This is a genomic window from Pseudomonas sp. IPO3747, assembly GCF_013385245.1.
Classification (GTDB): Bacteria; Pseudomonadota; Gammaproteobacteria; order Pseudomonadales; family Pseudomonadaceae; genus Aquipseudomonas; species Aquipseudomonas edaphica.
Genome location: NZ_JACAQL010000004.1, coordinates 115,344 through 171,859 on the forward strand (window position 1 = coordinate 115,344; position 56,516 = coordinate 171,859).

Genomic DNA, 56,516 nt, shown 5'->3' on the forward strand with positions numbered 1-56,516 from the left:
CCGGTGGCGATCTCATGCACATAGCCGTCGGGCATGCCGCCGTTCCATACCTCCACCACGCGCCGCTGGGTACTCAGGCACACCAGCGTGGCGCAGCAGAACATGTCCACCGGCAAGATGCGCTTGAGCTTGGCATTCATCTCGCGCAGGGTCTGCGCCAGGCCGTAACCCTTGGCGGTCATGCCGTAGAAGACTTCCGCCAGCGGCATGGCGCCCACTGCGGCCGGCAGGCCATGGCCGGTGAAGTCACCGAGCAGCACATGCATGTCGCCGGACGGCGTATACGCCGCCAACAACAGGTCGCCGTTGAACAGCGCATAGGGCGATTGCAGGTAACGAATGTTCGGCGCCGCATTGATGCAACCCGAATGCGCTACCTTGTCGAACACCGCCTTGGCCGCGCGTTGCTCATGCAACAGGTAATCGTGGTGCCGGGCGATCTGGTCGCGCTGGCGCAGCACCGTGGCCTGCAGGCGCCGCAGACGGTCCATGGCATTGATCTTGGCGGCCAGGATCAGCGGGTTGTAGGGTTTGGGCAGGAAATCATCGCCACCGGCATCCAGGCATTGGGCCAGGGCTTCGCTTTCGCGCAGCGAGGTGAGGAAGATGATCGGCACCAGCGCCTCACCCGCCAACTGTTTGATCCGCCGCGCCGCTTCAAAACCGTCCATCACCGGCATAAGGGCGTCCATCAACACCAGTTGCGGGCGCTCGCGGGTAAACACCTCGACGGCTTGCGCGCCATTGGTGGCGGTGAGCACCTGGTGGCCCTGACGCCGAATGATGGTCGACAGCAACAATAAATCGGCGGCGCTGTCTTCGGCGATCAGGATCGTCAGTGGCTCAAGGACCGGGGCCAAGGTGCTCAACTGATGTCGAACAGTTTGTCGAAGTTGGAGATGCCGAGGATCTTGCGCACATCGGAGTTGCTGTTGATGACCTGCACTTCGGCCTCATCGCCACCGGCATGGTCCCGCAGCAGCAGGAGCATGCCGAGCGCCGAGCTGTCCAGATAGGTGGCTTCTTTCAGATCTACCACGTAGATGTCGGGCACCTTGTAGAACCGCTCGTAGGCATCGCGAAAGGTCTGGTGGCTTCCGAAATCGAATCGGCCTCTTACTTTAATCGTCAACTTCGTCCCATCCAGGGATACTTCTGACTCGACTGACATGTGACTGCTTCCTTGTCATTGGCAATGTGCAACAAGGTTTAGCAGCTGAACCGGATCTGGGCAACACCGAGCACTCAATGTGGGAGCTGGCTTGCCTGCGATGCAGGCGACGAGGTGTATCAGTGATACAGCGGTGATGCTATCGCAGGCAAGCCAGCTCCCACAGTAGGCAAGTGGAAACTGTTAGTACTGTGACTGGCGGGGAAGGCGCTGTGATAGCTCATCGAGCAGCTTCTGCTCACGCTTGTCCTCAATCGCCCGCGCTTCGTCGATATAACGCTGCACCAGCTTGCGCAAGCCTTCGACCCGAGCGAACGCCGCTTGCCAAGCCTCACGGGCCTTATCGAGATTGTTCTGATGCCAGGCCAGGCTCTGGCGCTGCTGGCCCACAGCCGTCTCAAGCTGGTTAAGAAAGCCCTGGTAGCCCATCAACCACTGTCCGGACACACCCTTGCTGCCACGCTCGATCCACTGCTGCTGGTATTCGCCGCGAAAGCGCTCCAGGTCGCCCAGCTTGCTTTCCGCCAGGCGCACCTGACCCTGGAAGTAACCCAGGCGTTGCACGGCGGTTTTTTCGGCCTTTTCGGCCATGTCCACCACTGGGGCCAGGCGTGAAGAACGGGTGCTGGCCATGGCTTAACCGCCCGGCGCCGGAGCGAAGATCGATCCCAGGTGAGCTTCGCTTTCGCCCATGCTGATCTTGTCGTTGAGCCCCTGGCGCAGGTAGCTCACCAGTTGCGGTTGCAGCGCGATGGCCAGGTCGGTTTCGCGATCACCACCGGCCACGTAGGCGCCGACGCTGATCAGGTCGCGGCTCTGCTGGTAGCGCGACCACAGTTGTTTGAAGTGCTGCGCACGCGCCATGTGCTCCGGGGTGACCACCGCCGGCATCACCCGGCTGATCGAGGCTTCGATGTCGATGGCTGGGTAGTGCCCTTCCTCGGCCAGGCGCCGCGACAGCACGATGTGGCCGTCGAGCACACCCCGCGCCGAGTCGGCAATCGGGTCTTGCTGGTCATCGCCTTCGGACAACACCGTATAGAACGCGGTGATCGAACCACCACCGGCCTCGGCATTACCGGCGCGCTCCACCAGCTTGGGCAGCTTGGCGAACACTGAAGGCGGGTAGCCTTTGGTGGCGGGCGGTTCGCCGATGGCCAAGGCGATTTCCCGCTGGGCCTGGGCGAAACGTGTGAGCGAGTCCATCAGCAACAGGACGTTCTTGCCCTTGTCGCGAAAATATTCGGCGATACGCGTGCAGTACATGGCGGCGCGCAGGCGCATCAGCGGCGCATCGTCCGCAGGCGACGCGACCACCACCGAGCGTTTGAGACCTTCTTCACCGAGGCTGTGCTCGATGAACTCTTTCACTTCACGGCCGCGCTCGCCGATCAGCCCGACCACAATAATGTCGGCCTCGGTAAAGCGCGTCATCATGCCCAGCAACACTGACTTACCCACGCCGGTACCGGCAAACAGGCCCAGACGCTGGCCACGACCGACCGTCAATAAACCGTTGATGCTGCGAATACCCACGTCCAGCGGCACGCTGATGGGGTTGCGGTTGAGCGGGTTGATGGTCGGGCCGTCCATCGGCACCCAGTCTTCGGCCTTCATGCCGCCCTTGCCGTCGAGTGCGCGGCCGGCGCCATCGAGCACGCGACCGAGCATGCTCATGCCCATGGGCAGGCGGCCGGTGTCGGCCAACGGCACCACGCGGGCGCCGGGAGCGATGCCCGCCAGGCTGCCGACCGGCATGAGGAAAATTTTGCTGCCGGAAAAGCCCATCACCTCGGCCTCGACCTGCACCGGGTGGTAGCTGTCGTCGTTGATCACCAGGCAGCGGCTGCCCATGGCGGCGCGCAGGCCTTCGGCTTCGAGGGTCAGGCCGACCATGCGCAGCAGGCGCCCTTCGAGGATCGGCTGGCCGGGCAACTCCGTGGCCTCGGCGTAGCCACCCAGGCGCTTGGCGAAGCTGGTGCGATCAAGGCGCATCGGTGGCGTCCAGGTCCACACTCAGGTCAGGCTCGGCCGGGTGCAGGGCTTGTTCATGCAGTTGATCAAACAGCTTGGCCATGATCTGGCTGATGCGGGTTTCCACCGTGGCATCGATGCGGCTGTGTTCGGTTTCGACGCGGCAGCCACCGGGTTGCAGGTTGGCGTCTTCGACGATGCGCCAGGTTTCTTCATGGCGCTCGCGCAGGGCTTTGACCTGTTCGAAATCCTGCGGGTTGATGTACAGGCGCACATTGCCCACGCCCAACGGCAGCAGCTTGAGGGCTTCGCGCATGACGCTTTCGATATGGCTGGAATCGAGCACCAATTCGCGCTGGATCACCTGGCGAGCAATGTGCTCGACCAGACCGACCATGGCTTTTTCGATCTGCGTATCCTGCTCGGCAATCGGGTCGAACAGCGTACCCATCAGCCGCTCAAGGCTGGCGAGTTTGACGCCGAGCGCCTCTTCGGCTTCCTGGCGTACTTTGAGGGTAGTGCTGCGAAAGCCGTCTTTTTCGCCGGCCGCAAAGCCTTCGTTGTAGGCTTCCTGGCGGATGGCTTCCAACTCTTCAAGGGTCAGTGGCTGGACTTCATCCAGTGGCACTTCTTCCATCTCTACCGGCGTTTCAACCAACGGCTCGGGCTCAGGTTCCGGCACATGTGGATCGAAGCTGGGCAGCGACCAGATGTCGAACCCGCCGACATCCCGCGCGCGAATCAGATCGCTGGGCGTCTCATCTTTGTTCGACATGGGACGCGCCTTAGATCATTTCTTCGCCGCCCTTCCCACCGAGAACGATTTCTCCGGCTTCGGCCATACGGCGGGCAATGGTGAGGATTTCTTTCTGCGCGGTTTCGACGTCGCTGACGCGCACCGGGCCTTTGGCTTCGAGGTCGTCGCGCAACAGCTCGGACGCACGCTTGGACATGTTCTTGAAAATCTTCTCTTTGACGTTTTCGTCCGAGCCTTTGAGGGCCAGCACCAGCACGTCGGAGGAGACTTCGCGCAGCAACGCCTGGATGCCACGGTCATCAACATCGGAGAGGTTGTTGAACACGAACATGAGGTCTTCGATCTGGCCGGACAGGGTGTCGTCGATCTCGCGGATCGAGTCCATCAACTGGCCTTCGACCGAGCTGTCGAGGAAGTTCATGATGTCGGCCGCACGCTTGATGCCGCCCAAGGTGGTGCGCGAAGCGTTCGAGTTGCCAGAGAACTGCTTCTCCAGAATCGTGTTGAGTTCTTTCAGGGCTGCCGGCTGCACGGTGTTCAGCGACGACACGCGCAGGATGATATCCAGGCGTACTTTATGGTCGAAGTGGCCGAGCACTTCACCGGCCTGGTCCGGGTCGAGGTAAGCGACGACGATGGCCTGGATCTGCGGGTGCTCGTAGCGGATCACGTCGGCCACCGCGCGCGGCTCCATCCACTTGAGGCTGTCCAGGCCACTGGTGTTGCCACCCAGCAGGATGCGGTCGATCAGGCCGTTGGCCTTGTCTTCGCCGAGTGCCGAGGTGAGCATCTTGCGGATATAGCTGTCGGAGCCGACGCCCAGGCTGGTCTGGTCGCCGACGATCTCGACGAACTCACTCATCACCTGCTCGACTTGCTCGCGGTGCACATTGCGCATCTGCGCCATGGCCACGCCCACGCGCTGGACCTCTTTAGGCCCCATGTGGCGCAGCACTTGGGCAGCGTCGGTTTCACCCAGGGACAGCAACAGGACTGCGGCTTTGTCGACCTTGGTGAGCTTGGCAACAGCGGCTCGATTATCACTCATCTGCGTTGATCCACTCTTTCACGACCTGGGCCACACGGCCCGGGTCTTCTGCTACCAGACTCTTGATTGCATTCAGCTGAGCGTCATAGCCTTCGCTCGGGCTTGGCAACAGGATGCTTTGCGGGCCGCCGAGGCTGACGCGGTCGTTGGCCAGTTCGCCGTCCAGGCCGCCCATGCCACCCAACTCGACGTCGCCACCGGCCAAGGCCAGCTGTTTCTTGCCGTTGCCGGTGATGTTGTTGAGCACCGGACGCAGCACGCCGAACACCAGCACCAGAATGAACAACACACCCAGCACTTGTTTAACGATGTCCCAGAACCACGGCTGCGTGTAGAACGCCGGGTCGGCGATCACTTCGGCGCGCTCGGCGGAGAACGGCATGTTGATCACGCTGACGCTGTCACCCCGGCTGGCGTCGAAGCCGACGGCGTCCTGCACCAGGCGCGTGAAACGGGCCAATTCATCGGTGCTCCAAGGCGCACGGGTGACGGCGCCGTCAGCCGGGTTGACCTTGACCTGATCATCGACCACTACCGACACCGACAGGCGATTGATCTTGCCCTGCTGCTGCTTGGTGTGGCTGATGGAACGGTCGAGTTCGAAGTTCTTGGTCGACTGGTTACGCTTGTCCGCCGGGTACGGCGCGAGCATCGGCTGGCCGGTGGCCGGGTCCATGATCTGCTGGCCGTTGGCGTCCAACAATGGCTGCCCAGGCTGGATCGCGCCAGCCGTAGCGGCCGCGCCACCGGTGGTTTGTGGTGCAGTCGCCGGAGCCGGTGGCTGGTTGCTCAGGGCACCCGGCACACCTTGCGGGCCATTGCTGGCGGTGCGTTGTTCGCTGGTGGACTGCTCGCTGCGCAGCGCCGGTTGGTCGGGGTTGAACTGTTCGGAGGTCGACTCGACCGCGCTGAAATCCACGTCGGCGGACACTTCAGCCTTGTAGCGATCGTTGCCCAACACCGGTTGCAGGATGTTGTGCACGCGCTGGGTCAGCATGCTTTCCATGCGACGGCTGTAGTCGAACTGCTTGCCGGCCTGGGTCAGCGCGGAGTTCTCGGCCTGGTCGGACAGCAGGTTGCCCTTCTGGTCGACCACGGTGATTTGCGACTTGCTCAATTCGGGAACGCTGGTGGCCACCAGGTTGATGATCGCCAGTACCTGGCCAGGCTCCAGGGAGCGGCCGGAAAACAGTTCAACCAACACCGAAGCACTGGGCTTGCGTTCGTCACGCACGAACACCGAGCTTTTCGGGATCGCCAGGTGCACGCGGGCGCCCTTGACGTTGTTCAGGCTGCTGATGGTGCGCGCCAGCTCGCCTTCCAGGCCACGCCGATAACGGGTGGCTTCCATGAACTGGCTGGTGCCCAGGCCCTGGTCCTTGTCGAGGATTTCAAAACCGATATTGCTGTCAGACGGCGTTACGCCGGCTGCAGCCAGCTTCATGCGCGCACGGGCCACGTCATCAGCCTTGACCAGCAAGGCGCCGGAGTTGGGCTCCACGGTGTAGGCGATGTCGGCGGCGGCCAGGGTTTCCATGATCTGCTTGGAATCCATGCCGGCCAGGCTGCCGTACAGCGGGCGGTAATCAGGTTGTTGCGACCACAACACCACGGCAAAACCAATCGCCACACTGGCGGCCAGGCCGACCATCAGGCCCACCTGACGCAGCATGGTCATTTCCGAGAGGTTTTCCAGGAACGACAGGCCAAACAGCGGCGGCTTGCCGTCTGCCTTGGCGGGTACGTTGTCGGAGACTGCTTCTGCCATGACTTAAATCTCGTCCTTAAACCGGCATCTGCATGATGTCTTGATAAGCCTGAACCAGCTTGTTACGCACTTGGGTCAAGGCTTGAAAGGAAACGCTGGCCTTTTGCGAGGCGACCATCACATCGGTGAGGTCCACGCCGCTCTTGCCGATCTCGAAGGCGGTGGCCAACTGACTGGAGGCTTGCTGGGTGTCGCTGACTTTGTTGATTGCCTGACCGAGCATGTCGGCAAAACTGCTTTGGCCCAATTCCGGCGCTGGCGCGACGGATTTCGGTTGAGCCATGGCATCCATTTGCATGGAGCGCATATCCAACATCAACCGATTGAACTCAATACCCTGGCTCATGACCTTCTCTCTCCGACGACCCGCAATTTTTTGACACTACGCAGCGGTTACTACGGGTGGTAGCAACAAGGGTGCCAGCTCCGTGGCAATTCGTAAGAAAAGGCGACAAACCCTGTCAGCCCAAGAATTTTTCAGGTGGCGAAAAGGTAGGCCTCCACGTCCATCCCGGCGTCGCGCATCTGCGCCAGCTTGTAGCGCAGGGTGCGCGGGCTGATGCCCAGGCGCTCAGCGGCCTCTTTGCGGCGGCCGCGCTCGGCACGCAAGGTGTCGATGATCATCTGGAATTCGCGGCGGCGCAGGTCGTCGCCCAGGGCACCGCCGGACTCGGTTTCGGCAGCCGCCACCGGTGCGGGCGCCAGGCTCGGCAACGGCGCGCTGCCATTGCCCATGGCCAGGCAGAAGTCTTGCGACTGGATCAAGCCGCCCTGCTGCAAAATCAGCGCGCGCTGGATGGCGTTGTCCAATTCGCGCACGTTGCCGGGCCATGGGTAGCTGATCAGGCAAGCCTGGGCCTCAGCCGACAACCGCGCCTGGGCGTGCTTCATTTTTTTGACGTGGTTGTTCAGCAGGCGCTCGGCCAGCGGGATGATATCCGCCGGGCGCTCGCGCAACGGGCGCCAGGCCAGCGGGAATACGGATAGCCGGTAGAACAGGTCTTCACGAAAGCGCCCCGCCGCCACTTCGCCCGCGAGGTCGCGGTTGGTGGTGGCAACCACGCGGATATCCAGCTGGATCGGCTTGCGTGCGCCCACGCGCTCAACCTCACGCTCCTGCAATACCCGCAGCAGCTTGGCTTGCAGGCCCAGGGGCATTTCCGAGATTTCGTCGAGCAGGATGGTGCCGCCGTCGGCCTGTTCGAACTTGCCGGCCTGGGCCGCGATGGCGCCGGTGAACGAGCCTTTTTCATGGCCGAACAAGGTGGCTTCAAGCATGTTGTCGGGGATGGCCGCGCAGTTGATCGCGATAAAGGGTTGTTTGGCGCGGCTCGATTGCTGGTGGATATACCGCGCCAGCACTTCTTTACCGGTGCCGGACTCGCCGGAGATCAGCACGGTGGAATCGCTACGCGCCACACGCGCTGCCAGTTCCAGCAACTGTGCGCTGGCCGGCTCAAAGGCAATCGGGCCTTCGCCTTCGGCATTCGAAACAACGCCGAGTGCATGCCGGGCAACCAGTTCGATCAGGGCTTTGGGCTCAAAGGGTTTGACCAGGTAGTCCGCCGCGCCCTGGCGCATGGCGTCCACCGCCCGCTCCACGGCGCCATGGGCGGTCATCAGCAGCACCGGCAACTGCGGCTGGCGCGCGCGCAGCAGGCCGAGCAACTGGTGGCCGTCCATGCCGGGCATGTTGACGTCACTGACCACCAGGCTGAAAGATTCCTGCTCGACCGCCTCCAAGGCTTCCTCGGCAGAACCGACCGCCCGGTAGTCATGGCCCGCCAACAGCAGCGTGTCAGCCAATGCTTCACGCAGGGCGCGATCGTCTTCGACCAATAAAACCTTGATAGCCATAGTCCTTTTACTCCGCGCTTACCGTGCTGGAAAACAGCGGCAAGGTCATCAATGCACAGGTGCCACGCCCCAACCGGGAGTGCAGCTGCAATTCTCCCTGATGCGCGCGTGCCACGGCCTTGACCACGGTCAGGCCGAGGCCGGTGCCGTTGGTCTTGGTGGTAAAAAACGGTTCGCCCAGGCGTTGCAGCACACGCGGCTCAATGCCGCTGCCGCTGTCGCTGATACACAGGCGCAGGGTTTGCTCGCGGGTGTACAGGTGCACCTTGAGCCGCGCCCCGGGCAGGCTTGCCTGGGTGGCGTTTTCGATCAGGTTGAGCAAAGCGCCGACCAGGGTGTCGCGGTTGCACAGCAACTCGCCCTGGTGGCTGTCGCACTGCCAACGCACCTGGGCGTCCTGGATATGGGTGGCCGCCGCCGCTTGCAGCGACTGCATCAACATAGCGGGCGTAACGCGGTCGGTCAGCGGCAATTCGCCGCGGGCAAACACCAGCATGTCGCGCACCTGGTGCTCCAACTCGTGCAGACGCTCTTTGAGGCGGCCAGCAAAACGTTGGTGGGTGGCGGCCGGCAATTGCTCATCAGTCAAATGACTGGCGTAGATCAGCGCCGCCGACAACGGCGTGCGGATCTGATGCGCCAAAGAAGCAACCATCCGCCCCAACGATGACAAGCGCTCATGACGCGCCAGCTGGTCTTGCAGGTGACGGGTTTCCGTCAGGTCGTTGAGCAGCACCAGTTGGCCGGGCTCGGCGTCCAGGGAACGGGTGGCGATGGACAAACGCCGGCCGTCCTTGAGGGAGATTTCGTGGCCGTCGTCTTCACGGGGGGCGAAGCAACGGGCGATGACTTCGCGCCACAACTCGCCTTCCAGCGGCAGGCCGAGCATGTCGACGGCAGCCGGGTTGGCTTCACGCACGCGGCCCTGATCATCAATGACGATCACGCCACCGGGCAGCAGCGACAGCAGGTTTTGCAGACGGTTGGCCAGCCGCTCTTTCTCGGCCAGCTCTTGCATGCGCTGGGCACTGACCACCGCCAGCTCGCCTTTAAGCTCGGAAACCCGCGCCTCCAGCAAGCTGTAAGAGTCAGTCAGTTGGCTCGACATCTGGCTGAACTGCGAGAACGCCTGCTCAAGACCCTGCCGGGTAAGCGGCTCTGCAGACGGAACGAGCCCCGGGATAGCAGGGGCTGTAGAAAGTTGGGCGGCGTGGGGCATCATGCTCTCTCGCTTGGCTGACCGTCAGTTAAACGGAACGTTGCGAGGGCTATAGCAATACCCGTGCCGAAAAAAAACTACTGATATTTCAGTAGCTTAAAAAACAGGCGTCAATCATCCGCCTGTTCATCCCCTTCCCGGCGGCTCATACCGTACTTGCGCATCTTCTCCACCAGGGTGGTTCGACGGATACGCAAGCGCTCGGCGGCGCGGGCGACAATGCCGTTGGCATCGTCGAGCGCCTGCTGGATCAGGCCTTGTTCGAGGCTACCGAGGTAGTCCTTCAAGTCCAGGCCTTCGGGCGGCAGCATGGCGGTGGAGCCGAAGTCCGGCGTGTGGCCGTTGATGGCTACGCGTTCTTCCAGGTCGGTGCGCAGGCTGTCGACCAGTTGTTCGTCTTCGTCGTCGACGTAGCGAAATTTCTTCGGCAACTCGACCACGCCGATCACACCGTAGGGGTGCATGATCGCCATGCGCTCCACCAGGTTGGCCAACTCACGCACGTTGCCCGGCCAGCCGTGGCGGCACAGGGACATGATCGCCGCGGAGTTGAAGCGAATCGAACCGCGCTTTTCGTGCTCCATGCGCGAGATCAACTCGTTCATCAGCAACGGGATGTCTTCCACGCGTTCGCGCAGCGGGGCCATCTCGATGGGGAATACGTTGAGGCGGTAGTACAGGTCTTCGCGGAAGCTGCCGACCTCGATCATGCTTTCGAGGTTCTTGTGGGTGGCCGCGATGATGCGCACGTCGACGCTTTGGGTCTTGTTGCTACCCACGCGCTCGAAGGTGCGCTCCTGCAACACGCGCAACAGCTTGACCTGCATCGGCAGCGGCATGTCGCCGATTTCGTCGAGGAACAAGGTGCCGCCGTTGGCTAGCTCAAAACGCCCGGCACGGCTGGTGATCGCCCCGGTAAAGGCGCCCTTCTCGTGGCCGAACAGTTCGCTTTCGAGCAGCTCTGCCGGGATCGCCCCGCAGTTGACCGGCACGAAAGGCCCGTCGCGGCGCTTGGAGTGGTAGTGCAGGTTGCGGGCGACCACTTCCTTGCCGGTGCCGGATTCGCCAAGGATCAGCACGCTGGCGTCGGTGTCGGCGACTTGCTGCATCATCTGGCGCACGTGCTGGATCGCACGGCTGGTGCCGACGAGGCTGCGGAACAGGTTGGGTTCACGGTGACGGCCGCGCTCGCGGGCCTGGTCGTACATCTCGCGATAGACCTGGGCACGGTGCAGCGAATCGAGCAATTTGCTGTAGCTGGGCGGCATTTCCAGGGTTGAAAGCACGCGGCGGCGCTGGTCTTCCGGCAGGTCCACGGAAGAAATATCGCCCATCAGCAACACCGGAAGGAACTCATCCCAGGTCGACAGTGTCTTTAACAGGCCCAAAATGGCGCCAGGAGCATTTACCGTCCCGATCAGCACACAGATAACTTCACGGCTCGACGACAAAGAGCTGACCGCCTGCTGCCAGTCATGGCTGCCGCAGGGTAAATTTTCTTCACCGAGAAAATTTAAAATCACCGCTAAATCGCGGCGGCGGACGCTATCGTCATCAATCAGCAGAATTTTGGTTTCACGCCACATGCAATAGCAACTTCCCTAGTAAAACTTCCTGCCCCAGAGTGAGGGCAATCGAGACGCCTGTAGGACTTCATACCTTACTGACGCCTGAAATCTGAAAACAGCACTAGTTAAGTCAAAAATACGAGCACAGTCAAATATATGACGCGCTGTTCGGATTAACTGAGCCAGTTCAGCCGAACAGATGGTAAACCTTTGACGCACTTTGCGCGCGGTTGATCTGCGACATCTCTTCGAAAATCGCCTGGCGCTCGCCGGTCGTGACCTCCAGCAACTGCTGATACACCGCCAGCAAACTCTCCAGCTTCTCCCGCAGCGCATCCTCGTCCACCGGCGCGTTATTGAGCGCCTCGTCGATGACCGCGCGGCACCCCATGTCCAGTTCGCCGATGGCGTCCCAGTTACGTTGCGCCAATGCGTCGACCAAGGCTTCGCGGGTCTCGTCAATCCGTTGCAGGGCGTGGCTCATGACATCATCCTCAGGCCAAAGGCCTACAGTGTTGCAATACCGTCCCAGCCTTCCTTGAGCGTAATCATCAAGCCGGCCACTTCGTCAATCATGCTGACATCGCTCTTGCTGTTGGCTTCAAGCAAACGCGTGGTCATGTAGGCATACAGATTATCAAGTTGCTGCAACGCGGCCGGATCATCGGTTTTTTCCGGGTTCAGGCCATCACGCAGGCCGATCAGGATGTCGATCGCCTTGCCCAGCAGCAAACCCTTCTGCGCGATATCACCACGAGCCATGGCGCCCTTGGCCTGAGCCATACGGTCCAGCGCGCCTTCCATCAGCATCTGCACCAGACGGTGTGGGCTGGCTTCGGAGACCTGGGCATGGGAATTGACCTTCTGGTATTGGCGAAGGGCTCTCATGGGATTCATGTTTCTACCTCGTGACAGGCAACAGCTAAATTAGGATGGGCTCTGACTAATATGTCGACGGGATGACAAAAAACTTTAATCCGGCGATCTGCTCAAGGCCGTGCCCGGTGCAGGAGCACCGGGCGGCGCCAGCCGGAATCAACTGTCCGAATTCGACTTGTTCAGCGCGTTGAGCGTGGTCATGACACTGGAGCGCTGGCTGGTGAGCTGGGCGACCAGGTTGTTCATGGTGGTGTACTTGGCGGTCAGGCTGGTCTTGAGGGCAGCCATACGCGCGGTCAGGGTGTCCTGCTGGTTTTGCAGGTCCTTGAGGTTGTTCGACAGCGTGGTCGAACGGGTAGCCAGTACACCGGTGTTGCTCAGGGCAAAGCTGTCGGTCGCGGTTTTCATGCGGGCGAGCAGGCCTTTGTCACCGTTGAAGATACCGCCGATGTCGGTGGGGTTAGTGGCGATGGCAGCGCTGAAGATTTTATCGTCAATGCTCAGCTTGCCGGTGGTCTGATCGGTGTTCACACCAAATTGAGCCAGGGACTTCAACGTGCCCGAGCCACCCAACGCGTTCAGCTCGCTACGCAGCGCCTGCTGCAGGGAGCGCATGGTGGCATCGCCGGTCAGCGCAGAAGGCGTGGTCGAGCCGTCGGCATTGGTGGTGACTTTGGTTTCGGTACCGATAGCGGTCATCAAGGCGTTGTAGGTGTCGACAAAGCCTTTAACCGAGCTTTTAAGGGTGTCGTTGCTGCGAGTGACCGTAATGGTCGAGGCGATACGCTTGGACGGGTCGGTGACACCAGTTGGCAACGGCGACACAGCCGTCAGCTTGATGCTCACACCACTGATTGCTTCAGTCAGGGTATTGCTCTTGGACTCTTGTGAAGTACCGTCAATGGTGTACTTCGCGTTTTGCGGTGGGTCACCCACCACCGCGGCCCCAGCTTGCAGGCCAGAGTTACCGCCCAAGGTAATGTCGGTACCAGCGCCGGTATTGGTCGAGGTCACGACCAGACGTGAACCGGTGGAGTCAGTCAGGATGTTGGCACTCAGACCCGCGCTGCTGTACTGCGCGTTGATCGAGTCACGCACCTGCTGCAAGGTTGCGCCCGGTGGAACACTCACCCCGTAACTCTGACCAGACTGGGAAATTTCCAGGGTCGTAGCGGCAGTGCCGGCATTGACGACAGTCTTGGCCCCGCCTGGGTAATTTTGGGTAGCGATCTTCGAGGCAGTCGCCAACTGGTTGACCACCAGCTGATAACTGCCGGCCGAAGCACCAGCGCCCAAAGTGACCGTGGACACGTTGGCATCCGAGGTGGTCGCCGTCAGGCCACCAATACTGGCGTCCTTGGCCATGTTGTCCATGGCGCCACGAAACGCATCCAATGCCGCTTGAATCTTGCCGATCGAGGACAGTTGGGCGGTCTGCGTCTGCGTCTGTTTGTTGATCTGCGACTGCTTGGGCGCTTGTTCAGCGTTCACCAAGGCCGTAACGATCGACTCGGTATTAATCCCCGTAACCGGGCCGCTTACCGTGATATCACCCATGACACTTCTCCTGATCGGGGCTGGCGCTTTATTGACGGACGACGCCTCAAGCAGCTACAGCAACAAAATTCATGCCAGCTCAGACTTTCGCGTCAAACAACACGTTGCTGGCGTCGTGAAGGCTTTGTGCGAGTTTCAAAGCAGTTTCCGACGGGATCTGACGAATGACTTCGCCACTGTCGGTTGCAATCACCTTGACCACCACCTGATGGGTGGAGTCATCGATGGAAAATTCCAGGTTGCGCTGGGCAGCCTGAACGAAGTTGCGAATATCCGTAACGGCCTGTTCGAGGTCGGACGGTTTCGAGTCTTGCTGGGGTTGAACCGTGGCCAGCGCGGGGTCTACCTTGGTTTTCTGCAGGCCGTTGTTCACGGGGGCAGGCGCGCTCTGCGGCGCCACTGCCGGATAAGACAGGTTCAGCTTCACACTCATGTCCATGTCCAATCTCCTCATCACGCAAAAGACGAAAGGGCACGTAAACGCGCCCTTCCGTCATTCATCTGCCGATGGCTATTACTGAAGCAGCTTCAGTACAGCGGATGGCAGTTGGTTGGCCTGGGACAGGATCGCAGTGGAAGCCTGTTGCAGGGTTTGTTGCTTGGTCAGCTGAGCAGTTTCAGCAGCGTAGTCAACGTCCTGGATCTGACCGCGAGCGGCGCTGGAGTTGTCGGCAATGCTCTGCAGGTTGGCAACGGTGTTGTCGAAACGGTTCTGAACAGCACCCAGGCCGGCACGCTGGGAGTCAATGTCGGAGATCGCTTGAGTGATCACGTCGATCGAGTTCTGTGCGTTGGCAGCAGTGGTGATGTCAGTGTTGTTAACGGTGGTTTTGGTGGAGTTGGCAGCAGTACCAGCGGCTGCGAACAGACCGGTCACACCTGCACCACTCAGCGAGTAGCTGCTGGAGGAGTTCAGGGAAACAGCACCAGTAGCGATGATCGCGGTGTTAGCCAGAGCGACGGCAGTACCGGCGGTACCAGTACCGTCCAGGGTAGCAACCTTGACACCTGCGATAGCACCGGCGTCACCAGCGTTGAAGGTCAGGTTCTCACCGGTGTCGGACTTGACCGACAAGGCTTGGGTGGTCGAATCGTAGTTGACGCTGATGCCCAGCTTGGCAGCGTTGGACTTCAGTTGGTCAGCCAGGTCGGAAGTGCTGGTCACACCAGTGAACTGCACTGCAGTACCGCTGCCCACTTGCAGGGTGAAGTTGGCGCTGGCCGGAGTAGCAGCAGCAATGGCAGTGGCGTCAACGGTGAACTGTGCAGTGGTGCTGGCAGTAGCAGCCAGGCCGCCTACAGCGCCGTTCATCTGAGCAGCGATCTGCTTGGCGGAAGCGCCGGCAGCGATGGTCAGGGCCTTGGACTGGCCACCACCGGTAACGGTGATTGCGCCGCCGGCAACGCCTGTTGCACTTGGAGCAACGCCTTGGCTTTTCAGCTGCTGCGAACCAATGTTGTTGGCTGCAACGTTACCGATGCTCATGTCGATGGTCTGGTTGGCGTTGGCGCCGACCTGGAACGACGTAGTACCGAAAGAACCGTCCAGCAGGTTCTTGCCACCGAAGGTGGTGGTGGTAGCGATACGGGTCAATTCAGCAGTCAGGGCTGCGTATTGAGCCTGGTTCGACTTACGGTCTTCAGCGCTTGGCGAGCCGTTAGCGGATTGCAGTGCCAGGGTACGCATGCTTTGCAGGATGTTGGTGGACTGCTGCATTGCGCCTTCAGCGGTCTGAGCAATCGAGCTGCCGTCGTTGGCGTTTTTGATTGCAACGCCCAGGCCGTTGATCTGGCTGGTCAGACGGTTGGAGATTTGCAGGCCGGCCGCATCGTCTTTGGCGCTGTTGATACGCAGGCCGGAGGACAGACGCTGCATGGAGGTTTGCAGGGCGCCGGAAGCCTTGTTCAGGTTGTTCTGAACGGTCAACGAAGCAAGGTTGGTGTTTACTGTTAAAGCCATGACGAAATCCTCGTGGGTGGTGTACTGCGGCTTCCGGCCCTGGCAACCGCCGGGTGTGGCCTAGAGAACCTTCGTAATAGTTATCGTCGTGAAAGCAGGTTGCTTGAGGACTTTTTTGATTTTTTTTACTAGCACGGGGCCACCCTTTGTAATTCAAGGGCTTAAAGCGGCTGAAAAGTCCTGAATTCATGGGCCGCTGACATCTTGGGGCTGCTGCGCAGCCCAACGCGGGGCAAGCCCGCTCGCCACAATAAAAAACGCCCAGGCTTTTTGAGCCTGGGCGTTTTTGTGCGCAGCCTATTAGAGCGTTACGGGCGATAGAGAATCGCCGAGCCCCACGACAGGCCCACGCCGAAACCGCTGATGGCAACGCGCTTCCAGTCGGCGTCCATCATGTGCTTTTCCAGCAGCAACGGAATGCTCGACGACACGGTGTTGCCGGTCTCGACCATGTCCTTGATGAACTTCTCTACCGGGGCCTCTTCGAAACGCCGGGCAACCGCGTCGACAATCGCCGCACTGCCCTGGTGGATGCAGAATGCGTCGATTTCGTCAGCTTTGAGGTCCGACTCATTGAGCAGCTCGTGCAAATGTGCCGGCACCTTGAGCAAGGCAAAGTTGAACACCTGGCGGCCGTTCATGAAAAACACGCCATCACTTACCTTCAAATGCGGCGCGCCGGAACCGTCGGTGCCGAACTTGGACTTGCCCAGCAACCACGGCGCGTCTTCACCCATCCAGGTGGCGGTGGCGGCATCGCCGAACAGCATGGTGGTGTTGCGATCTTCCGGGTCGACGATCTTCGAATACGGGTCGGCGGTGATCAACAGGCCATTTTTCAGGCCGGTGGCTTCCATGAAGCCCTTCATCGCATAGATGCCGTAGACGTAGCCCGAGCAGCCCAGGGAAATATCAAACGCAGCCACGTGGGTGGGCAGGCCCAGCTTGTCCTGGACGATGGCGGCGGTGTGGGGCAAACCCTCTTCGTCGCCGTTTTGCGTCACAACGATTAGCGCGTCGATGGATTCGCGCTTCAAATCCGGGTTGGCCGCAAACAAGGCGTTGACTGCCTCGACACACAGATCAGAGGTTTCCTGCGCAGCATCCTTGCGCGGCAGGAACGCCGAACCGATCTTGCCGATGATGAAATCTTCATCCTTGGCGAATTTGGCGCCCTGGGCGTAGTTATCAACCCCGTCTGCCGGCACGTAACTGGCGATGCTTTTTATGCCAATCATTGTGGCTTCCCAATACTAAATAGCTGGATAACACCCCTCGGGCTTGGCCGGGAGCGCTGACAATAAAGGGGATAACCCCATGAAAATATCGCTGAAAGCCGCCGCGTAAAGACTCGCAAGCGACTTATCCTTTTCACACGATACAGTGAAGATGCCCTTTATGACTCACAGGTCACTCAATTTTGTGCGCTTTATGCAAAACCCGGCAACATTCACGGCACCAGAAACGACAACGGCCCACCCTGTTGCCAGGGTGGGCCGTGTGTAGGACTGCCGATTACATGCGGCTGAACAGGCTCAACTGGGAGATTTTCACAAAGGCCAGTTGCGAGGCTTGCAGCATGGTTTGCTGCAAGGTCAGGTCAATGGCGGCCTGCCCCATATCGACGTTGGCCAATGAGGACATGGTCGATGTGTTGGCCAGGCCCAGGCTGGTGTTTTCCTGGCCTTGGATATCCAGGGCATTCTGGCGCGCACCGATGGAGCCGCGCACCTGGTTGATCTGTGCGTCGGCATTCGACAGGTTGCCGATGGTGGTGTTAAGCACATCCTTGAGCTTGTTCATAGCCACCGGGTCGCCATCGGCCGGGGTCTCCAGCGCCTTGCGCAGCTGGCCCAAGGTATCCAGGGCGTTCATGTTCTTGTTGCTGGTGGCACTGAGCGAAAACTGATCACCGGCCCCCGGCGTACCGCTTACATCGAAAGTTACCCCGGCGGCGGTGATCGATGTCGCGCCGGTGGCCATGGTACCTGTGGCAATCGATTTGCTGTCGGCCGTATAGGGCTGGGCATAAACCTCGTAGGCATTGCCGCTGGTGAACTTGATCACCGCCCCCGAGTTGGGAAAGGTACTGGCGTAGGCCGCCTGATCCGTGACGCGGCCACCGGTCAGCTGCGCCGTGGACGGATTGCTCGCCGTACGCGAACTGCTGAAGGTGTCCGGCTTGCTTTCCAGCGTAAACGCCTTGCCCGCCACCAACGCATCAGACGGCGCACCCGTGGCAACATCCGGCCCCAGGTTCAGGCTGATATCGAACTTCACGCCGCGCAGGTTAACGCTGGAAGCGCCTTCCTTGGTGGCATCAAAGGTGCCGTTACCGGTGATCTCCGAGGTAACGTCATTGCCGTCCTTGTCGGTCACGCTGTACTGGGTGCTGCTGGCGAAGGTCAGCTTATACGGCTGGCCGTCGGCAAAACTCTTGGTGTACGCGGTGCCGGACGTGACCAGGCCTGCCGAGATCGCGACTTTGCCGTCATTCACAGCCGGTGGCAAAATCGAGGTCTGCGTGCGACCGGTATTGGAGGAGCTCTCCAGCAGGGTCTTGCCGGTATCACCCATGGCGACCGTCAGGTTGCTCGAGACCTGCAGGCTCAGCGGTGTTTCGTCGCCCTGATAAGTGTAGGTACCATCGTTATTGCGACTGTAGGGCGGCGTATCGGTCTTGGCCCCAGAGAACATGTAGTTGCCACTGGAATCCTTGGAGTTGAGCAGGCCCAACACATGGTCCTCAAGCGCACCGACCTGGGCGGCAATCGCCTTGCGATCATCATTGCTGAGCTTAAGGTTACCGGCCTGCAACGCCAGACCGCTGGCGGTTTGCATAGCCAGGCTGATGCTGGCAAGCACGCTTTCTTCATTATTCAGCGAGTTCTGCAAAGTCGTAATGTTGCCGTTGTACTGCCCCAGCATGTCTTTCTGCTGCTGCAACATCAGCAATTGGGCGGCAGCCACCGGGTCATCGGACGCGGTTTGCACACGCACACCGGAACTCGCCTGGTCCTGGGCCTTCACCACACCCGAATAGTTGTCCTGATACTTGCTGGAGCTGGTGTCGAAATACTGCTGTGTAGAGATACGCATCGTTCCAGACTCCTTTAAAGGGCGTTGATCAGTGTGCTGAAGGTTTCCTGCGCAGCCTTGATGATCTGCGACGACGCGGTGTAGTACTGCTGGAACTTGATCATGTCGCCCGCTTCCTCATCCAGGTTGACCTGGGACACCGAGTTGCTGGCCGCCTTGTTCGCCGCCAGCAAGGCGCCGGTGGCGGTGCTGTCGGTGTTGGCCTGGGCGGCCTTGGAGCCAACCTGGGACACCAGCCGGCTGTTGGCACTGACCAGGCTGACACCCGCATTCCCGTCCACCGCACCCACCGTGGCCTTGGTCTGCAACCCCAGCAGTTCCTGGGCGTTACGGCCATCGGAGGTGGCGCCGCTGTTGAACGAAAAGGTGGTGCTGTCGCCGTTGGCCGGCGAACCGGACACAGTGGTGTCAAAACTGAAGCTTTTGCCGGGGATCAACGCACCGCCGGCATCACGCATCGGCACGTTCACACTGATCTTGTTGCCCTGGCCCGGAATGATGGTGCCGGTGCCGATCGGGTTGCCCTGGGCATCACTGATCGCATAGGACTGGGTGCCGTCCGCCGCCGGCTTGCCGAACACCATTTTCACCGGCATCGAGTTTTCGATCCCGGTGCGCAATTGCGCAGTCGCGGCGCCGCCGTCGATATCGATCGGCACGGTCAAGGTCGGCTGGGTGAACGTACCGGTGCCGGTATTGGTCTTGCTGGCATTGCCGGCCAAGGGCGCGGCGAAGGCGAGTTTGTTCGGGTCTTTGAGGTCGACACTGATGCCGCTGGCGCCATTGGCCGTCGGGCTGACCTTGAAGCTGTCGCCGGCCGCCACCGGTCCCTTGCCGTTCAAGGCCAGGGTGAAGCCGTCAATCACCGGCGGTGGCGTGGTGGTGGTGTCGAACGAGCCCATGGCTTTGCCGTCGGAGCGCACCACGTTGTATTGATTGCCGCTGGTGAAGGTCACCTTGTAGTCGAAGGTCGACAGCTTGCTGCTGTCGGCAATCGTCACGTTCAGGTTGCCCGAGCCTGCACTGTTACCGGCGGCCGCCTGGCTGCGCTGGGAAATCGCCGCAGCGCTGTTGATGTCGCCAAACAGCGAGGAGCCGAAATCGCTGTTCAGGTCCAGGCCCTGGCCCAACTGGCTGTTAACGCTGTCGGCCGTGGCAATGGCGATGCGCCCCAGGTCGTTGATGGCGGGCATCAGCGCATCACTGCGATAACGCAACAGGCCGCCAATGCTGCCGCCACTGACCACATTGCCGATGTCCATCGGCGTGTCGCCCATGTTCAGCTGAATGGTGTACTGGCTGTTGTCGTTCTTGCTCGGCACCGCCGAAATGGTATTGGCAACGCTGCCTTCTACCAGCGATTGGCCGGTGCCGGTGGTGATGCTGAACTGGCCGTTCTTTTCGGTGGCCGTCACGCCGATCAGCTCATTGAGCGAACGCACCGCCTCATTGCGCGCATCCAGCAGGTTGGCCGGCGCACTGGTCGAAGAACCCTGGGCCGTGGCAATTTGGCTGTTGAGCGAGGCAATCGACGAAGTCAGTTTGTTGACCTGGTCACTCATGGTCTGCAACTGACCGTTGATGCTTTCTTTCTGCTGGGTCAACTGCGTGGAAATCGCGTTGAAGCGGTTGCTCAACGTTTGGGCGTTGGTGATCAGCAACTGCCGCGCGGACACGTCGCTGGGCGTGGCCGCGGCGTTCTGCAAAGAGGCAAAAAACGCGCTGAGCACGGCCGACATACCCGTGGACTTGTCCGACAGGGTCTTGTCGATGGCGGCGGCCTGGCCCGCGTAGGCGTTGGCATCGCTGTTAAGAGCGGTGCTGCTCTGGTAGGCAGCGCCCAAGAAGTCGTTATAAATGCGGCGCACATCCGCAAGCGTTGTACCACTGCCGATAAACACGCCGCCATACTGGTTGCTGGCGCTGGCATTCTGGGTGGTCTGCTGGCGCGAGTATCCCGGGGTATTGACGTTGGCAATGTTGTTACTCAAGACCGACAACGAGCCTTGAGCGGCATTGAGTCCTGACATCCCGATACTGAGCAAACTCATGGTTCAGACCTTATAAATGTGTGGTTGCGCCAGCGGCAGCGAAATTCTGGTAACTGTTCATCGTTTTGGCGATCTGCGAAATCTTGCTGGCGTAGTCCGGATCGGTTGCATATCCGGCTTTTTGCAACTCGCGTACAAACTGTTCCGGGTTGTCGGCTGATTTCACAACTTCTTTATAGCGATCATTGCTTTGCAGCAATGTCACGAGGTCGTGGAAGCTGTCCTGGTAGGAGTTGTAGGAGCGAAATTGCGCCGTTTCCTTGACCATCGACCCATCACGAAACTCGCTGGTGATTGCACGCGCCTGGCCGCCCTGCCAGCTCTGCCCGGCCTTGATGCCGAACAGGTTGTGGCTGCTGCTGCCGTCCTCGGCGCGCATCACCGATTTACCCCAGCCGGTTTCCAGCGCGGCCTGGGCCACCAGGTACTTGGGATCCACGCCGATGCGCGCGGCGGCCGCCTTGGCCATCGGCAGCATGGTGGCGACAAATTCATCCTGCGAGCTGAAGGCTTTTTTCGCCGGCGCCAGCGGTGGCTGGGCAATCGCTCGGCCATAGACCTGCATGCGCCCGCTCGGCACGGCAAAGTTCCGCGCGGTGCTGTTGACCACGTTATCGGTGGCGGCGCTGTTACGCAGTGGCGCACTCGCGGCCTGCGTGGCGGGCTGAGTGCTCGGCACGATACCGGCCAGCAGGCGATCGGTCAGCTTGCTCGGCAACGCCATGCGGCGCTGGTTCATCAGTTCCATGTCGTTGGTGTGCGCACTGGCGCCTTGCGGCTCTGCAACGCGGTAAGCCCACAACGGCCGCTGGCCATTGGAGCGCCCCAACGGGCCATTAGCCAGGGTGCCGGCGCCGATTTCAGTCGGCACATCAACCTTCTTGGCCTTGACCGGCTCGGCCGCCGCCGGGCCTTGCAAGGTCGAGGACTGCGCCTCGACCGGCTTGTTCTTCTGCATCTGGCGCATCAGCACATCAGCCAAACCGATACCGCCGCCTTCGCGGGACATCGAGACCGCCAACTGCTGGTCGTACATTTCCTGGTACTGCTTGGCAGCCGGGGTGTTCAGCGGGTTGTCCTTGCCCAGCGCCTCGGTGGCCGAACGCATGGACTTGAGCATCTCGCTCAGGAACAGCGACTCGAACTCCTGCGCCACTTTGCGCATGTTGCCTTCGCTGTTCTTGTCGGCGCCGACCTTGAGCTGGTTCAGCCGGTTGAGGTCGGAGTAAGACCCCGAATCCGCCGTGCTGGTGAACCCGCTTTTGTGCATATCCATGGCCATGGCCTTAGATCACGATCAGGTCGGCTTGCAAGGCGCCGGCCTGTTTCAAAGCTTCGAGAATCGCCATCAAGTCGCCGGGCGCTGCGCCCACCTGGTTCACCGCACGGACAATCTCATCCAGGGTGGTGCCGGGGCCGAATTTGAACATCGGCTTGGCTTCTTGCTGGGCATTGACCCGCGAGCGCGGTACCACTGCCGTCTGGCCATTGGACAGCGGCCCGGGCTGGCTGACGATCGGGTCTTCGGTGATGGTCACGGTCAGGCTGCCGTGGGTGACCGCCGCTGGCGACACCTTGACGTTCTGGCCGATCACGATGGTGCCGGTGCGCGAGTTGATGATGACTTTGGCCACTGCCTGGCCCGGGTCGACTTCAAGGTTTTCCAGGATCGACAGGTAGTCGACACGCTGGCTTGGGTCGAGCGGCGCCGTCACACGGATCGAGCCGCCGTCGATGGCTTGTGCTACGCCAGGGCCGAGCATGTCGTTGATCTTGTCGACCACACGCTTGGCGGTGGTGAAGTCCGAGCGGTTGAGGTTCAGGGTCAGGCTGTTGCCCTGGTTGAAACCGCTGGGCACGGTGCGCTCAACCGTGGCGCCACCGGGAATGCGGCCGGCCGATGGTACGTTCACAGTGATTTTCGAGCCGTCACGGCCCTCGGCGTCAAAACCGCCGACCACCAGGTTGCCCTGGGCAATGGCGTAGACGTTGCCGTCGATACCTTTGAGCGGCGTCATCAGCAAGGTGCCGCCACGCAGGCTTTTCGAGTTACCGATGGAGGACACGGTGATATCCACCACCTGGCCCGGCTTGGAGAACGCCGGCAAGTCGGCACTGATCGACACGGCCGCGACGTTCTTGAGCTGCACGTTGCCCGACCCAGGCGGCACCTTGATGCCGAACTGCGAGAGCATATTGTTGAAGGTCTGCAGGGTAAACGGCGTCTGGGTGGTCTGGTCACCTGTCCCGTTGAGCCCCACTACCAGGCCGTAGCCGATCAATTGGTTGGAGCGCACGCCGGAAATACTGGCGATGTCTTTCAACCGCTCGGCGTGTGCCCCTGCGCTCAAGGCCAGCAATAACGCGGCAGCCATCAGCTGTTTGAGGTTCAAAATGGCCACCTAGAAAGGGAACAGCGGGCTAAGGAAGAAACGGTCGAACCAGCCCGGCTGACTCGCATCAGCAAACGAACCCGTACCCGAGTAGGTAATGCGTGCATCGGCAATGCGCGTGGACGGCACGGTGTTGTCGGTGGAAATATCATCGGCACGCACCATGCCCGCGATACGCACCAGCTCGTCGCCGGTGTTGAGGGTCATCCACTTTTCACCGCGTACGGCGATGATGCCGTTGGGCAATACATCCGCCACCGTTACGGTGATCGAACCGGTCAGGCTGTTGCCCTGCCCCGCCGCGCTCTTGCCATTGGTGGCACGGTCGCCGCTGTAACCGGCGTTGAGGCTCAGGTCGCCATCGCCCAAAGGGTTATTGGTGGTCAGGCCGCCACCAAACAGCGAGGTCAGGCCGATGCCGGTCTTGCTGGTCTTGCCGATCTGCGAGTTGGCATTCTTGCTGGCCTGGGTCTTCTCGTTCAACGTGATAGTGATGATGTCACCCACACGGAAGGCCTTGCGGTCGCTGTACAGGTTCTGTTCGAAACCGGCCTGGTAAATCGAGCCATTGTTGGCCGCCGCCGGCAACGGCGTGCGCGGCAACACCGGCGCGTAGTACGGGTCATTGGGTTTTGGCGTCGGGGCGACACAGCCCGCGAGCACGGCGATCCCACTCAATGCCAGAACAGAAACATAGCGATTCATGACCCTTACCTCACGGTGTTGCAGGCGCCGCAAAAGGCGCCCCATAGACTTGATTACAGATTCTGCGTTACGAACGAAAGCATCTGGTCGGCGGTGGAAATCACCTTGGAGTTCATCTCGTAGGCGCGTTGGGTGGTGATCATGTTGACCATCTCCTCAACCGTGCTGACGTTGGAGGTTTCCAGGGTTTGCTGCAGGGTGGTACCGAAGCCGTTGAGACCTGGCGTGCCGATTTGCGGCGCGCCGCTGGAGGCGGTTTCCAGGAACAGGTTGTTACCCATGGCCTGCAGGCCGGCCGGGTTGATGAAGTCGGCGGTTTGCAGGTTGCCGATCACTTGCGACGCCGGGTTGCCGGCCACGGTGATGGACACGGTGCCGTCGGTGCCGACGGTAAAGGTCTTGGCATCGGCTGGAACCACCACAGCCGGCTCCAGCGCGAAGCCGTTGGCGGTGACGATCTGGCCATTGGAGTCCAGGTGAAAAGTACCGTCACGGGTGTAGGAAGTAGTGCCATCCGGCTGCAGGATCTGGAAGAAACCCCGGCCGTTGATGGCCATGTCCAGCGGCTGGTTGGTTTGCTGCAGGTTACCGGCGCTGAAGTTCTTCTGGGTGCCGACGATCTGCACACCGGTACCCAGTTGCAGGCCCGACGGCAGTTCGCTGTCCTGGGTCGACTGGGCGCCTGGCTGGCGCTTGATCTGATAAAGCAAGTCCTGGAACTCGGCGCGATCACGTTTGAACCCCGTGGTCGACACGTTCGCCAAGTTGTTGGAGATGGTGGTCAGGTTGGTGTCCTGCGCGGCCAAACCTGTTTTGGCAACCCATAGAGCCGGAAGCATAGTGTTCTCCTTCGTGCGCCTGTTTGTTGGCGCTGTGCTGCAAAATTAGTCTTCAGTAAACCGGCAATCAGCTCATCGACAGAACGCGGGTCATGGCCTGGTCGTCTTCTTTAGCGCTGTTCATCATCTTGATGTGCAGTTCGAACTGCTTGGAGAGCGACAGCACGGCGGTCATTTCTTCCACCGCATTGACGTTGCTCGCCTGCAGGAAACCCGAGGTCAGCCGCACGTTCGCGTCGGCCTGGGCCGGTTTGCCATCCTTGGTATGGATGGCGCCATCCAGGCCCTTGGTCATGTTCTTGAGGTCGGGCTGGACCAGCTTGATGCGGTCCACTTCAGCCATCACGCGTGGGCCTTCGCCCATGGCGCGGATGCTGATGGTGCCGTCGGCGCCCACTTCGATTTTCTGCTCGGGCGGCACGGCAATCGGGCCACCGTTGCCCATCACCGGCATGCCGTTGCCGGCACGCAACACGCCCAACGCATCCACATTCATGCTGGCGCTGCGCACGTAGGCTTCGCCGCCATCCGGGGTTTGCACGGCCATCCAGCCGTCACCGCTGACCGCCACATCGAGGTCGCGACCGGTTTCAATCATGGCGCCCTGGGAGAAGTCGGTGCCCGGCCGTTCGGTCATGGCGAATGCCCGCGCCGGAAAGCTGTCACCGAACACCGGCATCGAACGCGCCTGCTCCAGGTCCCGTTGGAAACCGTTGGTGGAAATGTTCGCCAGATTGTTGGCATGGGCCTTTTGCGCCAGTGCATTCTGGCTGGCGCCGGTCATTGCCACATAAAGGTACTTGTCCACGCTCTATCCTCTTTCTGACGGACGCTTGCCGCCCACCGTTGCTCTGATGAGGCTTAAGCAATTTGCGAACCAACTTTTGAAAATAGATTGAAGTCCATGTACGGCGGGGGTTTGCGGGCAGGCTTAGAGATTAGGTGGCAGGGATAGAGTCGAAAAAACGGCGGACTACTGCCGCCTGCGGCAAGCACCGGTCTTAAGGACGACAAAGATCAACTGTGGGAGCTGGCTTGCCTGCGATAGCGGTGTATCAGCGACACATGAGCCAACTGACCCACCGTCATCGCAGGCAAGCCAGCTCCCACAGGTTTAACCGCGTTCATTCTTCAGAATTTCGTAATCACGCAACTTATTCGCGATCGTGGTGTGCGACACGCCTAGGCGCTTACCCAACTGCCGACTGCTCGGGTGCTCGGCGTACAAAGCCTCCAGCACCGCCTTTTCAAACCGCCCAACGATGTTCTCCAACCCGCCTTCCAGGGAAAAATCCCCAAGGGGCTGGCGCACCCCATAATCCGGCAGGCGAATATGCTCAGCCTTGACCATGCCGCCGTCGCACAACGACACCGCCTGAAACAACACGTTTTCCAACTGCCGCACATTGCCCGGCCAATGGTAGTGACTGAGCCGGTCCATCGCCGCCGGCGCCAGCTTGGGCAGCGGGCAACCAATCTGTCGGCTGGCCTGGTCAAGAAAGTGCTCAACCAGCGGCGCCAGGCCATCCAGGCATTCACGCAGCGGCGGGATATGCAGCGACAGCACGTTGAGCCGGTGATACAGGTCCTGACGGAATTCGCCACGGGCGCAGAGTTCCGACAGGTCCACCTGGGTGGCACAGATCACCCGCACATCGAGGTACACCTCTTCATCACTGCCCACCCGGCGAAAGCAGCCGTCCTGCAAAAAGCGCAGCAATTTCACCTGCAAGCGTGCGCTCATTTCCCCCACGCCATCGAGAAACAACGTACCGCCCGCCGTCAGCTCCAGCAGGCCCAACTTGCCCTCGGCCCGCGCCCCTTCAAATGCGCCGGGGCCGTAGCCGAACAGCTCGGTCTCGGCCATCGACTCCGGCAGGCCCGCGCAATTGAGCGCCATCAAGGGCGATTGCCCGCGCGGACTGGCCAAGTGGCAAGCGCGTGCCAGCAACTCTTTGCCGGTGCCGGTTTCGCCTTCTATTAATAGCGGCGCATCCAGCGGCGCCATGCGCCGGGCTTCGCGCACCACCGCGGCCATGACCCTGGAGCTTTGGAAAATACTGTCGAAGCCGCGCAGCTCTTGCTTGCGCACATTGTAGATACGCTCGCCCACACGGTCGGCACGGTGCAGGGTCAGCACGGCACCGGCCATGGCCTGGCTGTCGTCGTGTTCGGAAGACTGCAGCGGCGCGATGTCCGCCAAAAACACGTCACCCTTGACCTTGACCCGCAAGCCGTTGATGCGCGATTTGCTCGCACGCACCAACTCCGGCAGGTCGAAATCCTCGGCATAACGCGACAGCGGAATGCCCGGCACCTCGTCCACCCGCACCCCGAGCAACTGCGCCGCCGCGCGGTTGGCGGCGACGATGGAGCCGCCCATATCAATCGACAACACCGGAAACTCCAGGGCGCCGAGCAGCGCATTGAGCTCCATATGCCGACGTTCGCTGGGCATCAGCCCTACCCTTTTAACGCCAAATACCCCGGCAATTGCTTCGAATTGCGGGCGCAGCGCCTGGAACTGCATGTTCACAAGGTTGGGGCAAAACAGGTAAATGGCGTTGCCATGTTCACCGCCTACCTCGCCTTTGGCGACGTTGACGCCGTATTCCACCAGCAGGTTGAGAATGTCCCGCAGGATGCCGATACGGTTCTGGCAGTGCACTTTAATACGCATGAAAAAGCCCAAATGGTGGGAAAGCGCCGGGTCTTTTTGCCGCTGGGCGCAGATAGTCGTCAAGATTATGTGACAGCTTGTGACCTTTTCCCAGCCCAAGACAACGAGAGGCCGGCATACCGTAACGAAAACTTTACGAATAACGGTAACTTTTCCTACGCGCAAGCACCGGAGCCCGATGGAATCCGTCGCCTTCCGCGTTATCAATAGGCTCATCGCAGGACATAACAAGAACGAATGCCTAGCAGGAGAGCCGTATGAAGCAGACGCACTACGTGGCCCGCGAGCCCGATGCGCAAGGTTTTATCCACTACCCGCCGGAAGAACACGCGGTGTGGAACACCCTGATCACGCGCCAGTTGAAAGTGATCGAGGGGCGCGCCTGCCAGGAATACCTGGACGGCATCGACAAGCTCGGCCTGCCCCTGGACCGCATCCCGCAACTGGGTGAGATCAACAAGGTGTTGGCCGAAACCACCGGCTGGCAAGTTGCCCGCGTCCCCGCACTGATCCCCTTCCAGACCTTCTTTGAATTGCTCGCCAGCAAGCAATTTCCGGTGGCGACCTTTATTCGCACCCGCGAAGAACTGGACTATCTGCAAGAGCCGGATATTTTCCACGAGATCTTTGGCCACTGCCCGCTGCTGACCAACCCATGGTTTGCCGAGTTCACCCACACTTACGGCAAGCTCGGCCTCGCGGCCACCAAAGAGCAACGCGTGTACCTGGCGCGCCTGTACTGGATGACCATCGAATTCGGTTTGGTGGACACGCCGCAAGGTCGACGCATCTACGGTGGCGGCATCTTGTCGTCGCCTAAAGAAAGCGTGTATTGCCTGTCGGATGAACCCGAACACCAGGCCTTCGACCCGCTGGAAGCAATGCGTACGCCGTATCGCATCGACATCCTGCAACCGCTGTACTTCGTACTGCCCGAGCTTAAGCGCCTGTTTGAAGTGGCGCAGGAAGACATCATGGGCATGGTCGAGCGCGGTATGCAGTTGGGTCTGCATGCGCCGCTCTTCACCCCAAAGGCAGTGCCGCCCAAACCCGAAGCTGCTTGAACCTTACATTTTGAGGCCAGGTGAATCTGTTCCCTGGCCGCGCGTTGCTTTAGGGTAACGCCCACTGATCTCAATCTTTCGAATTCAGGACACCCCCATGACCACCTTGAACCAAGCCCACTGCGAAGCCTGCCGCGCCGATGCCCCACAAGTCAGCGACGAAGAGCTGCCGGTACTGATCAAGCAGATTCCCGACTGGAACATCGAAGTACGCGACGGCGTGATGCAGCTGGAAAAGGTTTTCCTGTTCAAGAACTTCAAGTTCGCCCTGGCCTTTACCAACGCCATGGGTGAAATCTCCGAAGCCGAAGGCCATCACCCGGGCCTGCTCACCGAGTGGGGCAAAGTCACCGTGACCTGGTGGAGCCACTCGATCAAAGGCCTGCACCGCAACGACTTCATCATGGCCGCGCGCACCGACGAAGTGGCCAAGGACGCCGAGGGCCGCAAGTAATGCATTTTGATGCCATTGGCCGCGTGCCCGGGGACCCGATCCTCGGGCTGATGGACCTGTATGCTCAGGACGCCAACCCGAACAAGTTCGACCTGGGCGTGGGTGTGTATAAGGACGACCAGGGCCTGACGCCGATTCCGCACTCGGTAAAACTGGCCGAACAGCGCCTGGTGGACACGCAAACCACCAAGACCTATATCGGCGGCCATGGCAATGCGGCCTTCGGTTCGCTGATCAGTGAGCTGGTGCTGGGCGCCGATTCAGCGCTGATTCGCGAACGTCGCGCCGGTGCTACGCAAACCCCTGGCGGCACCGGCGCGCTACGCCTGGGTGCCGACTTTATCGCGCAAAACTTGCCCGGCCGCGGCGTGTGGCTGAGCAACCCGACCTGGCCGATCCACGAAACCATCTTCGCCAAGGCCGGGCTCAAGGTCAGCCATTACCCGTATGTGGGCGCGGATAACCGCCTGGACGTGGCCGCGATGCTCGCAACGCTGGCCACCGTGCCCACAGGCGACGTGGTGTTGTTGCATGCCTGCTGCCATAACCCGACCGGTTTTGACTTGTCCCAGGACGACTGGCGCCAGGTGTTGCACATCGTGCGCGAACGGCAATTGCTGCCATTGATCGACTTCGCCTACCAGGGCTTTGGCGACGGCCTGGAGCAGGACGCCTGGGCGGTACGGTTGTTTGCCGCCGAGCTGCCGGAAGTGCTGGTCACCAGTTCCTGCTCGAAGAACTTCGGCCTGTACAGCGACCGTGTCGGCGCGCTGATCGTGTGCGCGGCAGACGCCGAGAGGCTCACGGACGTGCGCAGCCAACTGGCGAATATCGCGCGCAACCTGTGGTCGACGCCGCCGGATCATGGCGCCGCAGTGGTAGCGACCATCCTGGGCGACGCCGAGCTGAAAAAGCGCTGGAGCGATGAAGTCGAGGCCATGCGTTCACGCATTGCCCAACTGCGCTCCGGGCTGGTGGAGGCGCTGGCGCCCCACGGGCTGGCCGAGAAGTTTGCGCATATTGGTGCGCAGCGCGGGATGTTTTCCTATACCGGTTTGAGTGCTGAGCAGGTCAAGCAACTGCGCGAGAAGCACAGCGTGTACATGGTCAGTTCAGGGCGGGCGAATGTGGCGGGTATTGACGCGACACGCCTGGCATTACTGGCCGAGGCCATCGCCGACGTCTCGAAATAACTGAAGAAACGCAATCAAATTGTGGGAGCTGGCTTGCCTGCGATTACGGTGTGTCAGTCACTGAATAAGTTGACTGAACAACCGCCATCGCAGGCAAGCCAGCTCCCACATTTTTGACCGTGCGAACCTTCTAGCCCGCAACCATCTCAGCTTTGAGCAGCGCCTCTTTAGCCTGCGCATCCGCCAACCGATACAACTCGATACTGCCATCCCAGTGCTCGATCAACGCGGTGCACGACTCCACCCAATCCCCGCAATTAAGGTAGTCCACCTCGCCCACCTTGCGAATCTCGGCATGGTGAATATGCCCGCACACCACGCCATGCAACTCGCGCTTGGTCACTTCGTGGGCGATCGCTTCTTCGAAATCGCTGATAAAACTCACCGCCGTCTTGACCTTGTGTTTCAGGTACGCCGACAACGACCAGTAGCCATAGCCATACCGTGCACGCCAGTGATTGAGCCAGCGGTTGAGCGTGAGGGTGAACTCATAGGCCGAATCGCCCAGGAACGCCAGCCAACGGTGGTATCGGGTGATCACATCAAATTGATCACCATGAATCACCAGGAGATGGCGGCCATCGGCAGTGACGTGCACGGCCTCGTCCACCAGCTGGATATTGCCCAGGATCAGCTTGGAGTAGCGGCGCAGGAATTCGTCGTGGTTGCCGGTGACGTAGATCACCTCGGTGCCGCGCTTGGCCATGGTCAGCAGGCGGCGGATCACATTAGTATGAGCCTGAGGCCAGTACATGCCGCCGCGCATTTTCCAGCCGTCGATGATATCGCCGACCAGGTAGACCTTGTCGGCGTGGTAGCCCTTGAGGAACTGTGACAGGTGCTCGGCCTGGCAATCCCGGGTGCCCAAGTGCACGTCGGAGATCCACAGGGTACGAACCCGTTGTTTGCGGCTGGGTTTGGCGAACTCGGCACTGGTCATGGGCATCCCTCGACGGTGTTTTCGCGAGCTTGCGCCCAGGCGGTTAATAGCCCATGACAACTGTGCGTCATTCTGATGACAGCGATCAAAGCCCTTGAAGCGTTGTAGACTGCGGGCCTGCTGCCCAGGAGACCGCGATGAGACCGACCCTCACGCTGCGCCACTACCTCGAAGAACCGCTCGCCCACAGCCATGACCACGCCCAACTGGTGTTCGGGTTGTCGGGGCACCTGGACCTGGAAGTCGATGGCCTTGGCAGCCAGGTGCACGCCAGCAGCGTGATGGTGCTGCCCTTCTCGGCCCACCATGCCTGCGGCAGTCGCGACGGCAGCCGCTGTCTGGTGCTGGATGTGCCCGACGAGCATTGGGTGGCGCAGTCCTTGGGCGAGCACGCCGACACCAGTCGCCGCCTGCTCGATCAACCGGCGCGACTGACACTGGACGCCCGGCAAAGCCAGTTGGTGCAATGGCTGGCACACAGCCCGGTGGATGACCCGCTGATCGCCCAGCAAGGCGCGGTGTTGCTGCTGGCCAGTCTCAATCATCCGCTGGCCCAACCGCTACCGGGCAAGCGTTTGCCGTATGCCGCGTTCAATGCGCATATCGAACGCCACGCTGCGCGCCCGTTGCAGGTGGCCGATCTGGCGCGTATTGCCGACCTCTCGGTGGCGCGCTTGCATGCACGTTTTATGGCCGAGTGCGGGCAAACACCGATGGACTACCTGCGTAGCCGTCGCCTGCACATGGCGTTGAAACTTTTGCGCGAGACGCCGCTGCCTGTTGGCGAAGTTGCCGAACGCGTCGGTTACGCCTCGCAAAGTGCCTTCTCTGCCGCCATGCTGCGTGAGTTTGGCGCCTCACCGGGCACGCTGCGTCGCTCATCGTAAGCATAAACTCTGACCGCCCAGGCGGCTGATCCCAACCGCGAACACCGTCACTGTGGCGAGCGGGCTTGCCCCGCGTTGGACTGCGCAGCAGTCCCATTTTTGGGGTCGCTTCGCAACCCAACGCAGGGCAAGCCTGCTCGCCACAGGTTATTCGTTGCCTAATGGGATGATTGTGATGAGAGGCTGGCGCTAAGATTCGCGAGGTCCGCGACAGACACCGGCGCCTGCAACCCTCTAGACTGCGATTCTGTCACCCCCGTTGGTTCAAGGATCGCAATGACTCCCCGCTCAGCCCTTGGCGCCCTGCATATCGGCGCACTGATGTTTGGCCTCACTGGTGTCTTCGGCAAGCTGGCAGCCGCCTCGCCGGCCATCATTGTGTTTGGCCGCGCCGCCTTTGCCGTAATCGCCCTGGCGATCTTTGCGCGATTTGCCAGCAACACCACCTGGAAAACCCTGGAGATGCGCGACTGGCGTCGCCTCGTGGTCAGTGGCGTGCTGCTGGCGGCGCATTGGGTGACCTTCTTCATTGCCGTCAAAGTCGCCGGGGTGGCCGTCGCCACCCTTGGCTTCACCGCGTTCCCGGCCTTTACCGTGATGCTTGAAGGGCTGATCTTCCGTGAGCGCATTCGCGCCAACGAAGTGTTGCTGGTGGCGCTGGTCACGGTGGGCCTGGTGTTGGTCACGCCAGACTTCGACCTCGCCAGCCAAGCCACGGGCGGCCTGCTGTGGGGGATTCTCTCGGGCCTGTTGTTCTCGCTGCTGTCGCTGAACAACCGCGCCAGCTCCGTGCGCATTCCGGCGGTGCAGGCTGCGCTGTGCCAGAACGTGGTGGTCGCGGCGTGCCTGCTGCCAGTCGCAGCACCGGGCCTGGCGGATGTACGTGCGATTGACTGGCTGTGGATCGGTCTGCTCGGGGTGTTCTGCACCGGCCTGGCCCATAGCTTGTTTGTCGCCAGCCTCGCGGTGATCAAGGCGCGCACCGCCTCGGTGGTGTTCGCCATGGAGCCTGTCTACGGCATCACCGTGGCCTGGCTGCTGTTTGCCGAAACCCCGACCTTGCGCATGCTGCTGGGCGGCGCGCTGATCATTGTCGCCATCGTGCTCTCAGGCTTGATGGGCAGTGCCAGCCAGGCCAAACAGCCGGCAGCCACCGCGTAGCCTTCAGGCTTTGCGGTCGTTGTGCCCCAGGTCGCGCTGCGGGTCGATCTGGTCGCGCACGCGCTGCTTGAGTACCTTGGCCTCTGGAAAGCCGCCGTCGGCCTTGCGCTCCCAAATTTGCACACCGTCGCAGGTGATGCGAAACGCCCCGCCGGTGGCTGGCTCAAGCGCCACACGGCCCAAGTCATCGGCAAATGTACTCAACAATTCCTGGGCCAGCCACGCCGCGCGCAACAGCCATTGGCATTGGGTGCAATAGGTGATGACGATCTCGGGTTTGCTGGCAGACATAAGTAGAGAAGTTCCTGACATATCGGGCACGGACGATCGAGTGACTATAATACCGGCCTTTATCGCCCAGCCTCGAGATTCATGATGCGCCGCCTGTTGTCCTGCCTGTTTCTGTGCCTGCTTCCCCTGATCGCCGATGCCGTCGAAAGCCCACGCCCCAAAATCGGCCTGGTGCTGTCCGGCGGTGCCGCCCGTGGCCTTGCGCATATTGGCGTGCTCAAGGCCCTGGAGGAGCAAGGTATCCATATCGATGCTATCGCCGGCACCAGCATGGGCGCGGTGATTGGCGGCCTGTACGCCTCGGGCTACAAGATCGATGAACTGGAAAAGCTCGCGCTCAATATCGACTGGCAGCAGGCATTGTCCGACGCCCCGCCGCGCGAAGATGTGCCGTTTCGGCGCAAACAGGATGACCGCGATTTCCTCGTCAAACAAAAACTCAGCTTTCGCGATGACGGCAGCCTTGGCCTGCCGCTCGGCGTGATCCAGGGCCAGAACCTGGCGCTGCTGCTGGAAAGCATGTTCGCCCACTCCAGCAATACGCGTAACTTCGACAAGCTGCCAATCCCGTTCCGCGCTGTGGCCACCGACATCACCACCGGCGAAAAAGTGGTGTTCAGCAAGGGTCACTTGCCCCAGGTGATCCGTGCGAGCATGTCGATCCCGGCAGTGTTCGCTCCGGTGGAACTGGACGGACGGCTGTTGGTGGACGGCGGCATGACCGACAACATCCCACTGGATGTGGCGCGCGAAATGGGCGTCGACATCGCTATCGTCGTGGACATCGGCACGCCGCTGCGCTCACGCAAGCAACTGGCGACGGTCGTGGACGTGCTCAACCAGTCCATCACCCTGATGACCCGGCGCAACTCAGAAGAACAACTCAAGGCCCTGCATCCCAAGGATGTGCTGATCCAGCCACCGCTGGCCGCCTACGGCGTGACGGACTTCGGCCGCGCCAAGGACATGATCGACGCCGGCTACCGCGCCACCCGCGCCCTCGACGTGCGCCTGGCGCATTTGCGCCCCGCCGAACCGATCGACCCACAATTGGTTGAGGCCCGCACCCCGGGCGAACGCACGCCGGTGATCACCGCCATCAAGGTGGAGAACGACTCGAAAGTCAGTGACGACGTAATTCGCTACTACATTCGCCAAACCCTGGGCGAGCCGCTGAACCTGGGCCGCCTGCAAACCGACATGGGCACGTTGTACGGCCTGGATTACTTCGAGCAGGTGCAATACCGCGTGGTGAAAAAGGGCCAGGACAATACCCTGGTCATCAGCGCGCGCGGCAAACGCAGCGGCACCGACTATTTGCGCCTGGGCCTGAACCTGTCGGATGACATGCGCGGCGCCAGCGCTTACAACCTCGGCGCCAGTTACCGCATGAACGGCATCAACCGCCTTGGCGCCGAATGGCTGACGCGCGTGCAGATTGGTGATCGCCAAGAGCTGTACAGCGAGTTCTACCAGCCACTGGATGTGGGCTCGCGCTATTTCGTCGCGCCTTATATCAGTGCCCAGGCGCAGAACGTCGACCTGGTGCTGGACAGCGACCCTATCGCCGAATATCGCCTGGAGCGCTACGGTTTTGGTTTGAACGTGGGGCGCCAGATTGGCAATAGCGGCGAGATCCGCTTCGGCGTCGGTGAAGCCTGGGGCAAGGCAGATGTGCGTGTTGGCGAGCGCGACTTGCCGAGTGTGAGCTTCAATGAGGGTTTCTATGAGCTCAAGTACTCGTTCGATTCGCTGGATAACGTGTACTTCCCCCATACCGGCGAAGACATCGGCCTGGCCTTCCGAGAGTTCGAGCCCGGCCTGGGTTCGGACCAGCGCTACCGACAGTGGGAGTTCAAGCTGGACAAGGCCATGAGCCACGGCCCGGACACCTTGATACTCGGCGGTCGTTATGGGCGCACGCTGGATAAATCCGACGTGGTGGTTTCCAGCTTTCTGCTCGGCGGTGCGCGGCAATTATCAGGCTTTCGCGAAAACTCAATCTCGGGGCAGAACACCGCCCTGATGCGTGCTGTGTACTACCGCCGCCTGACGCCGCGCTCATACCTGCCGCTGGATTTCCCGCTGTACCTCGGCGCATCGGTGGAACGCGGCCGGGCGTGGAACAACGATAACCAGTTTGACAGCGGGTACATCAATGCCGCGAGTATTTTCCTCGGTTTTGATACGCCGTTAGGGCCGCTGAATTTCAGCTATGGGTTCAATGATGACAAGCAGCAGGCGGTGTACCTGAACCTGGGGCAGACGTTCTAGCTGGATGCCAGGCTACTGTGGCGAGGGAGCTTGCTCCCGCTGGGGTGCGAAGCGCCCCCAATGCGGTGAATGCGATCATTCAGGTGCAACGAGGTTGATGGCTTTGGGGCTGCTACGCAGCCCAGCGGGAGCAAGCTCCCTCGCCACACCTCAGGACTTTTCCAGGTTCGCCAGAATGTGCCCATGCACGCGCATGCACACGCGCAAATCTTCTTCATCCACGCCCACGAACAACTCATGGCGCAAGGCCGTGGCGATGGTTTCGATCTGATCAATCAACGGACGGGCGGTGTCGCACAACAGAATGCGTTTGGCGCGACGATCCTCCAGCACCGCCTGGCGCTGCACCAGGCCCTGGCCTTCAAGGCTGTCGAGCAGGCGCGCCAGGGTCGGACCTTCTACGCCGACGCTTTGCGCCAGTTCACGCTGGGTGGGCGCATCTACAAAACGGGCCAGATGCAACAGCACCAGCCAACGCGCCTGGGACAAGCCCAGCCCCGCCAAACGGCGGTCGAGTTCGGCGCGCCAGCCTCGGGACATTTGCGCCAACTGCATGCCAAAGCGGTGTTGTTCGGTTAACGGCATAAAAAACTCATGATTTAGACTGAAAATAGAATGTGGCTAATTATTAGTCAGCTAAGCATGAGCCATGCCAGGAGGCAAGTGGTGCTATGTACTGATTCGTTACATTGTCGTAATTGGCACATTAAATTTCGAATTCAGACTGCAAAGCGGCACGTACGCAATACAAAACCCCCTCAGGAACACGCCCGGTAAACAGCGGTGCGATCTCCGTGACAGGTGGCAATTCGCCTTCTCCGTCGAGGAAGGCATCCTGGATTTCACCGAGCAAATCTTCCGGTAAATCAAGGGCCTGCTCCAACGACAACTGTTGCTTGCCGATGGATTCAGCCAGCAAGGTGTAGACGTTTTTTTCCGAGCATTGCAGCTGGCCGGCGATCTGGATCGGGGTCATGCCGGCACGTGCCAGGCTGATCAGTTCATGGCGGATGTCGGCGACTTCCTTGGGCGCCTCGGCCTGGCCGCCGAGCACCTCGAGGAAGGCCTGGCCGTAGCGTTCCAGCTTGCGCGCACCCACGCCGCTGACCTTGGCCATCTCGGCCATGCTGGTCGGTTGCTCGCGCAACATCTCCAGCAACGTGGAGTCGGGAAAGATGACGTAAGGCGGCACGCTGTGTTCCTGCGCCAGTTTGCGCCGCAGGGTGCGCAAGGCTTCCCACTGTTCGCGTTCTTCGCCACGCACCAATTGGCTGGCCGGGCTGGTGCTGCTGCTTTTTGCGGTGGTTTGCGGCTTAAGGTCGCGGCGCAGCTCCAGGCTCACCTCGCCCTTGAGCAATGGCCGGCAACTGTCGTTCAGGCGCAAGCCGCCGTAGCCTTCGATGTCGATGTCCACCAGGTTGCGCGCGACCATCTGCCGGAACAACGAACGCCATTCGCCTTCGGCGCGCGCCTTGCCGACGCCGTACACCGAGAGTTTTTCGTGGCCGAAGCTGCGCACTTTCTCGTTGTCCTTGCCCAGCAATACGTCCACCAGATGCCCCACGCCGTAGCGCTGGCCGGTACGGTAGATGGCCGACAACGCCTGGCGCGCCGGCTCGGTAGCGTCCCAGGTCTGTACGCCATCGGTGCAATTGTCACAGTGCCCGCATGGCTCGGGCATGTCCTCGTCGAAATACGCCAGCAGCGTCTGTCGGCGGCAGCGGGTCTCTTCGCACAGCGAGAGCATGGCATCGAGCTTGTGTTGTTCCAGGCGTTTGTGGCGCTCGTCGCCTTCGGAGTTCTGCAACATCTGCTTGAGCATCACCACGTCTTGCAGGCCGTAGACCATCCAGGCATCCGCCGGCAGGCCATCACGGCCGGCGCGACCGGTTTCCTGGTAGTAGGCCTCAAGGGACTTTGGCAGGTCCATGTGTGCAACAAAACGCACGTTGGATTTGTCGATGCCCATGCCGAACGCGATGGTGGCCACCATGATCAGGCCTTCCTCGTTGAGGAAGCGCTTCTGATGGGCAGAGCGCGTGTCATTGGGCAGCCCCGCGTGATACGGCAGCGCCGGGTAGCCTTGCTCGCAGAGAAACGCGGCCACTTCATCGACCTTCTTGCGCGACAGGCAATACACGATGCCTGCGTCGCTGCGCCGCTCGGACAGGAACGCCAGCAACTGCTTGCGCGGTTGTTCCTTGGGCACGATGCGGTAAAAAATATTTGGCCGGTCGAAGCTCGACAGAAAGCGCTCGGCGTTCTGCAGATGCAGGCGCTCGACGATTTCTTCGCGGGTGCGTTTGTCGGCGGTGGCGGTCAGGGCGATGCGCGGCACGTCGGGGAACAATTCCGCCAGTTGGCCCAGTTGCAGGTATTCGCGACGGAAATCGTGGCCCCATTGCGACACGCAGTGGGCTTCGTCGATGGCGAACAGCGCAATTTCCAGACTTTGCAGGAAGGCCAGCATGCGTGGCTGCACCAGCCGTTCTGGCGCCAGGTAGAGCATCTTCACTTCACCGCGCTTGATGCGCGCAGCCAGCTCGCGCTGCTGTTCGGCACTCAAGGTGGAGTTCAAGGCGGCGGCGGCGACACCGAGTTCTTCTAGGGTGGCGACCTGATCGTCCATCAACGCGATCAGCGGCGACACCACCACGGCCAAGCCATTGCGCAACAGCGCCGGCACCTGAAAGCACAGCGACTTGCCGCCGCCGGTAGGCATCAGGACCAGGGCATCACCGCCACTGGCCACGCGCTCAATGATCGCACCCTGGCGGCCACGAAAACTGTCGTAGCCGAAGATGTCCTTGAGGACGCGTTGAGCCTGTTCGAGCATGTAAAACTCCAAAATGGTGCCGAAATCCCTCTGTACAGGCTGGCCGAAAAAACACCGCTTCACGGGAAATAATCCGTAAGCGAAGTTTTCGCGGATTGGCGCTTGGCCTGCAGGGGCATCACAAAACGCGGCAGTATACCCGAGCGTTACCTGGCAAAGGGCGCCACTGACGAATAGTCACCCCGCTCCAGTACCCGGCAAATATGCCTTGCAGCTGGCCTGGACGCTCAAGAAAGCCTAGAATTGCGCATCGTTTATTCCCAAGGTAGCCCTTCAATGTCCTTCGCTGAGCAACTAACCCGCCTGCAAGCCTTCCTCGACGCCGATGAGCTGCATGACGAGGCGCTGGACTACGTGGCCGCTCACGGCTACCTGACCGCCCTGTCGATCTGCGCCGACGTCGTGCCCGACCGTGAATGGATCGACGCGCTGTTCGCCGAAGAACCGCACTACGCCGACGCCGCCCAACGCGAAGAAATCGAATCCACCCTGCTGGCCCTCAAGGCCCACATTGGTCGCCAACTGGCTTCCGATGAGGAATTCGAGCTGCCGTGCGAGCTGGACCTGGGCGAGGAGCCGGATGACTCCGACCTGCGCGGCTGGTGCATCGGCTTCATGGAAGGTGTGTTCCTGCGCGAAGCCGCCTGGTTCGAAACTGCCGAGGAAGAAGTCAGCGAAATGCTGCTGCCGATCATGGTCGGTTCGGGCCTGTTCGACGACCAGCCGGAATTCTCCGACATCGCCGCCGATGCCAACCTGATGGACGACATGATCGTACAGATCCCGGAAGCCCTCACCGCCTTGTACCTGCTGTGCAATGCGCCTGACGAAAAACCGGCGATCCTCAAGCCACGTCACCACTGAGTCGGTTGCCCATGACGCCCATGGGCAAGCGCTCACTGCTCCTGCGCTACGTGCTGCTGGCCATCGGCTGGCTGAGCGTAGCGCTGGGAGTGATCGGTATCTTCCTGCCGGTATTGCCGACCACGCCCTTCCTGCTACTCGCAGCCGCCTGCTTCGCCCGAAGCTCCCCGCGCTTCTACCAATGGCTGGTGGAACACCCGCGCCTGGGGCCGTGGATCAAAGACTATCTGGACGGCAATGGCATTCCGCTCAAGGGCAAGGTCTACGCCATCGGCCTGATGTGGCTGAGCATTGGTTTTTCCTGCTACCTGGTGCCGCTGCCTTGGGCACGTGGGTTTATGCTGACCAGTGCAGTGCTGGTGAGCATTTACATCTTGCGTCAGAAAACCCTGCCACCGCGTTGAACACGCGCTGCGACATTCGATCCCACACGACCTTGGTCGACACTGACTAACCCCCAGCATCATGCGAGACTGTCCCACCGGGCTCGGAATGCCCGGGTGTTCTTATGCTCGGAGTTACCATGACGCTGTCCAGCGGGCTGATCGCCGCCGTTGCCCTGGCCTATATGGCCATTATGTTTGCCATCGCCTTTTACGGTGATCGCCGCCACGCGCCGCTACCGCCACGAATACGTGCCTGGGTATACAGCCTGTCGCTGGCCGTTTACTGCACCAGTTGGACCTTCTTCGGCGCCGTAGGCCAGGCCGCCGAACAACTGTGGGCGTTTTTACCAATCTACCTGGGACCTGTCCTGCTGCTGGTGCTGGCACCTTGGGTGTTGCAGAAGATGATTCTGATCAGCAAACAGGAAAACATCACCTCCATTGCCGACTTTATCGCCGCACGCTACGGCAAATCCCAATCGTTGGCGGTGGTGGTGGCGCTGATCTGCCTGGTCGGCGTGCTGCCCTATATCGCTCTGCAACTCAAAGGCATCGTGCTGGGCGTGAACCTGTTGATCGGTTCCGGCCCCGACACCACCGGCACCCGCGCCCAGGACACCGCGTTGATCGTGTCGCTGGTATTGGCGCTGTTCACCATTGTGTTCGGTACCCGCAACCTCGATGCCACCGAACACCACCGTGGCATGGTGCTGGCGATCGCGTTTGAATCCCTGGTCAAGCTGTTCGCCTTTCTGGCGGTAGGCGCATTCGTGACCTTCGGCCTATACGATGGTTTTGGCGATCTGTTCAGCCAGGCCATGCTCGCCCCGCGCCTTGAAGAATACTGGACAGAAACCATTAACTGGCCATCGATGGTGGTGCAGACTGGCGTAGCGATGATGGCGATTATCTGCCTGCCCCGGCAGTTTCACGTCACCGTGGTAGAGAACATCGACCCGCAGGATTTACGCCTGGCCAAGTGGGTGTTCCCGGCGTACCTGATCCTCGCCGCGCTGTTCGTCATCCCTATCGCCCTCGGCGGCAAAATGCTCTTGCCCGCCTCGGTATTGCCGGACTCCTACGTGATCAGCCTGCCCATGGCCGAAGCGCACCCGGCCCTTGCAGTGCTGGCGTTTATCGGCGGCGCCTCGGCGGCCACCGGCATGGTGATTGTGGCGAGCATTGCCTTGTCGACCATGGTCTCCAACGACATGTTGCTGCCGTGGCTGTTGCGCCGCTCCAGCGCAGAGCGGCCGTTCGAAGTGTTCCGCCACTGGATGCTGTCGGTGCGCCGCGTCAGCATTGTGATCATCCTGTTGCTGGCCTACGTGAGTTACCGCCTGCTCGGCTCCAGCGCGAGCCTGGCAACCATCGGCCAGATCGCGTTCGCCGCCGTTACCCAACTGGCGCCAGCGATGCTTGGCGCGTTGTATTGGAAGCAGGCCAACCGACGAGGCGTATTTGCCGGCTTGGCGGCTGGCACTTTCTTGTGGTTCTACACCTTGGTCCTGCCGGTGACGGCGAAAAGCCTGGGGTGGTCGTTGAGCCTTTTCCCCGGCCTGACGTGGATGCATTCGCACCCCTTTGGTTTCACCGTCACCTCGTTAACCCTGGGTACTGTGTTTTCTCTTGCGGGCAATTTCACGCTGTTTGTGTGGGTCTCGATGCTGTCGCGCACACGGGTATCCGAGCATTGGCAGGCCGGGCGCTTTATCGGCCAGGAAATCAGCCAGCGCGCCAATGCGCGCTCGATGCTGTCGGTGCAAATCAGCGACCTGCTCAGCCTCGCGGCACGTTTTGTCGGCAAGGAACGCGCCGAGCAGAGCTTTATCCGATTTGCCTATCGCCAAGGCAAAGGTTTCAACCCCAACCAGAATGCCGATAACGACTGGATCGCCCACACCGAACGCCTGCTGGCCGGCGTGCTCGGCGCCTCTTCGACACGCGCAGTGGTAAAAGCCGCGATTGAAGGCCGGGAGATGCAGCTGGAGGACGTAGTACGCATCGCCGACGAAGCCTCCGAGGTGTTGCAATTCAACCGCGCATTACTGCAAGGCGCGATCGAAAACATCACCCAAGGCATCAGTGTGGTCGACCAGTCCCTCAAGCTGGTGGCCTGGAACCGCCGCTACCTGGAGCTGTTCAACTACCCTGAAGGCCTGATCAGCGTGGGCCGGCCGATTGCCGACATTATTCGCTACAACGCCGAGCGCGGCCTGTGTGGGCCGGGTGAGGCCCAGGTGCACGTAGCGCGCCGCCTGCATTGGATGCGCCAAGGCCGCGCGCACACCTCCGAACGTTTATTCCCGAATGGCCGCGTGATTGAGCTGATCGGCAACCCGATGCCCGGCGGTGGGTTTGTCATGAGTTTTACCGACATCACTGCGTTCCGGGAGGCCGAGCAGGCGCTGACCGAGGCCAACGAAGGCCTTGAGCAACGGGTGACCGAGCGTACCCATGAGCTTTCCCAGCTCAATGTCGCTTTGACCGACGCCAAGGGCGTGGCCGAATCCGCCAGCCAGTCGAAGACCCGCTTCCTTGCGGCTGTCAGCCACGACCTGATGCAACCCTTGAACGCTGCACGCCTGTTCTCCGCAGCCCTTTCCCACCAGCACGACGGCCTGTCTGCCGACGCGCGGCAATTGGTGCAACATTTGGACAGCTCGCTGCGCTCGGCCGAAGACTTGATCAGCGACTTGTTGGATATTTCACGCCTGGAAAACGGCAAGATCAACCCGCAGCGGCAGCCCTTTGTGCTCAACGAGCTGTTCGACACCCTCGGCGCCGAATTCAAGGCGCTGGCTCAGGAGCAGAACCTGCGCTTCCGCCTGCGCGGCAGCCGGTTGCGGATAGACAGTGACATCAAGTTGCTCAGGCGGATTCTGCAGAATTTTCTCACCAACGCGTTCCGCTATGCCGACGGCCCCGTGCTTTTGGGCGTGCGCAGGCGCAAGGACGAATTGTGCCTGGAAGTGTGGGACCGTGGCCCTGGCATCCCGCTGGATAAACAGAAGGTCATCTTTGAAGAGTTCAAGCGCCTGGACAGCCACCAGACCCGCGCCGAGAAGGGTCTGGGCCTGGGTTTGGCAATCGCTGACGGCCTGTGCCGCGTGCTCGGGCATACGTTGAGCGTGCGCTCGTGGCCGGGCAAAGGCAGCGTGTTCAGCGTGCGCGTGCCGCTGGCGCGTAACCAGGCCAGCCCGCAGGCCAAGATCGCGCCAGACAATGGGCTGCCATTAAGCGGCGCGCAGGTGCTGTGTGTGGATAACGAAGAAAGCATCCTGATCGGCATGCGCAGCCTGCTGACGCGCTGGGGCTGCGAAGTGTGGACGGCCACCGACCAGGCGCAGTGCGCGGCACTGCTGGCCGAGGGCGTGCGCCCGCAACTGGCGTTGGTGGATTACCACCTGGACCACGGCGAGACGGGCACGGAGCTGATGGGCTGGCTGCGGGCGCAGTTGGCAGAACCGATTCCCGGGGTGGTGATCAGTGCCGATGGGCGACCGGAGATGGTGGCCGAGGTGCATGCGGCAGGGTTGGATTACTTGGCCAAGCCGGTGAAGCCGGCGGCGTTGCGGGCGCTGTTGAGTCGGCATTTGCCGCTTTAAACAGAGTTTACTCGGCCCCACATTTTGGATTGCATTTACTCAGGCAGATGCGCCACACCGTCTGAATCGGTCATCGCCCGTTCAAGCAAATCCGCTGGCAGACTTTTACTCGCACGCGCACCCAGCAACCGCAATTGCTCGGTACGGCTGACCAGATTCCCACGCCCATCTGTCAGCTTGTTACGCGCCGCGCTGTAAGCCTTATCCAACTGTTGTAGGCGGTTGCCCACTTCATCCAGGTCCTGGATGAACAGCACGAATTTGTCGTACAGCCAGCCGGCCCGTTCGGCAATTTCCCGCGCATTCTGGCTTTGGCGCTCCTGCTTCCACAGGCTGTCGATCACTCGCAGGGTAGCCAGCAAGGTCGTGGGGCTGACAATCACGATATGGCGGTCAAACGCCTCCTGAAACAGGTTCGGCTCGGCCTGCAGGGCGGCGGAAAATGCGGCCTCGATGGGCACGAACAGCAACACGAAATCCAGGCTGTGCAGCCCTTCCAGACGCTTGTAATCCTTGCCGGCCAAGCCTTTGACGTGGTTACGCAGGGACAGCACATGCTGCTTGAGGGCCGCCTGGCCAATCACCTCATCATCTGCCGCGACGTATTGCTGATAGGCCGTGAGGCTGACCTTGGAATCGACCACCACCTGCTTGTCGCCCGGCAACATGATCAGCACGTCCGGCTGGAAGCGCTCGCCGTCCGGCCCTTTGAGGCTCACCTGGGTCTGGTACTCGCGGCCCTTCTCCAGCCCGGCATGTTCCAGTACCCGTTCAAGAATCAGCTCGCCCCAGTTGCCCTGGGTCTTCTGGCCCTTGAGGGCACGGGTCAGGTTGGTGGCTTCGTCTGACAGGCGCAGGTTCAATTGCTGCAGACGCTCAAGCTCTTTAGCCAGGGAAAAACGCTCGCGGGCTTCGTTCTGATAGCTTTCTTCCACACGCTTTTCGAAGGACTGGATGCGTTCCTTCAGTGGGTCAAGCAACTGGCCCAGGCGTTCCTGGCTGGTTTCGGCGAAACGCTGCTCACGCTCATCGAAGATCTTCCCGGCCAGCTCGGCAAACTGCGCGCGCAACTCATCGCGCGAACCTTGCAGGTCGGCGAGGCGTTGTTGATGACTGTCCTGTTGTTCACGCAATTCGGCGCGCAAGGCAGCTGACAGCGCATCGAGGCGGCGCAGCTCGGTTTCCTTGGCGCTGCGGTCGAGGTTCCAGGCATGGGCGGCATCGCGGGCGTTATCGCGGTCGATTTGCAGCAGTTCGACTTCGCGGCGCATGGCGGCCAGGTCGGCCTGTTTCGCGGCATTGGCCTGGCTGAGGTCGCTGATTTCATCGCGGCTGGCGTCCAGTTGCGCGGCTAGCCCTTCCTGGGCCAGTTGCGCGGTTGCCAGGCGCTCTTCGAGCAGCTCCCAACCGGTCATGCGCGCGGTCAGTCGACGTTGAATCTGCCAGCACAGGGCCAATAAAGGCACTGCTGCACCCGCCAGACCCAAGGCAATACTGGTCCAGTCAAAAACCATAGCCATTTCTGCCATCACCGAAAAGGAGCAAGGTTAACCAAGCATGGGGCTTGAGGACAGCTCAGTCTTCGACCTGCCCCAACTCGCGCAGGGCGCGGCGGTCGCCAGCGCGAGCCGCCAGGCGCAGCAGGTCGTGGCCTATGCGGCGGTCGCGGGCGTTGCCGCACTCGCGGCACATCAACTGGCCCAGCCGACTTTGAGCGGCGACCACGCCATCGCGGGCCGGCTGCTTGAGCAAGCGTCCGGCGAAGTGCTTGATGTTGGCGTTATGCCCCAGCCGCGGGCTGTCGAGCAGCCACAAGGCAACCTTCAACGAAAATCGCTTGGGTGTGGTAACAGTTTGAGGGGTATCGGTAACAGAGGGTGATACTGAGCGAAACTTCATAAAGCACTGTGGGACAGATTGGAAGGCGCGCCACTCTACTCTTTTTTTCGCGCAGGTAAAGCTGGATAAATCCTACACGCCCGTTCTAGAGCAAGCGCTCGGGACAATCCACAGAAGCTGTGGATAACTCAGTGGACAACCCACCTTGAACCCGCTCAAAGCCCCATGAAACGGGGGCCGCAGTCAAACTGACGATTTTTTCACCAATAAAAAAAAGCGATGTTTTTCATTGACTTAAATTTTCGTTGCAGGCAAACGACGGCACTTGCGGGCAGTTGACAGAGTGGTTACACACCGCGCAACGAATGTGCACAAGTACCCATCCACTGGTTATATCGCCGACACTTTTTGCTTCAATCTGTCCGAAAATGTTACCGCCACAGAGCAACCAGCCTGCAAAACAGAGCACTTTTCAAAACCGCCCGCGCTCGCCACACTGCTGCACCAACGATGTCACTCTCCTGTAGGCGCAGATGAAAGGAATCCTGTTGTTCGCCGTGTTGTTGCTCGCCACCTGCGCGACATCATTGGGAATCAATGCAGCTTTGCCCTCGCCTGACGGGGCGTTGTTTGCCATCGCCATCCTGTTATCAGCGGCCTTTACTGCGGTAAGCCTGTGCATCGAGCTGGGTGAAGGCCGGATCAATGACATGCGCGACGTGATGAAGGTGATCGAAACCGGCCGCTCCTGGCGCCTGACCCTCGCGGCCTACGTGCTGGGCTGCTCGCTGGCGGCCGCCGTAACAGTGCTGGTCTATCGTGGTTTTCTAGGCAGCTGATAAAAGTTTTTTGCTCAGCCGCTTCCCTTCCCGGTTTCGATCCGTTACTATCCGCGGCGTTAGTACCAAGCTGAAAGTCAATTCTGGTCGAACAACTCCCCTGAACAACACGGGACCGACCACCTCGATGGTTTCCAGGTATCACTTGCGACGACACTGCCTTTGAACATGCAAAGGGTGCCGCGAAGTCTCAATACTCTGACCGAACCAACCTGCAAATTGATCAGGATCTTCACCCCGGGCCCAGAACCTTTGCCCCTGTTGTGCTGCCTGCCCTCCTAAGTACCTACCTGCCAGCCCAAGCGCGCCAACTTAATAGCGCTTCAAACTGGCTGCTTTGTTCCAGTCGGTTCTTCGTTTGATCAATGGTGATCAACGTTACTGGAACGTTTTAACGCTGCACGGTTCTTATCCGTGTCATTTGTAGGAACACCAATAATATGAACACTCAAATCCACACTCAGGATGCCATTCGCACCCTCACCAACGCTTTTGCACCAATGAACTGCCTGATCATGGCCGCTCGCAAAGGCTGCTTCAGCTTCACCCTGGTCAACGAACACGGCATCGCTCGTCACAGCGAACGCCTGTACCCCGATCAATACTCCAGCGCAGAGCCGCTGCAGGCCGTGATCGAGCGTACCCGTCAGGCACTGACTGCCTGATCGACCCGAGTCGCTGAAACACAAAAACCCTGTTTAAAAAGCAGGGTTTTTTATTGCCTGAAATTCGGCATTGAAACATTTTCGCTAAGTTCAAATAGATATAAACGTTATAACTAAATGAAGAAGATGTTTTAAAAACAGTCCTTTACATCATAAATATGACACTACACTTCAACTCAAGCGGCTTGATCCGCTTGCGACGGGCCTGAGATCCGATTCACAGCTGCCAAGCCCCCTCTCAGGCACCGTCGACCACTTTCATGGACCGAGGCTTGTATGGGTATCGCCGCCAGCGAATTGTGTCGTTATGTGATCCGGCCGACGTTGATTTACCTCGGCCGCCATAATGCGACAGCCGAAGCCCTGCTGCTGGGCATTGCTGCCAGCCAGTCGGAACTCGGCTCGGCCCTGCACGACCGTCGTGGCCACGGCCTGTACAGCATCACCGAACCGCGCCACCGCGCCCTTTGGGACCATTACCTGGCGCGCGACCCCGAGCGCGCCAGCCTGGTACGCGGCCTGGCCAGTCAGCACGCATTCCTCAGTGCGCCCCAGCTTGAGTTAACCGTCAATCTGCGTTACGCCACCGCCATCGCCTGGCTGCTGGTGGAGCAGCACAGCCCTGCCCTGCCGCAGCCGGGCGATGTACTGGCAATGGCACGTATCTGGAAAGAAATTTTTCACCCACAAGGTCGGCTGCGGGACTTCACCCAAGCCTGGCAGACCTGTGTTTCACCCATGAATCAGGTCACTTGTTGACCAGGCGTTTTGCAAGATTCGGCTAAAAACCCCGATTTTGTTCGGATTGTCCTACAAAACCGCTCTATCTCCTGCATTACAGCCTATAGCGCTAACCTAAATTTATTGTTACTTTCCGCAGCGGTGATCACCACGGAGTTCTAATAATGAAAAAAGTAATGCTCAAGACCACACTTAGCCTCGCCGTTGCCATGGCCTCCACCCAACTGTTCGCGAGCGGCTTTGCCCTCAACGAGCAAAGCATCAGTGGGATGGGTACAGGTTTCGCCGGGCGCTCTTCATCTGCCGATGATGCAAGCACTGTCGCTGGCAACCCTGCCGGCATGTCACGCCTCAAGCGCGATCAAATCACTGCCGGTGTCGCAGCTATCGACGCCAAGACCGATATCAAAAACACCAGCGGTGGCCCACCCGGCAGCAGCAACGACGGTGACATGGTTCCTTTTACCAAAGTCCCGATGTTGTTTGCCGTGAAAAAAGCGACCGATGACCTGGCGTTCGGCCTGGGCGTGTATGCGCCGTTCGGCCTGATCACCAACTACGAAGACAGCTTCGGCGGCCGTTACTACGGCAAGAAGAGTGACGTTAAAGTCGTCACCCTCCAGCCGACTGTCAGCTACGCCTTCAACGAATACGTGTCCGTGGGTATCGGCCCGACGTTCAACAAGATCAGCGGTAACCTGACCTCGTCGACGCCGCTGGCGCAAACCTTCGGCCGCAATGATGGCCTGGTGGACATCAAGGGCGATGACACCGCATGGGGCTACAAAGTCGGTATCCTGGTGACGCCATGGGCGAGCACCAACATCGGCCTGACGTACACCTCCAAGGTTTCCTACAACCTGTCGGGTCACACCGATATTTCCGGCCGTGGTTTTGGTCCGTTCAACGGCGGGCGTTTTGACGCCAAGTTGAACATCACCACCCCAGAATCCTACGACATGTCCATCACCCACAAGCTGGATGACCAATGGACGTTGTATGCGGGTACCACATGGACCCGTTGGAGCCGCCTGAAAGAAATCACCGTCAACAACTCGGGCGTTTCGCCTGCACTGGGTGGCGCGGCTGGCCCGATCGGTCGCATCAACGAGCCACAGAACTGGCATGACACCTGGGCCTCGGCCATCGGTGCTTCGTTCCAGGTCAACAAACAGTGGGTACTGCGCACCGGCTTCTCGGTTGACCAATCGCCTACCAACAACACCGACCGTTCGGTGCGTATCCCGACTGGCGACCGTAAGGCTGTCAGCTTTGGTGCCGGCTTCAGCCCTACCGAAGACTGGACGATCGACGCTGCCGTCTCCTACCTGTGGGAAGAAGAAGTCAACGTCAACCGTACCGGCAAGGGCAACGCCTACAACGCCGAGTACAAAAACAGCGCTTGGGGTTACGGCCTGGGTGCGACTTACAAGTTCTGATTCACTGCGAGCCTGACCGGCTCGCCAGCTGAATCTAAAAAAGCCCCGCTCTCCTGCACAGGAGGCGGGGCTTTTTAATCGCCGACGATCAGGGTTTGGAAGCCAATGCTTCTTCCACTGCCTTGATCAAGTCCGGGCTGTCCGGCTTGGTCAAACTGGAGAAGTTGGCAATTACCTTGCCTTGGCGGTCGACCACGTACTTGTAGAAATTCCATTTCGGCGCGCTGGTCTGCTGCGCCAGCACCTTGAACAGGTGTACCGCGTCCGGTCCTTTGACTTTTTGCGGTTCGGTCATGGTGAAGGTCACGCCGTAATTCACGTAACAGACCTTGGCGGTCTCTTCACCGGTCTTGGCTTCCTGCTTGAAGTCATCGGACGGCACGCCAATCACTTCCAGCCCCTGGCCCTTGTAGCGCTGGTACAAGGCTTCGAGGCCTTTGAACTGTGGCGCGAACCCGCAGAAGCTGGCGGTGTTGACGATAACCAGGGGTTTGCCGGCAAAGCGCTGGCACAAATCGATGGATTCCTTGGCGCGCAGCTTGGGCAATTGGCCCTCAAGCAACGGTGGGCAATCAGCGGCCATGGCAACACTGCCAATGGCCATCAGGACGGGTACTGCAAGCCAGCGCATCTGCATGTCGTGAGTCCTTAACATTTCCAGACCACGAACTTAACAGATCGACATACCCAGTTGCATCAATGCCAGCCCACCACGCTGCCAGCCCCACCAGGCCAGCAGCATCAGCACGACCAGCGCCGCTACCGTCAAACACCGTGCCGTCACACTCATGCCGCCTCCATCTGCGCCTGCAAGCGCGCCACCGGCCGCTCGCGCACCGGCCAGTTCAGCGCGGCGGCGAGCACGCTCAGCAGAATCGCCACCTGCCAGATCAAATCGTAGTTGCCGGTTCGATCATAGACCACCCCGCCCAACCAGCCGCCGAGGAACGACCCGATTTGGTGGAACAGGAACACGATCCCACCGAGCATCGAGAGGTTTCGCACACCAAACAAGGTTGCGACGGTGCCATTAGTCAGCGGCACCGTAGACAGCCACAAAAAGCCCATGGCCATGCCAAACAGGTAGGCAGTGATTTCGGTGACCGGCGCCCACAGGAACAACACAATGACGACCGCACGCAGCAGGTACAGGCCGGTAAGCAAGCGCGGCTTGGACATGCGCCCGCCGAGCCAGCCGGCGGTGTAGGTGCCGAATACATTAAACAAACCGATCAAGGCCAGCACCGTGGTGCCCACCGTGGCCGGCAAATGCTGGTCGACCAGATACGCCGGCAGGTGCACGCCGATAAACACCACCTGGAAACCGCACACAAAAAAGCCGAATGCCAGCAACCAGAAGCCGGAATGGGAACAGGCTTCCTTCAAGGCTTCGCGCAAGGTTTGCTGGCCAGTCACCACCGGCAGCGGCTTGTCCTTGAGCATCGCCACCAGCGGCAGAATCAGCGCCACCATCAGCCCCAGCGCCAACAAGGCGGCCGACCAGCCCAGCCAGCCGATCAAGCCCAATGTGCCGGGCACCATGGCGAACTGACCAAAAGAGCCTGCGGCGCTGGCGATGCCCATGGCCATGCTGCGTTTTTCCGGCGGTACGGTGCGGCCCACCACGCCGAGAATCACCGAAAACGAGGTGCCCGACAGGCCGATACCAATCAGCAAGCCGGCACTTAGTGACAATGACCACGCCGAATCGGACATGCCCATCAACACCAGGCCCACGGCGTACAGTACGCCGCCGACGAACACCGTTTTGGTCGCGCCGAAACGGTCGGCCAGGGCGCCGGTGAACGGCTGCGCAAGGCCCCAAATCAGATTCTGCAGCGCGATGGCGAAGGCAAACGTCTCGCGCCCCCAGCCAAATTCGTTGCTCATCGGCGCCAGGAACAGGCCGAAACCGTGCCGCACGCCCAAGGACAACGCCAGGATCAGCGCACTCCCCACAAGGATCCAACCACTGGTGCGCCACATCGAGGTCATGTTCTTATTCTCCGCTCGCGGGTATATACCCGCTTGTAATCGAACAAACCCGCGCTCAGGCGAGTTCATCCAGCAAGGCCAGCAAGGTTTCGCGCTTTTCGGCGCCTAACTGATCAATCAATTTTTGCTGCGCCGCTTCCCACGCCGGCAACGCCGCAGCCAGCCGTTCTTCGCCGGCTTGCGTCAACAGCACCAGGCGGTTGCGCAAGTCATCACCCTCGACCAACTGCACCAGGCCTTCGCCTTCCAGCACCCGCAAGTTGCGCCCCAAGGTGCTGCGATCCAGGCCCATGGCGTCGGCCAGGCTGGAAATGCTCGGTTGGTCGAGACGCTGCAAGTTGCACAGCAAAGAATACTGGGCGACGTTGATCCCGAAGCCGTCGAGAGCGCCGTCGTAATGCCTGCTGACGCCACGGGCGGCACGTCGCAGGTTGGTGCATAAACATTGGGAGGCAAGCATGGAACGTGTATATACCCGCGATTAAGGAAATGCAAGAAAGTGTTACAGAGCCAAACCGATCAACACCGCGACTTCCAGCAACTCCAGGAGTGCGCCAGCTGTGTCGCCGGTGGTGCCACCCAGCCGGTTGACCATCAATTGGCGCAGGCCGATAAAACACAGCGCCGCCAGCAGAACAGCCATGCCGCCGCTGAAACCGCCGATCAGGATGCAGGCCAGGCCACTGAGGATCAGCACCTGTTGGCCGACAACCCGCGGTAAATGGTCCGACAGCGCCTGACCCAAACCGCCTGCACGCACATAGCGCGTGGTAAGGAACAGCGCCAGCATCGACGCCCGCCCGATCAATGGCGCCAGGATCAATGCCGCGCCATTACGTTGCTCGATCAACGCCACCAGCGCGGTGAACTTGAGCAACAGCACCAAGCCCAGGGTAACCACCGCAATCGGCCCGCTGCGCGGGTCTTTCATGATGGTCAGGGTGCGCTCGCGGTCGCCAAAACCACCGAGCCAGGCATCGGCGCTGTCCGCCAGGCCGTCCAGGTGCAGGCCACCGCTAAGCAACACCCACGCGGTCAGCAATAAGGCGGCATGCAGCAACAACGGCGCGCCCATCAATACGCTGTTCAGCGCCCATAACAGCACGCCGAACAACAGCCCGACCACGGGATAAAACAGCAGCGAACGCCCCAGCTCTTGAGGCTGCGGCATGCCCGGCAAACGAATCGGCAGGCTGCTGAGAAATTGCAGGGCAATCCAGAATGGCAGCATCGTCAGGTTCCTTCTTTCAACACACCATCGGCAGCCACGTGCAGGCTGAACAGCCCACCATGGCCGACCTCGACATTCAACAACTGCTCGCGCGGCAAACCTCGCGCTCGCGCCAATAGCAGACGCATCACGCCACCGTGGCTGATCAGCAACACGCGCTCACCAGCATAAGCCTGGTGCAAGCGCGAGACGGCGCTGAGGACACGGTGTGAAAAGTCGCTGACCGGCTCACCCTCAGGGGGGGTGAAGCTGTAGGGATCGGCCCAGAACAGGCCGAGCCCTTCGGCGTCGGTTTCCATCAGCGCCGCTGCGCTATGCCCTTCCCAGGCGCCGAAGTGCAATTCCTGCAGGTCTTTTTCCAGGTTCACCGGCACATCGAGGCGTGCGCCCAATTCTTGGGCGAACAGCGCGCAACGCTGCAGCGGCGAGCTGACCAGGCGGTCCCAAGGGCCATGCTCTGCTACGGCGGCGCGCATCTGTGCCCAGCCCTTGTCGGTGAGCGCGTCGTCAAGGCTGCCGCGCAGACCGCCACCCAGCTCGGTTTCGCCGTGGCGCAGCAGGTCCAGGTGCAAGGTCATGCCGGGCGGTCTGCCACGGCCGCTTCGGCGAATGTCGCCATTTGCCCGTGCAGCGCACACGCAAGGCGCAGCAACGGCACCGCCAGCGCCGCACCACTGCCCTCGCCCAGGCGCAGGCCGAGTTGCAGCAAGGGTTCGGCGTTGAGGCTTTGCAGTACGTGACGATGGCCCGGCTCGGCGCCACCATGGCCGAATACCAGCCATTCTCGACACGCCGGGTTCAGGCGCGTGGCGACCAGTGCGGCGACGGTGCAGATAAACCCGTCCACCAGCACGACGATGCCTTCTTGTGCGCAGGCCAGGTAGGCACCGACCAGCGCGGCAATTTCAAACCCGCCAAGGTTGAACAGGGTGTGCAATGCGTCATCGCGCTGTCCGGCATGCAGCGCCAGTGCGCGCTCGATGACTGCTACTTTGTGGCTGACGCCCTGGGCGTTCAAACCGGTGCCCGGGCCTGTAAGGTCGCTGACCTTGCAATCGAGCAGCGCACAGGCCAAGGCGCTGGCGGCGGTGGTATTACCGATGCCCATTTCACCGCCGATAAACAGCTGGGCGCCACCGGCCAAAGCGCGCCGAGCGCTATCGCGACCGGCTTGCAGCGCCAGGCAGCCCTGAGCTTCAGTCATGGCTGGGCCGTTGACGAAATTGGCCGTGCCCGCGCCGATGTTCAGGTGACGCACTCCGGGCAGGTTCAGCGAGGGCGTCACCGTGCCGAGGTCGACCACTTCCAGCTGCGCATCCAGTTGACGTGCCAACACACTGATGGCTGCGCCGCCAGTGACGAAGTTGTGCAGCATCTGCCCGGTCACTTCCTGGGGAAACGCCGACACGCCTTCTGCGACGACGCCATGGTCACCGGCAAAAATGGCGATCCACACTTGGTCCACCAACGGTTTGACCTGGCCTTGCAGGCCGGCCAGTTGCACCGCTACAGCTTCGAGCTGGCCGAGCGAACCGGCCGGTTTGGTCAGCTGTTGCTGGCGCGCCAGCGCTTGTTCGTACGCTGAGGCGTCGACAGCCTTACAAGGGTTGAGCCACCAGGTGTCAGTCATAACGCAGTACCTTTCAAAGTCAGGGGCAGGCCGGCAACCGTCAGGACAACACGCTGACACCGCTCGGCCAAGGCTTGATGCAGCCAACCGGCTTCATCCACATAGCGGCGAGTCAATTCGCCCAGCGGCACGACACCCATTCCGGTCTCGTTGCTGACAAAAATGATTTCACCCGGCAGTGCAGCCAGGGTTTGCAGCAATTGATCGCGCTCCAGCGCCAGGCGCGCCGGGTCTTCGAGCATCAGCAGGTTGGTGAGCCACAGGGTCAGGCAATCCACCAGCAGGCAGCGATCGGCAGCAGCGTTTTCGCGCAGTACGCGGGCCAGTTCGATGGGTTCTTCAATCAGGCCCCAATGATCGGGACGCCGCTCACGGTGATGCGCGACGCGCGCGCTCATCTCGCCGTCCAAGGGCTGGCTGGTGGCGATGTAGATGACGGGCAAGGTGCTGTCGCTGGCGAGTTTTTCGGCCAGGCGGCTTTTGCCGGAGCGGGCACCGCCGAGGATTAATTGATGCATGGAGTGGCACCTTGTTCGGCGGGTGGAGAGGTTGAGGTGTGCCGCGGCAAGTGGGGTGAGTCAGGTAGGCATGCAGTGGCTGAGCCATGGCCATCGCAGGCAAGCCAGCTCCCACTGAAAGGCAGATCTGCTTTTGATCTGGCTTTTGATTTTGATCTCAGTCGCCCCGTTAAACCACGCTGGCCGAACGCAGGTTTGAATCCGTGGGTAACCCGGCAGGACGCCGGGTTAGCCGCGCTGGGCCAAGGATGGCCCATCGCGGCGGCCCACGGATTCAAGCCTTCGTTCTGGCACACCGAGCCCAGGCGAGGTGCCGAGTGGTGGGGCGAAGACTTTCTGGTTACTTTTGTGTCTTTACAAAAGTGACCCGCTGTAAGAGCGGAACCATAAGTGGCCGTTACCCAGCTGAGGGATATGTACACCGACAAACCGCCATCGCAGGCAAGCCAGCTCCCACATTTGGACTGGGTGTACACCGTCAGAGCCCGCATAGCTTGCGCAACAACGCGGTATCCAGATGATTTTCCACCAGGTCCGCCAAACGCTCGATATCGCGCTCGCGCAAGGCGTGGTAATCCACCTCCTGCACATCCTGCAACCCAGCCCAGCGCAACAAGGCGCTGCACGCCGCGGGGCTTTCGAACAGGCCATGCAGGTAGGTGCCGAGAATCTGCCCGTCGGCACTCTGGGCGCCGTCACTGCGGCCGTCATCCAACCGCACGGCGGCGTTCGCCAGCGCTTCACCGCAAGTCACGCCGGCGTGGATCTCATAACCACTGACCTCGGCATCTTCCAGCAACAAGCGCCCACGCACATTGCGCAGCTGCTTCTCTTCCTCCAGCGTCGTACTGAACGCCAACAGCCCCAAGCCTTCACTGGAGCCAGCCGGCCCTTCCAGCCCGAGCGGGTCATGCAGCTGCTCGCCGAGCATCTGCAAGCCGCCGCAAATCCCCAGCACCTTGCCGCCATAACGCAAGTGCCGCACCACGGCAGTGTCCCAGCCGTTGGCGCGCAAATAGGCCAAGTCACTGCGCACGCTTTTGGAGCCCGGCAGGATAATCAGGTCGGCAGGCGGAATCGGCTGGCCCGGCCCGACAAACTGCAAATCCACCTGCGGGTGCAGGCGCAGCGGGTCGAAATCGGTGTGGTTGCTGATGCGCGGCAATACCGGCACCACCACCTTGAGCACTTGGGCGGCCTTGTCGATCTGGCGCTGGTCGATGCCGTCTTCGGCTTCCAGGTGCAGGTCCATCACGTAGGGCAGTACGCCCACCACTGGCTTGCCGGTGCGCGCTTCCAACCAGTCGAGGCCAGGCTGCAGCAAGGCGATGTCGCCGCGAAAACGGTTGATAATGAAGCCCTTGACCCGCGCCTGTTCGGTTGGCGAAAGCAATTCCAGAGTGCCGACCAGGTGGGCGAACACGCCGCCGCGATTGATGTCGGCAATCAGTAGCACCGGGCAATCCACAGCCTCGGCAAAACCCATATTGGCAATGTCATTGGCGCGCAGATTGATCTCGGCGGGCGACCCCGCGCCTTCCACCATCACCACCGGGTAAGCCGCGCTCAGCCGTGTGTGAGAGGCTAGCACCGCCTGCATCGCGATGGCTTTATAGTCGTGATAGGCCACGGCGTTCATGCTGGTCACGGCGCGGCCATGGATGATGACTTGGGAGCCGGTGTCGCTGTTGGGTTTGAGCAGCACCGGGTTCATGTCAGTGTGTGGCGCCAGGTTGGCGGCCTGGGCTTGCACCGCCTGGGCGCGGCCGATCTCGCCACCTTCAGCGGTCACGGCACTGTTGAGCGCCATGTTCTGCGGCTTGAACGGCGCCACCGCGATGCCTTGGCGCACCAGCCAGCGACACAGCGCGGTCACCAGGGTACTTTTGCCCGCGTCGGAGGTGGTGCCTTGCACCATCAGCGTACTCATGGTGCTTCCTTGTAGACAGCCAGGGCTTCGTCGAGTCGCAGCCAATCTGCCTCGGTATCGGGCAAGCCAAAGCGCAGGCTGCTGTCGTGGACAAACAGGCGCAGCAGAATGCCGCGCTGGGCCATGAATTCATGCATGCGTTCGGCGTGCGGGGTGATCAGCCACTGGAACAGGGCGCAGCCACCGTGGGGTTGAAAGCCGTGGCG

Annotated in this window: 53 protein-coding genes (2 of these 53 cut by a window edge); 13 read left to right on the forward strand and 40 right to left on the reverse strand. The window is 60.8% G+C overall.

All coding sequences use genetic code 11. The annotated features are described in order from the left end of the window. From HX790_RS07505 to HX790_RS07625, 25 genes are all read right to left on the reverse strand, one after another. Positions 1 to 869: the 5' portion of a fused response regulator/phosphatase gene (locus HX790_RS07505; RefSeq protein WP_017134942.1), read on the reverse strand. The gene continues 850 nt to the left of window position 1, outside the view; only the first 869 of its 1,719 coding nucleotides appear in the window; the start codon lies at positions 867 to 869; the stop codon falls past the left edge of the window. Further along, complete coding sequence (locus HX790_RS07510; RefSeq protein WP_017134941.1) at positions 866 to 1,171, reverse strand: STAS domain-containing protein; 306 nt, start codon at positions 1,169 to 1,171, stop codon at positions 866 to 868. Before HX790_RS07510 ends, HX790_RS07505 begins: the two co-directional genes overlap by 4 nt. A gap of 183 nt (positions 1,172 to 1,354) precedes the next feature. Then, positions 1,355 to 1,804 (reverse strand): flagellar export protein FliJ, encoded by a 450-nt coding sequence (fliJ, locus tag HX790_RS07515; RefSeq protein WP_058422167.1) that lies wholly within the window; start codon positions 1,802 to 1,804, stop codon positions 1,355 to 1,357. Positions 1,805 to 1,807: 3 nt separating this feature from the next. Further along, positions 1,808 to 3,166, reverse strand: coding sequence for a flagellar protein export ATPase FliI (fliI, locus tag HX790_RS07520; protein WP_017134940.1), 1,359 nt, complete (start codon positions 3,164 to 3,166; stop codon positions 1,808 to 1,810). Then, positions 3,156 to 3,920 (reverse strand): flagellar assembly protein FliH, encoded by a 765-nt coding sequence (gene fliH / locus HX790_RS07525; RefSeq protein WP_017134939.1) that lies wholly within the window; start codon positions 3,918 to 3,920, stop codon positions 3,156 to 3,158. Before fliH ends, fliI begins: the two co-directional genes overlap by 11 nt. Before the next feature lie 10 nt (positions 3,921 to 3,930). Further along, the gene (fliG, locus tag HX790_RS07530) at positions 3,931 to 4,950 is read right to left on the reverse strand and encodes a flagellar motor switch protein FliG (RefSeq protein ID WP_010208743.1); all 1,020 of its coding nucleotides are present in this window, start codon (positions 4,948 to 4,950) and stop codon (positions 3,931 to 3,933) included. Continuing rightward, positions 4,943 to 6,718 (reverse strand): flagellar basal-body MS-ring/collar protein FliF, encoded by a 1,776-nt coding sequence (gene fliF, locus HX790_RS07535; RefSeq protein WP_017134938.1) that lies wholly within the window; start codon positions 6,716 to 6,718, stop codon positions 4,943 to 4,945. The genes fliG and fliF overlap by 8 nt, the downstream gene beginning before the upstream one ends. Before the next feature lie 16 nt (positions 6,719 to 6,734). Further along, positions 6,735 to 7,064, reverse strand: coding sequence for a flagellar hook-basal body complex protein FliE (fliE, locus tag HX790_RS07540; RefSeq protein ID WP_017134937.1), 330 nt, complete (start codon positions 7,062 to 7,064; stop codon positions 6,735 to 6,737). Between the two features lie 131 nt (positions 7,065 to 7,195). Next, positions 7,196 to 8,575, reverse strand: a complete 1,380-nt coding sequence (locus tag HX790_RS07545) for a sigma-54 dependent transcriptional regulator (protein WP_176991395.1) — start codon at positions 8,573 to 8,575, stop codon at positions 7,196 to 7,198. Between the two features lie 7 nt (positions 8,576 to 8,582). Continuing rightward, positions 8,583 to 9,794 (reverse strand): PAS domain-containing sensor histidine kinase, encoded by a 1,212-nt coding sequence (locus HX790_RS07550; protein ID WP_176991503.1) that lies wholly within the window; start codon positions 9,792 to 9,794, stop codon positions 8,583 to 8,585. A gap of 110 nt (positions 9,795 to 9,904) precedes the next feature. Beyond that, on the reverse strand, positions 9,905 to 11,380 hold the full coding sequence (locus HX790_RS07555) for a sigma-54 dependent transcriptional regulator (RefSeq protein ID WP_017134934.1): 1,476 nt from the start codon (positions 11,378 to 11,380) through the stop codon (positions 9,905 to 9,907). 169 nt (positions 11,381 to 11,549) lie between these two features. Further along, positions 11,550 to 11,846 carry a flagellar protein FliT gene (gene fliT, locus HX790_RS07560; RefSeq protein ID WP_017134933.1) on the reverse strand — a complete coding sequence of 99 codons (297 nt, stop codon included), beginning with the start codon at positions 11,844 to 11,846 and terminating at the stop codon, positions 11,550 to 11,552. Between the two features lie 23 nt (positions 11,847 to 11,869). Next, entirely contained in the window at positions 11,870 to 12,259 is a 390-nt protein-coding gene (gene fliS / locus HX790_RS07565) for a flagellar export chaperone FliS (protein WP_017134932.1), read from the reverse strand. 138 nt (positions 12,260 to 12,397) lie between these two features. Next, positions 12,398 to 13,798: a flagellar filament capping protein FliD gene (fliD, locus tag HX790_RS07570; RefSeq protein ID WP_099548872.1), complete on the reverse strand. Its 1,401-nt coding sequence runs from the start codon at positions 13,796 to 13,798 to the stop codon at positions 12,398 to 12,400. Between the two features lie 79 nt (positions 13,799 to 13,877). After that, positions 13,878 to 14,237, reverse strand: a complete 360-nt coding sequence (locus tag HX790_RS07575) for a flagellar protein FlaG (RefSeq protein WP_017134930.1) — start codon at positions 14,235 to 14,237, stop codon at positions 13,878 to 13,880. Positions 14,238 to 14,312: 75 nt separating this feature from the next. Then, positions 14,313 to 15,758, reverse strand: a complete 1,446-nt coding sequence (locus HX790_RS07580; RefSeq protein ID WP_017134929.1) for a flagellin — start codon at positions 15,756 to 15,758, stop codon at positions 14,313 to 14,315. Positions 15,759 to 16,066: 308 nt separating this feature from the next. After that, positions 16,067 to 16,996 (reverse strand): ketoacyl-ACP synthase III, encoded by a 930-nt coding sequence (locus HX790_RS07585; protein WP_017134928.1) that lies wholly within the window; start codon positions 16,994 to 16,996, stop codon positions 16,067 to 16,069. Between the two features lie 277 nt (positions 16,997 to 17,273). Then, the gene (locus tag HX790_RS07590; RefSeq protein ID WP_017134927.1) at positions 17,274 to 18,857 is read right to left on the reverse strand and encodes a flagellar hook-associated protein 3; all 1,584 of its coding nucleotides are present in this window, start codon (positions 18,855 to 18,857) and stop codon (positions 17,274 to 17,276) included. 14 nt (positions 18,858 to 18,871) lie between these two features. Then, complete coding sequence (gene flgK, locus HX790_RS07595; protein WP_017134926.1) at positions 18,872 to 20,908, reverse strand: flagellar hook-associated protein FlgK; 2,037 nt, start codon at positions 20,906 to 20,908, stop codon at positions 18,872 to 18,874. A 10-nt stretch (positions 20,909 to 20,918) separates the two neighbouring features. After that, positions 20,919 to 22,190: a flagellar assembly peptidoglycan hydrolase FlgJ gene (gene flgJ, locus HX790_RS07600; protein WP_032865398.1), complete on the reverse strand. Its 1,272-nt coding sequence runs from the start codon at positions 22,188 to 22,190 to the stop codon at positions 20,919 to 20,921. Positions 22,191 to 22,194: 4 nt separating this feature from the next. Further along, complete coding sequence (locus HX790_RS07605) at positions 22,195 to 23,283, reverse strand: flagellar basal body P-ring protein FlgI (RefSeq protein WP_225933067.1); 1,089 nt, start codon at positions 23,281 to 23,283, stop codon at positions 22,195 to 22,197. 27 nt (positions 23,284 to 23,310) lie between these two features. Beyond that, positions 23,311 to 24,006: a flagellar basal body L-ring protein FlgH gene (gene flgH / locus HX790_RS07610; RefSeq protein WP_017134923.1), complete on the reverse strand. Its 696-nt coding sequence runs from the start codon at positions 24,004 to 24,006 to the stop codon at positions 23,311 to 23,313. 53 nt (positions 24,007 to 24,059) lie between these two features. Beyond that, entirely contained in the window at positions 24,060 to 24,845 is a 786-nt protein-coding gene (flgG, locus tag HX790_RS07615; RefSeq protein WP_056859743.1) for a flagellar basal-body rod protein FlgG, read from the reverse strand. A 67-nt stretch (positions 24,846 to 24,912) separates the two neighbouring features. Next, complete coding sequence (locus HX790_RS07620) at positions 24,913 to 25,653, reverse strand: flagellar basal body rod protein FlgF (protein ID WP_017134921.1); 741 nt, start codon at positions 25,651 to 25,653, stop codon at positions 24,913 to 24,915. A 306-nt stretch (positions 25,654 to 25,959) separates the two neighbouring features. Further along, entirely contained in the window at positions 25,960 to 27,525 is a 1,566-nt protein-coding gene (locus HX790_RS07625; RefSeq protein ID WP_176991396.1) for a sigma-54-dependent transcriptional regulator, read from the reverse strand. A gap of 257 nt (positions 27,526 to 27,782) precedes the next feature. On the opposite strand from HX790_RS07625, the gene phhA reads away from it, so the two are divergent. The 3 genes from phhA to HX790_RS07640 all read left to right on the forward strand — a co-directional run bounded on the left by phhA (position 27,783) and on the right by HX790_RS07640 (position 30,236). Next, on the forward strand, positions 27,783 to 28,589 hold the full coding sequence (phhA, locus tag HX790_RS07630) for a phenylalanine 4-monooxygenase (RefSeq protein WP_017134919.1): 807 nt from the start codon (positions 27,783 to 27,785) through the stop codon (positions 28,587 to 28,589). Between the two features lie 97 nt (positions 28,590 to 28,686). Beyond that, positions 28,687 to 29,043, forward strand: coding sequence for a 4a-hydroxytetrahydrobiopterin dehydratase (locus HX790_RS07635; protein WP_017134918.1), 357 nt, complete (start codon positions 28,687 to 28,689; stop codon positions 29,041 to 29,043). Beyond that, positions 29,043 to 30,236, forward strand: a complete 1,194-nt coding sequence (locus HX790_RS07640) for an amino acid aminotransferase (RefSeq protein WP_017134917.1) — start codon at positions 29,043 to 29,045, stop codon at positions 30,234 to 30,236. Before HX790_RS07635 ends, HX790_RS07640 begins: the two co-directional genes overlap by 1 nt. A 130-nt stretch (positions 30,237 to 30,366) precedes the next feature. Here HX790_RS07640 and HX790_RS07645 read toward each other — a convergent pair whose 3' ends face one another. Continuing rightward, positions 30,367 to 31,176 (reverse strand): UDP-2,3-diacylglucosamine diphosphatase, encoded by an 810-nt coding sequence (locus tag HX790_RS07645; RefSeq protein ID WP_017134916.1) that lies wholly within the window; start codon positions 31,174 to 31,176, stop codon positions 30,367 to 30,369. 137 nt (positions 31,177 to 31,313) lie between these two features. Between HX790_RS07645 and HX790_RS07650 the strand changes: the two genes are divergently transcribed. Next, on the forward strand, positions 31,314 to 32,063 hold the full coding sequence (locus tag HX790_RS07650; RefSeq protein ID WP_017134915.1) for a helix-turn-helix domain-containing protein: 750 nt from the start codon (positions 31,314 to 31,316) through the stop codon (positions 32,061 to 32,063). A gap of 276 nt (positions 32,064 to 32,339) precedes the next feature. Further along, positions 32,340 to 33,224 (forward strand): DMT family transporter, encoded by an 885-nt coding sequence (locus HX790_RS07655; protein WP_017134914.1) that lies wholly within the window; start codon positions 32,340 to 32,342, stop codon positions 33,222 to 33,224. Between the two features lie 3 nt (positions 33,225 to 33,227). Here the strand turns inward: HX790_RS07655 and HX790_RS07660 are convergent, their stop codons facing one another. Continuing rightward, positions 33,228 to 33,515: a SelT/SelW/SelH family protein gene (locus tag HX790_RS07660; protein WP_017134913.1), complete on the reverse strand. Its 288-nt coding sequence runs from the start codon at positions 33,513 to 33,515 to the stop codon at positions 33,228 to 33,230. An 84-nt stretch (positions 33,516 to 33,599) separates the two neighbouring features. On the opposite strand from HX790_RS07660, the gene HX790_RS07665 reads away from it, so the two are divergent. Next, entirely contained in the window at positions 33,600 to 35,789 is a 2,190-nt protein-coding gene (locus tag HX790_RS07665; protein ID WP_176991504.1) for a patatin-like phospholipase family protein, read from the forward strand. A 150-nt stretch (positions 35,790 to 35,939) separates the two neighbouring features. Here HX790_RS07665 and HX790_RS07670 read toward each other — a convergent pair whose 3' ends face one another. Further along, positions 35,940 to 36,374, reverse strand: a complete 435-nt coding sequence (locus HX790_RS07670) for a MarR family transcriptional regulator (RefSeq protein WP_017134911.1) — start codon at positions 36,372 to 36,374, stop codon at positions 35,940 to 35,942. A gap of 121 nt (positions 36,375 to 36,495) precedes the next feature. Further along, positions 36,496 to 38,625: a DNA helicase RecQ gene (gene recQ / locus HX790_RS07675; RefSeq protein ID WP_017134910.1), complete on the reverse strand. Its 2,130-nt coding sequence runs from the start codon at positions 38,623 to 38,625 to the stop codon at positions 36,496 to 36,498. Between the two features lie 276 nt (positions 38,626 to 38,901). Here recQ and HX790_RS07680 point away from each other — a divergent pair, with 276 nt between their 5' ends. The 3 genes from HX790_RS07680 (at position 38,902) to HX790_RS07690 (ending at position 43,483) form a co-directional block, all read left to right on the forward strand. Further along, positions 38,902 to 39,489 carry a YecA family protein gene (locus tag HX790_RS07680; protein WP_017134909.1) on the forward strand — a complete coding sequence of 196 codons (588 nt, stop codon included), beginning with the start codon at positions 38,902 to 38,904 and terminating at the stop codon, positions 39,487 to 39,489. Between the two features lie 11 nt (positions 39,490 to 39,500). Then, positions 39,501 to 39,893, forward strand: coding sequence for a YbaN family protein (locus HX790_RS07685; protein WP_169984834.1), 393 nt, complete (start codon positions 39,501 to 39,503; stop codon positions 39,891 to 39,893). A 119-nt stretch (positions 39,894 to 40,012) separates the two neighbouring features. Further along, complete coding sequence (locus tag HX790_RS07690; RefSeq protein ID WP_017134907.1) at positions 40,013 to 43,483, forward strand: PAS domain-containing hybrid sensor histidine kinase/response regulator; 3,471 nt, start codon at positions 40,013 to 40,015, stop codon at positions 43,481 to 43,483. A gap of 35 nt (positions 43,484 to 43,518) precedes the next feature. Here the strand turns inward: HX790_RS07690 and rmuC are convergent, their stop codons facing one another. Together rmuC and HX790_RS07700 are read right to left on the reverse strand one after the other, a co-directional pair. Then, complete coding sequence (gene rmuC / locus HX790_RS07695) at positions 43,519 to 44,883, reverse strand: DNA recombination protein RmuC (protein WP_163005473.1); 1,365 nt, start codon at positions 44,881 to 44,883, stop codon at positions 43,519 to 43,521. 175 nt (positions 44,884 to 45,058) lie between these two features. Continuing rightward, a complete protein-coding gene (locus HX790_RS07700) occupies positions 45,059 to 45,382 on the reverse strand; it encodes a hypothetical protein (protein WP_099548863.1) in 324 nt (107 codons plus the stop codon). A gap of 473 nt (positions 45,383 to 45,855) precedes the next feature. Between HX790_RS07700 and HX790_RS07705 the strand changes: the two genes are divergently transcribed. The 4 genes from HX790_RS07705 to HX790_RS07720 all read left to right on the forward strand — a co-directional run bounded on the left by HX790_RS07705 (position 45,856) and on the right by HX790_RS07720 (position 49,006). Further along, positions 45,856 to 46,161 (forward strand): hypothetical protein, encoded by a 306-nt coding sequence (locus HX790_RS07705; protein WP_176991397.1) that lies wholly within the window; start codon positions 45,856 to 45,858, stop codon positions 46,159 to 46,161. Positions 46,162 to 46,601: 440 nt separating this feature from the next. Continuing rightward, positions 46,602 to 46,826 (forward strand): hypothetical protein, encoded by a 225-nt coding sequence (locus HX790_RS07710; RefSeq protein ID WP_016972449.1) that lies wholly within the window; start codon positions 46,602 to 46,604, stop codon positions 46,824 to 46,826. A 276-nt stretch (positions 46,827 to 47,102) separates the two neighbouring features. Continuing rightward, complete coding sequence (locus HX790_RS07715; protein WP_017134903.1) at positions 47,103 to 47,585, forward strand: hypothetical protein; 483 nt, start codon at positions 47,103 to 47,105, stop codon at positions 47,583 to 47,585. 146 nt (positions 47,586 to 47,731) lie between these two features. Then, on the forward strand, positions 47,732 to 49,006 hold the full coding sequence (locus tag HX790_RS07720) for an OmpP1/FadL family transporter (protein ID WP_017134902.1): 1,275 nt from the start codon (positions 47,732 to 47,734) through the stop codon (positions 49,004 to 49,006). Between the two features lie 88 nt (positions 49,007 to 49,094). Here the strand turns inward: HX790_RS07720 and HX790_RS07725 are convergent, their stop codons facing one another. The 9 genes from HX790_RS07725 to cobD form a co-directional block, all read right to left on the reverse strand. Next, entirely contained in the window at positions 49,095 to 49,643 is a 549-nt protein-coding gene (locus HX790_RS07725) for a glutathione peroxidase (RefSeq protein WP_017134901.1), read from the reverse strand. A gap of 149 nt (positions 49,644 to 49,792) precedes the next feature. Continuing rightward, positions 49,793 to 50,992: an MFS transporter gene (locus tag HX790_RS07730; RefSeq protein WP_169985254.1), complete on the reverse strand. Its 1,200-nt coding sequence runs from the start codon at positions 50,990 to 50,992 to the stop codon at positions 49,793 to 49,795. Between the two features lie 64 nt (positions 50,993 to 51,056). After that, entirely contained in the window at positions 51,057 to 51,461 is a 405-nt protein-coding gene (locus tag HX790_RS07735) for a MarR family winged helix-turn-helix transcriptional regulator (protein ID WP_017134898.1), read from the reverse strand. 42 nt (positions 51,462 to 51,503) lie between these two features. Next, positions 51,504 to 52,232 (reverse strand): adenosylcobinamide-GDP ribazoletransferase, encoded by a 729-nt coding sequence (locus HX790_RS07740; RefSeq protein WP_176991398.1) that lies wholly within the window; start codon positions 52,230 to 52,232, stop codon positions 51,504 to 51,506. Positions 52,233 to 52,234: 2 nt separating this feature from the next. Further along, a complete protein-coding gene (gene cobC / locus HX790_RS07745; protein ID WP_176991399.1) occupies positions 52,235 to 52,810 on the reverse strand; it encodes an alpha-ribazole phosphatase family protein in 576 nt (191 codons plus the stop codon). Next, positions 52,807 to 53,862, reverse strand: a complete 1,056-nt coding sequence (gene cobT, locus HX790_RS07750) for a nicotinate-nucleotide--dimethylbenzimidazole phosphoribosyltransferase (RefSeq protein WP_017134895.1) — start codon at positions 53,860 to 53,862, stop codon at positions 52,807 to 52,809. The genes cobC and cobT overlap by 4 nt, the downstream gene beginning before the upstream one ends. Further along, positions 53,859 to 54,380 (reverse strand): bifunctional adenosylcobinamide kinase/adenosylcobinamide-phosphate guanylyltransferase, encoded by a 522-nt coding sequence (gene cobU, locus HX790_RS07755; protein ID WP_017134894.1) that lies wholly within the window; start codon positions 54,378 to 54,380, stop codon positions 53,859 to 53,861. The genes cobT and cobU overlap by 4 nt, the downstream gene beginning before the upstream one ends. 478 nt (positions 54,381 to 54,858) lie before the next feature. Beyond that, positions 54,859 to 56,310 (reverse strand): cobyric acid synthase, encoded by a 1,452-nt coding sequence (locus HX790_RS07760; RefSeq protein ID WP_017134893.1) that lies wholly within the window; start codon positions 56,308 to 56,310, stop codon positions 54,859 to 54,861. After that, on the reverse strand, positions 56,307 to 56,516 hold the 3' end of the coding sequence (gene cobD / locus HX790_RS07765; RefSeq protein ID WP_017134892.1) for a threonine-phosphate decarboxylase CobD. Its footprint extends 780 nt past the window's final position; the window shows 210 of its 990 coding nt (coding positions 781-990); its start codon lies beyond the right edge, outside the window; the stop codon is at positions 56,307 to 56,309. Before cobD ends, HX790_RS07760 begins: the two co-directional genes overlap by 4 nt.

What these genes read in the sequence shown, in the direction of transcription:
- fliG (WP_010208743.1), bottom strand. Translation starts at nt 4,950, where the DNA reads ATGAGTGATAATCGAGCCGCTGTTGCCAAGCTCACCAAGGTCGACAAA.
- HX790_RS07690 (WP_017134907.1), top strand. Translation starts at nt 40,013, where the DNA reads ATGACGCTGTCCAGCGGGCTGATCGCCGCCGTTGCCCTGGCCTATATG.
- HX790_RS07545 (WP_176991395.1), bottom strand. Translation starts at nt 8,575, where the DNA reads ATGGCTATCAAGGTTTTATTGGTCGAAGACGATCGCGCCCTGCGTGAA.
- HX790_RS07580 (WP_017134929.1), bottom strand. Translation starts at nt 15,758, where the DNA reads ATGGCTTTAACAGTAAACACCAACCTTGCTTCGTTGACCGTTCAGAAC.
- cobU (WP_017134894.1), bottom strand. Translation starts at nt 54,380, where the DNA reads ATGCATCAATTAATCCTCGGCGGTGCCCGCTCCGGCAAAAGCCGCCTG.
- fliS (WP_017134932.1), bottom strand. Translation starts at nt 12,259, where the DNA reads ATGAATCCCATGAGAGCCCTTCGCCAATACCAGAAGGTCAATTCCCAT.
- HX790_RS07730 (WP_169985254.1), bottom strand. Translation starts at nt 50,992, where the DNA reads ATGTGGCGCACCAGTGGTTGGATCCTTGTGGGGAGTGCGCTGATCCTG.
- fliT (WP_017134933.1), bottom strand. Translation starts at nt 11,846, where the DNA reads ATGAGCCACGCCCTGCAACGGATTGACGAGACCCGCGAAGCCTTGGTC.
- HX790_RS07575 (WP_017134930.1), bottom strand. Translation starts at nt 14,237, where the DNA reads ATGGACATGAGTGTGAAGCTGAACCTGTCTTATCCGGCAGTGGCGCCG.
- HX790_RS07760 (WP_017134893.1), bottom strand. Translation starts at nt 56,310, where the DNA reads ATGAGTACGCTGATGGTGCAAGGCACCACCTCCGACGCGGGCAAAAGT.
- HX790_RS07650 (WP_017134915.1), top strand. Translation starts at nt 31,314, where the DNA reads ATGAGACCGACCCTCACGCTGCGCCACTACCTCGAAGAACCGCTCGCC.
- HX790_RS07740 (WP_176991398.1), bottom strand. Translation starts at nt 52,232, where the DNA reads ATGCTGCCATTCTGGATTGCCCTGCAATTTCTCAGCAGCCTGCCGATT.
- flgG (WP_056859743.1), bottom strand. Translation starts at nt 24,845, where the DNA reads ATGCTTCCGGCTCTATGGGTTGCCAAAACAGGTTTGGCCGCGCAGGAC.
- fliF (WP_017134938.1), bottom strand. Translation starts at nt 6,718, where the DNA reads ATGGCAGAAGCAGTCTCCGACAACGTACCCGCCAAGGCAGACGGCAAG.
- HX790_RS07715 (WP_017134903.1), top strand. Translation starts at nt 47,103, where the DNA reads ATGGGTATCGCCGCCAGCGAATTGTGTCGTTATGTGATCCGGCCGACG.
- HX790_RS07685 (WP_169984834.1), top strand. Translation starts at nt 39,501, where the DNA reads ATGACGCCCATGGGCAAGCGCTCACTGCTCCTGCGCTACGTGCTGCTG.
- flgK (WP_017134926.1), bottom strand. Translation starts at nt 20,908, where the DNA reads ATGAGTTTGCTCAGTATCGGGATGTCAGGACTCAATGCCGCTCAAGGC.
- phhA (WP_017134919.1), top strand. Translation starts at nt 27,783, where the DNA reads ATGAAGCAGACGCACTACGTGGCCCGCGAGCCCGATGCGCAAGGTTTT.
- HX790_RS07640 (WP_017134917.1), top strand. Translation starts at nt 29,043, where the DNA reads ATGCATTTTGATGCCATTGGCCGCGTGCCCGGGGACCCGATCCTCGGG.
- HX790_RS07590 (WP_017134927.1), bottom strand. Translation starts at nt 18,857, where the DNA reads ATGCGTATCTCTACACAGCAGTATTTCGACACCAGCTCCAGCAAGTAT.
- HX790_RS07635 (WP_017134918.1), top strand. Translation starts at nt 28,687, where the DNA reads ATGACCACCTTGAACCAAGCCCACTGCGAAGCCTGCCGCGCCGATGCC.
- HX790_RS07555 (WP_017134934.1), bottom strand. Translation starts at nt 11,380, where the DNA reads ATGTGGCGTGAAACCAAAATTCTGCTGATTGATGACGATAGCGTCCGC.
- HX790_RS07705 (WP_176991397.1), top strand. Translation starts at nt 45,856, where the DNA reads ATGAAAGGAATCCTGTTGTTCGCCGTGTTGTTGCTCGCCACCTGCGCG.
- HX790_RS07625 (WP_176991396.1), bottom strand. Translation starts at nt 27,525, where the DNA reads ATGCGTATTAAAGTGCACTGCCAGAACCGTATCGGCATCCTGCGGGAC.
- recQ (WP_017134910.1), bottom strand. Translation starts at nt 38,625, where the DNA reads ATGCTCGAACAGGCTCAACGCGTCCTCAAGGACATCTTCGGCTACGAC.
- fliH (WP_017134939.1), bottom strand. Translation starts at nt 3,920, where the DNA reads ATGTCGAACAAAGATGAGACGCCCAGCGATCTGATTCGCGCGCGGGAT.
- flgH (WP_017134923.1), bottom strand. Translation starts at nt 24,006, where the DNA reads ATGAATCGCTATGTTTCTGTTCTGGCATTGAGTGGGATCGCCGTGCTC.
- HX790_RS07670 (WP_017134911.1), bottom strand. Translation starts at nt 36,374, where the DNA reads ATGCCGTTAACCGAACAACACCGCTTTGGCATGCAGTTGGCGCAAATG.
- HX790_RS07680 (WP_017134909.1), top strand. Translation starts at nt 38,902, where the DNA reads ATGTCCTTCGCTGAGCAACTAACCCGCCTGCAAGCCTTCCTCGACGCC.
- fliD (WP_099548872.1), bottom strand. Translation starts at nt 13,798, where the DNA reads ATGGGTGATATCACGGTAAGCGGCCCGGTTACGGGGATTAATACCGAG.
- fliJ (WP_058422167.1), bottom strand. Translation starts at nt 1,804, where the DNA reads ATGGCCAGCACCCGTTCTTCACGCCTGGCCCCAGTGGTGGACATGGCC.
- HX790_RS07720 (WP_017134902.1), top strand. Translation starts at nt 47,732, where the DNA reads ATGAAAAAAGTAATGCTCAAGACCACACTTAGCCTCGCCGTTGCCATG.
- flgJ (WP_032865398.1), bottom strand. Translation starts at nt 22,190, where the DNA reads ATGGCCATGGATATGCACAAAAGCGGGTTCACCAGCACGGCGGATTCG.
- HX790_RS07510 (WP_017134941.1), bottom strand. Translation starts at nt 1,171, where the DNA reads ATGTCAGTCGAGTCAGAAGTATCCCTGGATGGGACGAAGTTGACGATT.
- HX790_RS07605 (WP_225933067.1), bottom strand. Translation starts at nt 23,283, where the DNA reads ATGGCTGCCGCGTTATTGCTGGCCTTGAGCGCAGGGGCACACGCCGAG.
- cobC (WP_176991399.1), bottom strand. Translation starts at nt 52,810, where the DNA reads ATGACCTTGCACCTGGACCTGCTGCGCCACGGCGAAACCGAGCTGGGT.
- HX790_RS07725 (WP_017134901.1), bottom strand. Translation starts at nt 49,643, where the DNA reads ATGCAGATGCGCTGGCTTGCAGTACCCGTCCTGATGGCCATTGGCAGT.
- HX790_RS07645 (WP_017134916.1), bottom strand. Translation starts at nt 31,176, where the DNA reads ATGACCAGTGCCGAGTTCGCCAAACCCAGCCGCAAACAACGGGTTCGT.
- HX790_RS07665 (WP_176991504.1), top strand. Translation starts at nt 33,600, where the DNA reads ATGCGCCGCCTGTTGTCCTGCCTGTTTCTGTGCCTGCTTCCCCTGATC.
- HX790_RS07700 (WP_099548863.1), bottom strand. Translation starts at nt 45,382, where the DNA reads ATGAAGTTTCGCTCAGTATCACCCTCTGTTACCGATACCCCTCAAACT.
- HX790_RS07710 (WP_016972449.1), top strand. Translation starts at nt 46,602, where the DNA reads ATGAACACTCAAATCCACACTCAGGATGCCATTCGCACCCTCACCAAC.
- HX790_RS07585 (WP_017134928.1), bottom strand. Translation starts at nt 16,996, where the DNA reads ATGATTGGCATAAAAAGCATCGCCAGTTACGTGCCGGCAGACGGGGTT.
- HX790_RS07550 (WP_176991503.1), bottom strand. Translation starts at nt 9,794, where the DNA reads ATGCCCCACGCCGCCCAACTTTCTACAGCCCCTGCTATCCCGGGGCTC.
- fliI (WP_017134940.1), bottom strand. Translation starts at nt 3,166, where the DNA reads ATGCGCCTTGATCGCACCAGCTTCGCCAAGCGCCTGGGTGGCTACGCC.
- fliE (WP_017134937.1), bottom strand. Translation starts at nt 7,064, where the DNA reads ATGAGCCAGGGTATTGAGTTCAATCGGTTGATGTTGGATATGCGCTCC.
- HX790_RS07660 (WP_017134913.1), bottom strand. Translation starts at nt 33,515, where the DNA reads ATGTCTGCCAGCAAACCCGAGATCGTCATCACCTATTGCACCCAATGC.
- cobT (WP_017134895.1), bottom strand. Translation starts at nt 53,862, where the DNA reads ATGACTGACACCTGGTGGCTCAACCCTTGTAAGGCTGTCGACGCCTCA.
- HX790_RS07655 (WP_017134914.1), top strand. Translation starts at nt 32,340, where the DNA reads ATGACTCCCCGCTCAGCCCTTGGCGCCCTGCATATCGGCGCACTGATG.
- HX790_RS07735 (WP_017134898.1), bottom strand. Translation starts at nt 51,461, where the DNA reads ATGCTTGCCTCCCAATGTTTATGCACCAACCTGCGACGTGCCGCCCGT.